Raw genomic sequence first — 56,189 nt, 5'->3', positions numbered from 1 at the left:
GTCCTGCTGATCGGTGGCGCCCGAATCTATCTGCACCGCCGCGAACAGGAAACCGACCAGCCGCGCACGCCACGCCGCGGCGAGAGCTGGGGCAAGTCGCCGGCGAAGAAGAGCAGGCCGGGCCGTTCGTCCCGCGGGGTCACCGACTCGGCGCGCCGCAAAGCCCGCCGCCCGAAGGACGAGCCCGACGAGCCCGAGTCGGCCGACTCGGACGAGCCCGCGCCGCGACCGGGTCGCCGACCCGCCGCGCAGGTCGCCGACACCCCGCCGCGCGTCGCACCTTCTCGTCCACGGGAAGGACGCGCTCCCGCCCGCGGCGCCACCCGCCCGGCGGCGGCCATGCCGCGCCCCGAAGGCGAACCACCGCGCGGCGGCGCGGGCCGTCGCCGCGACGTCCCGCCGCATCCCCAGCCCAATGTGCGGTACCGCGAACGCGAATCGGGCCGACCGGAACGGCGCAGGCCGGAAAATCTGTAGGCGCGTTCGCCAGTTCAGCGAAGTCGGCCTCCGCGCCGTCGGCCCGGCGCCGTGCCACAAACGCGCCGACCGACCGGCGACTATAGACAATCCGGCGCGAGGACCCCTGATATCGCGTGACTGGCCAACGGCGCGGAGGACCGGAGCACCCAGAGGTCGGGGGAATCAGCGCGCTGAGACGCGGATACGACTTCGAGCGACCCACCCGGCTCGACAACAGGCCCGCTCGGCTCCGACGACGAAGCGACCGGTGCGGCGATCACCCATCCGCGCATCGTCGCGGGCCGGGCGACCGGCTGGGTTGCGACCGCAGCGCGGCATCGGATCCGAAGAGAAGCCGATGAGCAGGTAACCGAAGCCCGCGCCACCGGTACGGGCCCCGGCGTCAGCGACGGGCGTCGCGCAGTTCGCGGGGAAGCGAGAAGACGAGGGTCTCGTTGGCCGTGGTGACCGGCTGGACGTCGCCGTAGCCGTGCTCGGCCAGCATGTCCAAGACGCCGCGAACCAGGATGTCGGGCACCGAGGCGCCCGAGGTGATGCCGATCGTGCCGACGCCATCGAGCCAGGCCGGGTCGACCTCGCGGGCGAAGTCCACCAGATACGCCGCCTTGGCGCCCGCGCCGAGCGCCACTTCCACCAGGCGCACCGAGTTCGACGAGTTGCGCGAGCCGACCACGATCACCAGGTCGCATTCCGGCGCCATCGCCTTGACCGCCACCTGGCGGTTCTGCGTGGCGTAGCAGATGTCGTCACTCGGCGGGTCCTGCAAGCCGGGGAAGCGCTCACGCAGCCGCTGCACGGTCTCCATCGTCTCGTCCACGCTCAGGGTGGTCTGCGAGAGCCAGATCACCTTCGACTCGTCGCGCACGCTGACCTTGTCCACCGCATCGGGCCCGTCGACCAGCTGGACGTGGTCCGGCGCCTCACCGGCGGTGCCCTCGACCTCCTCGTGGCCCTCGTGACCGATCAGCAGGATGTCGTAGTCGTCGCGAGCGAACCGCTTCGCCTCCTGGTGCACCTTGGTGACCAGTGGGCAGGTGGCGTCGATGGTGTGCAGATTGCGGGCGGCGGCCGTCGCGTGCACCGTGGGGGCAACGCCGTGCGCCGAGAACACCACGACCGCGCCCTCGGGGACCTGGTCGGTCTCGTCGACGAAGACCACGCCGCGTTCGCGCAGCGTCTCCACGACGTGCCGGTTGTGCACGATCTCCTTGCGCACATAGATGGGCGCTCCATGCTTCTCCAGCGCCTTCTCGACGGTTTCCACCGCACGGTCCACGCCGGCGCAGTATCCGCGCGGCTCCGCGAGCAGCACGCGTTTTCCGCCCTCGGCGACGGCGTTTCCGGCGCCTGCCGAGCGGGCGATTCCGACGTTCAAGGGAATGGCCGAAGACATGCCCACAGGATACGTGCGGACCGGGATCACGCCACGTCCGGGAGTTGCCCGTCACATCCACGCGGGAACCGCCGCGTACGGCCGCGAACTGGGGCGGAAAGCCTGGGCCGGCCGGGTGGTCTACCGGGCCGCGGCGCATGTCACGGACACTCCCCGCCGGGACCTGGGTTTATTCTCCGCGTTATGAGCACAGTGCCGTGCAATTCCCGCCGAACGGCCGCGCGGCAACCGGCGAATATCCGAACCGCGCGCACGGCTTCTTTGCATGACACACCATTTCGGGCAGGCTAGGACCATGTTTCGACCACCCTTTCTGGCCCGGGTCGCCGCCGGAGCCGCCGTATACGCCCTCGAGGAATCGCGCCGCCTACCCACGGCGGCAATGAATTTCCCGATCACGGCCATCAGTCAGGTGCTGCAGACGACGATGCACGTCCAGCAGTTCGTGACGAGTCTGGCGCTGAAGGGCGACGCGGTCTTCGACCGCTTGTCCAACCGCCCGGTCGAACAGCCGGAGTGGGCCACATTCGACGAGGACATCGCCGACGACCCGAGCCCCACCACGCTCCGCGCCAGTCGGTTCGATCTCTACACCGCCGACGATCCCGAACCGTTCCGCGCGCCGGACTCCCCCGCCGACGACACCCGCACCGGTTCGACCAACGGCCACGTCGCCTCGGTGACGACGATCGCCGAGCCGCCGGCCGAGGAGCCCGACCCGGAACCGGCCGACCCGGACACCGACCCCGACCCTGTCGCGGAGGCCCCCGCCATCGCCGAGCCGGAAGTCGCCGTCCGCTACGACTACGCCAACATGACCCTGGCTCAGCTGCGCGCCCGGCTGCGCCTGCTGACGATCGACGACCTCACCGCGCTGCTGGAGTACGAGCAGCACACCCGCGCCAGGGCGCCGTTCGTGACCATGCTCACGAACCGGATCGCCACTGTGCGGGCCCAGTGACCGAACCCCGGACCCCCTCCCCGACGGCGGCTGGCCGGGAGACCTCCGGCCAACCCGCCGCACCGGCCAACTCCGCCGAGCACCCGTGGCCGGTGCGCTCGGTGTCCATCAAGGTCGCCCAGTGGATCGACCGGCTCGGCAGCATCTGGGTGGAGGGCCAGATCACGCAGATCAACCTCCGTCCGGGCACCCGCACCGCGTTTCTGGTGCTGCGCGACCCATCCGCCGACATGTCGCTGTCGGTGACCTGCGACCCGGACCTCATCCGCAATTCCCCCGTTCCCCTGCAAGAGGGCAGCCGGGTGGTCGTCTACGGCAAACTCTCCTTCTTCACCGGGCGCGGCACGATCTCGTTGCGCGTCTTGGAGATCCGGCCCGTCGGCATCGGCGAGCTGCTGGCGCGCATCGAACGGCTGAAGGCGCTGCTGGCCGCCGAGGGCCTGTTCGATCCCCGGCTCAAGCGCCCGATCCCGTTCCTGCCCGGAACCATCGGCCTGATCACCGGACGTGCGAGCGCCGCCGAGCGCGACGTGCTGAGCGTCGCCAGGAATCGTTGGCCCGCAGTGCGTTTCGAAATTCGCAACACAGCCGTGCAAGGACCGGCCGCGGTATCGCAGATGCTCACGGCGCTGGCCGAATTGGATCGGCATCCGGCCGTCGAGGTGATCGTGCTCGCGCGCGGCGGCGGCAGTGTGGAAGACCTGCTGCCGTTCTCCGACGAGGCGCTGTGCCGCGCCATCGTGGCCGCCACCACGCCGATCGTCAGCGCGATCGGCCACGAGCCGGACAACCCGCTCAGCGATTTCGTCGCCGACCTGCGCGCGGCCACCCCGACCGACGCCGCCAAGCGGATCGTCCCGGACGCCGCCGCCGAACTGGCCTGCATCCGTGAGCTGCGCGAACGCACCGCCGCCGCGCTGCGCGGGTGGGTCGACCGGGAGACCCGGGCGCTCACCCAGCTGCGCTCGCGGCCCGTGCTGGCCGACCCGCTGCGTGAGATCGATCGCCGTCAGGAGGACATCGATCACCTGCGCACGGCCGCGCACCGCTCCACCGAGCAGCTGATCCGCACCGAAGCCACCGCCGCACGGCACCTGCGCGAGAAACTCACCGCCGTTGGCCCCGCCGCCACGCTCGCCCGTGGCTACGCTGTCGTACAGCGCGTCACCGGCCGGGAGCGGGAGGTGGTGCGCTCGATCGAGGACGCGCCCGCGGGCAGCCAACTGCGCATCCGGGTCGCCGACGGAGCCGTCACCGCCGCCGCGCTCGGCACCCAGGCGCTCGGCGCGCGGAACACCGACACAGGGAGGAACTGATCTTGGCCGAGTCCGGCAAGTCCACGGACAAGAACGGGACGGGAGCCGATCCGGCCGACGACGCGGCCGAGATCGCCGGTTTCGGCTACGAACGCGCGCGCGACGAACTGGTCAACGTGGTCAAGATGCTCGAGCAAGGCGGCCTCGACCTGGACGAATCGCTGGCCCTGTGGGAGCGCGGCGAGGCGCTGGCCAATCGCTGCGAAGAGCACCTGGCGGGTGCGCGCAAACGCGTCGAGGACGCGTTGCACCGCACCGACCTGGAACGGCGGGAATGAAATGACGATCCGGCGCGCCACGCCCGACATCCGCACCACCGACCTGCCCGCTGCCCGCGAGTTCTACCGGCTGCTCGGCTTCGAGGAGGCGATGGACCTGGGCTGGGTCGTGACGATGGCCTCGCCGTCCAACCCGAGCGCCCAGGTCCTGCTCGTCGGCCCCGACGCCGGACAACTCCAGCCGGACATCAGCGTGGAGGTGGACGACGTCGACGCCGTGCACGCGGCGGTAACCGCCGCCGGGGCCGAGATCGTCTACCCCTTGCGCGACGAACCGTGGGGCGTGCGCCGCTTCTTCGTGCGCGACCCGAGCGGGACCGTCGTCAATGTGGTGAGCCACCGCTGACGACGGTCCCCGGGAGCGCCGTCAGCGCGATGTGACGCGGAAGCGCGCGATGCCGTCCGCGCTGCTCACCTGCTCGAATCCAGCTTTTTCCAGCACACGTACCGAGGGCGGATTGGACAGTTCCACCTCGGCGCGAACCACGCGTACGCCGGGCGCGGTGAACGCGTGCGCCGTCAACGCGACGGTGGCCTCGGTGGCGTAGCCGCGGCCGCGACGCGAGGCGACGATGCCGTAGCCGATCTCCAGTTCACCGTCGGCGGGCGGCCAGAACAGCCCGATCGATCCGACGACGAGCCGACTGTCACGCTCCACGACGAGCCGGTGCCCGTACGGCCCGAGCCAGTGCGGACGCGCGGGGAGCAGACCGGCGATGACGCGATCACCCTCGGCGGGGAAATCCGCCGCCCACGCGGCGTGCCGCCCCTCGTCGAGCACGGCGGCGGCCGCGGCGGCGGTCCAGGACCGCAGGATCAATCGGTCGGTGAGCAGATCGGAGGAAAGGGAAACAGACACGTGACACTCCTGGTCAACGAGAAGAAGACCGGTTCGCGTCGACGCGTCTGCGGAAGTATCAGTGGCGCGCGAACCGGTTGAGGGCATGCGGAATACAGCCGGCGACAGCCATATTCATCGACCTCCGAGATCCGGTTCGGCACGTGTCTCGTACCGCGGCAAACCTAACGGTCGCGCGCGGCCGGACGCAAGCGTGGTTCAGGGCTTCAGTGGCTGGGCGGCGGCGATCGCCTGCGCGAGCGTGGTGAACGCCGCTTGGTTGCCCGCGCCGGTGATCAGCACGCGGGACTGGCCGAGATCGGTGATCCAGGCGGTCTCCGAGCCCTGCTCGGCGTAGACGACCCACTTCTGCGCGCCGACCTGCTCGGTACCGCCGGCGTACCGGGAGCCGAGCACGAAACGGCCCAGCGCTTCCTCGGTCGCGCTGCTCTGGCTGAACCGCATGTAGGTGCCCTGCGGCGTGATGTAACCGACCGTGCTGACCGGTCCGCCGCCGGTGCCGCCGATGGACTCGCGACTACCCGAATTCGGCGTCCAGTCCGCGGGCAGATCCGGGTTGCGGATCGGGAACGGCAGGGAACGAGCGTCGGCGGTGAGCGCCGCCCGCGCGTCGAAGTGCGGGATCTGACCCTGCGTCGGACCGTTCGCGGCGAAACTACACTGGCTGGCCAGCCCCGCGAACACCAGCGCGATCAGGACCAACGGGATCAGCGACCAGAACAGATCCCGGTAGTCGTTCAGGATGCGCGGCTTTTGATACGACACGCTCCCAGTATCCACTCGCGCGGCGGCACCGCCCCGCGCACCCCGACACCTCGAGCAGGGGTGTACGGCCGTGCCACATCGAATGAGACAATTGACCGGTACGTACCGACGCACAGGAGGCACCCCGCAATGACGGCAACTTCTCCCACACCTAGCCGCCGCGAGGCGCCCGACCGCAACCTCGCACTCGAGCTGGTCCGCGTGACCGAGGCCGGGGCGATGGCCGCGGGCCGGTGGGTCGGACGCGGCGACAAGGAGGGGGGCGACGGCGCCGCCGTCGACGCCATGCGGCAGCTGGTCAGCTCGGTGTCCATGCGCGGCATCGTCGTGATCGGCGAGGGCGAGAAGGACGAGGCGCCCATGCTGTACAACGGCGAGGCCGTCGGCGACGGAACCGGGCCCGAAGTGGACTTCGCGGTGGATCCGATCGACGGCACCACGCTGATGTCCAAGGGCGTGCCCGGGGCGATCTCGGTGCTCGCGGTCGCCGAGCGCGGCGCCATGTTCGACCCCTCCGCGGTGTTCTACATGCACAAGATCGCCGTCGGCCCCGACGCGGCCCACGTGATCGATATCTCCGCCCCGATCGGCGAGAACATCAGCCGGGTCGCCAAGGCGAAGAACTCCGCGAAGTCCGACCTGACCGTCTGCATCCTGGACCGTCCCCGGCACGCCGAGCTGATCCAGCAGGTGCGCGACGCGGGCGCCCGCATCCGCCTGATCTCCGACGGCGACGTCGCGGGCGCGATCGCGGCGGCCCGTCCCGACTCCGGCACCGACATCCTGGTCGGCATCGGCGGCACCCCCGAGGGCATCATCGCCGCCGCCGCGATGCGCTGTATGGGCGGTGAGCTGCAGGGCATGCTCGCGCCGAAGGACGACGAGGAGCGGCAGAAGGCCATCGACGCGGGCCACGACCTCGACCGCGTGCTGACCACCGAGGACCTCGTCTCCGGCGAGAACGTCTTCTTCTGCGCCACCGGGGTGACCGACGGCGACCTGCTGCGCGGCGTGCGCTACTACGGCGGCGGCGCGTCCACCCAGTCGATCGTCATGCGCTCGAAGTCCGGCACGGTCCGCATGATCGACGCCTACCACCGCCTGACCAAGCTGCGCGAATACTCCTCGGTCGATTTCATCGGCGACGAACACGCGGTCCCGCCGCTGCCGTAATCTTGCAGCGCCTTCGGCGCTGGTGTTCGCTGCCCCTTCATGGCTCGCGTTTGCGCGGCCACCGCTGGCGACTTCTCGCGGACGCGGTGGCCGCGCAAACGCGAGCCGGGCCGCGACCGGCGCATGCTCGGTCTCGCTTCGCTCGAGACCGAGAGCTGGGGTCGGTGGTACCGCAGGGGAAATAGCGATCAGATGGCGAGCGGTAGGTGTACCCGCGCTTGTTCGTGGCGCGAGCGCAGCTTCGGGCCATGGGGCGCGGGCGCTCGAGCCAACGGTTCGTATTCCCGGCGAAGGCCGGCCGAGGTGTGCGAATGACCTCAGGCGTGGCTGCCCCATGGGAGGCGGCTGCGGCATAGGGTCGGGATCATGAGCGAGGAGACGCAGTACCGCATCGAGCACGACACCATGGGCGAAGTCCGTGTTCCGGTGGACGCTTTGTGGCGGGCGCAGACCCAGCGGGCCGTGGAGAACTTCCCGATCAGCGGACGCGGCTTGGAACGGGCGCAGATTCGCGCGCTCGGCCTGCTGAAGGCCGCGTGCGCCACGGTGAACCGCGATCTGGGTCTGCTCGATCCCGCGAAGGCCGATGCCGTCATCGCGGCGGCGAACGAGATCGCCGAGGGCAGGCACGACGACCAGTTCCCGATCGACGTCTTCCAAACCGGTTCCGGCACCAGCTCGAACATGAACGCCAACGAGGTGATCGCCTCGCTGGCCAAGGCGAAGGGCGTCACCGTCCATCCGAACGACGACGTGAACATGTCCCAGTCGTCCAACGACACCTTCCCCACCGCAACGCATCTCGCCGCCACCGAAGCGGTCATCACAGATCTGGTTCCCGCGCTGGAGCATCTGCGACTGGCGCTGCTGGACAAGTCGGCGGAATGGCGGACCGTGGTGAAGTCCGGCCGCACCCACCTGATGGACGCCGTCCCGGTGACGCTCGGCCAGGAATTCGGCGGCTACACCCGCCAGGTCGCCGCGGGCATCGACCGCATCATGGCGACGCTGCCCCGGCTGGGTGAACTGCCGATCGGCGGAACGGCGGTCGGCACCGGCCTGAACGCGCCGGAGGGCTTCGGCGCGAAGGTCGTCGCGGAACTGGTTCGCGCCACCGGCATCGACGCGCTGCGCGAGGCCGAGGATCACTTCGAGGCGCAGGCCGCGCGGGACGGCCTGGTCGAGGCGTCCGGCGCGCTCCGCACGATCGCGGTGAGCCTGACCAAGATCGCCAACGACATCCGCTGGATGGGCTCGGGCCCGCTCACCGGTCTGGCCGAGATCCAGCTGCCGGATCTGCAGCCGGGCAGCTCGATCATGCCCGGCAAAGTGAACCCGGTGCTCCCCGAGGCGGTGACCCAGGTCGGCGCGCAGGTGATCGGCAACGACGCCGCGGTCGCCTTCGCGGGCGCGAACGGCGCGTTCGAACTGAACGTGTACATCCCGGTGATGGCGCGCAACCTGCTGGAGTCGATTCGCCTGCTGGCCAACGTCTCCCGCCTGTTCGCCGACAAGTGCGTGCGCGGCCTGATCGCCAATGTCGAGCATCTGCGCACGCTCGCCGAGTCCTCCCCGTCGATCGTGACGCCGCTGAACTCGGCGATCGGCTACGAGGAGGCGGCCGCCGTGGCGAAGGAGGCGCTGAAGGAGAAGAAGACCATCCGCCAGACCGTCATCGACCGCGGGCTGCTGGGCGAGAAACTGACCGAGGAGGAACTCGACCGCCGCCTCGACGTCCTGGCCATGGCGAAGGTGGAAGACCAGCACTGACGAGGCCGCACGCCCGGTCGATCACCACGAACGACGAGCGTCATCGGCCGCCGGGAAGCCGGGCCGAAACGAACGCCACCTCGGCTACCGAGGTGGCGTTCGTTTCCAATATTGCGATCTCGGACCGGGCGGCCTGCCCGCGCAACGCGGCGGAACCTATGGGCAGGTCAGCCGCGCAGGTGCGCGAGTTCGTCGCGCGCCGCCTCCCCCTCCGGACCGAAATCGGTCCGGGTGAAGACGTTCCACCGCCGCAGCAAGGGGGCGAAGACCAGTTCCCCCTCCTTGGCACGGTCGTAGATGCCCGCCTCGGCGAGCACCGCGTCGCTGCTGCGGCCGTCCGGCAGCGCCACCGTGGGGACCTCGAAGCCGGCGACCCGGTCGGCGATGGCCCGCATGGTCTGGTCGGGCACCAGATCGAGCGCGGCGGCGATCAGGTCGGCGAAGAACACCGACTGCAGTTCGTCGTCCAGCGCGATCCGCTCGGCGATGGCGGTGACCAGGGGATTCTCACCGAGCGCGGCGGTGTTGCGATGCCGCACGGCGCTGGCGGCCTCCTCGAACGCGCAGTTGGCCAGCACGTCGAGCAGGTGCATCGCCGGGCGGCGGAAGCCCTTGGTCATGTGCTCCATACGCAACCGCTCCAGCTCCACCGGGTCGACGGCCCTGGTGACCATGAGGTAGTTGCGAATGGTGATCTCGTGGCGGTTCTCCTCGGCCGTCCAGCGGCCGACCCAGCGCCACCACGCACCGGTGCGCAGGTATTTGCCGATCTCGCGGTGATACGAGGGCAGGTTGTCGGCGATCAGCACCGAGACGGTCAACGCCAGTTTGGCGGTTTCGCCGAGCTCGGACTGCTCCGGCGTCCAGTCGCTACCGCCGAGGAAGGCGAAGTTGCGCCCGTCGTCCCACGGCACCAAGTCGTGAGGCTGCCACCCGTCGGCGACATCGACATGCTTACGCAGCAGCAGTTCTACGTCCACCGCGAGCGATTCGAGCAATTCGCGATCGGTCAGGAGAGTTTGCACCGAGACAACCTAGCGGCTTGGCCCGCGGAGCGGGAACGGATGGATGGGATTCACAGGCAACCGGGACCGCACCGCGACCCCGGACGCCGCATACCCAGATTACGACTTCGGCGTGACGGTGATCGTACCGTCCACCCAGGTGATGGTGCCGCCGGTGAAATCGCTCTGCTTACCGCCGGGGATGTCCTTCTCGTCGCTGACCGGGTAACCGAGCTTTCCCTGTGCGCCGCCGTTGTCTTCCCATGCCTTGCGGATCTCGCCCCAGACGACGTACGGCTCGCCGTCCTTGGCCTCGTAGATCGTGCCGCCCGCGAAGTCCTGGTATTCCCCGTCGTCGGGACCCTTCTCCTCTGCTTCCAGCGGGAGGCCGAGCGTGCCGGTCGGGCCACCGAGCTGCGTGTACTTCTCGTAGATGTCGCCGTCGACGCTGATCTCGCCGTTCGGCGTGGCGATCTTGGTGCCCTCGGCGCTCGCCCCAGTGGTGGCCGTGGCCCCCGTGGTGCCCGTCGGCTCCTCCCCGGTGCGGGTGGGGCTCCCGGTGGCGCTGCCGGGGCTGACCATCGAGGTGACCATGCCGGTCATACTGGCCATGCCGGTCTTGGCGCTGTCGCCGGTGTCGTCATCGTCGCCGCAGCCTGCCAGGACCAGCCCTGCCGCGGCGAGCACCGCGGTGAATCCAGCCGTTCGTCGAGCGAAGTGGTGCATGTCCATCCTCTCGCTGTGGGCTACCGGCACACCACGGACTCCGTGACGGCGCCACGGGTAGCCTCGGCCGATTGTCAGGCAATGACCCGGTGACCGACGGGCGGTCACCGGGTCATACCGAACAGCTATCGCGGCGGGTGATACCCACCGGATATGCCGTGAAACACAGCGATGGACGGCACTGCGGGGTCAGGCGTTGGGCCCGTACTCCTCCAGCATCTCGGTGACCAGCGCCGCGATCGGCGAGCGCTCGCTGCGGGTCAGCGTGATGTGCGCGAAAAGCGGGTGACCCTTGAGCTTCTCGACCACCGCCGCGACACCGTCGTGCCTGCCGACACGCAGATTGTCGCGCTGTGCCACGTCGTGGGTGAGCACCACCCGCGAACCGGTTCCCAGTCGGCTGAGCACCGTGAGCAGCACGTTGCGCTCCAGTGACTGGGCTTCGTCCACGATCACGAAGGAGTCGTGCAGCGACCGCCCGCGAATGTGGGTCAGCGGCAGCACCTCCAGCATGTCGCGGCTGAGCACCTCCTCCATCACCTCGCGGCTGGCCAGCCCGTCGAGGGTGTCGAAGACCGCCTGGGCCCATGGGCCCATCTTCTCGCTCTCGGTACCGGGCAGATAGCCCAGTTCCTGGCCACCCACCGCGTAGAGCGGACGGAAGACCACCACCTTGCGTTGCGTCCGCCGTTCCAGCACCGCCTCCAGACCCGCGGTCAACGCGAGCGCCGACTTGCCGGTACCCGCCCGGCCACCCAGCGAGACGATGCCGACGCTCTCGTCCAGCAGCAGGTCGAGCGCTATGCGCTGCTCGGCGGAACGGCCGTGCAGCCCGAACGCCTCGCGCTCGCGCACCAGCTGCACCCGCTTGTCCGGCGTGACCCGGCCCAGCGCACTCGAACTGACGCCGAGCAGCCGGATGCCGGTGTGGCAGGGCAGCTCTCGCGCTTCGTCGAGGTCGATCACCGACTCGGCGTAGAGCTGATCGATGCGCGCCGTGCTGACATCGAGTTCCACCATGCCGGACCAGCCCGAGGTCACCACGTCCTGGGCGTGGTACTCGTCGGCGTGCAGGCCGACCGCGCTCGCCTTGACCCGCAGCGGAATGTCCTTGGACACCAACACCACTTCGCGGCCCTCGGCCGCGAGGTTGAGCGCACAGGCCAGGATCCGGGAGTCGTTGGTGTCGGTGCGGAAGCCGACCGGAAGGACCGCGGGATCGGTGTGGTTCAGTTCCACCTGCAGCGTTCCGCCCTCGGCGCCGATCGGCACCTGCTGATCCAGCCTGCCGTGCTGCAAGCGCAGATCGTCCAGGTTACGCAGGGCTTCGCGCGCGAACCAGCCCAGTTCGTGATGGTGCCGTTTGGCTTCGAGTTCACTGATGACCACCAGGGGTAACACCACGTCGTGCTCACCGAACCGCGTGAAGGACCAGGGATCCGACAGCAGGACGGACGTGTCGATGACGAAGGTTTTGCCGGCTGATTGCGAGGGGCGGGCCCCCTTCGCGGCGGCTCCGCCTTTCGCGGAGCTGGAGTTCGCCGAGGGAGCGGAAACGGAGCGTGCAGCAGTCACGGTGGGCTCCTCTGTGTTCGCGCGGCAGTCGCACGAACGATCTCGCTGGACCGGTCCGTCCTGATGGACCCGACGTCGCCGTCAGGCGCCACGAGGGCCGGGTACCGGCCCCCTCGTACTGAGTAGCTCAGTCACGGCCAGGACCTCCCGTACGAGCCACACCGCCGCGGCCCGCACACTCGACGCTACCTCCGACTCCCGGGTCCGCGCTCAGGGACTGGGAGGCGTGTCCGTGAATTTGTCGTAAACCCGCATGTCGCGAGCGCTCGACGGAGCAGTTCGAGCAACACCGGAACATGGCTGCGCGCCGGATCCTGTACGGCCGTGAGCAATGTGACCGAACCTTCGGCGGCCAGAGCGCGCAAATCCCGCAAATCTGCCTGAACCTCCGGCACCGCGAGTTCGGCGCGGTAGCGCCGGGCGAATTCCGGGCCCCGCGCGTCCCGATCGGCATGGAACCAGCGCCGCAACTCGGTGGACGGAGTGAGCGCTTCGGGCCAGCGATCGACCCGCGCTTGCGCTTTGGTGATGCCCCTCGGCCACAACCGGTCGACGAGCACCCGGGTGCCGTCTTCGGGGTCGGGTTCGTCGTAGACGCGTTTGACATGGAAGCCGGGCCGCGGTTGCTGGGTCATGGCAGTCATCGCAGCACGGCGTGCGAGCGGCCCCGGGATTCGCCACGCCGTCGCTGCCGGCCGATTCGGCGGATAGAGTCGCAGGTATGTCCGGAAACGAGGATTTGGAGAAACTGTCGTCGAAGGAACTGCACGACCGGGCGATGAAGCTCGCCGTGCGACGTGGTGATGTGAAGTTCCTGTGGCGGCTGCTCACGTCGATCCCGGCGGCGGAGGCCGCCGCGGGCAATGTCGGCGAGAGCGAGGCGGACATCAAGTACGTGCTGCCCATGCTCGACGACTATGTCCACGCGGGTGACGGCGCGGTCGCCGAGGTGTTGCGGCCGGTCTATCTGGACTACCTCGCCCAGCACTCCTGAGGCCGGGTCAGCGACGGCCGGGCGCCGCACGCCAGAGACCGGCGGCTGTGCCGCGCAGGACGTTCCCCCAGCTGAAGTGGTCGTGCCACAGGATGATTCGGCCCTCGCGCAGTTCGAACGTGCCGGTCACCCAGAACCCGACGCGCACCGGCCCGAAGCGCAGGTAGTCGGTGCGGTCGGTGAGCACGATGTCGCCGTCGGCGGCGATGTGGTGCACATCCACCCCGAAGCCGAGCCAGTCGCGGCGTAGACCGCGCAGCACGCCGCCGACCCGCTGGATGCCTCGCACGTCGGGCAGCGAGGTGTTCTTCCAGACGATGTCCGGGTGCAACAGGTCGATCGCCTCCTCGGACGCGCCCAGCGCGAGCGCGGCGAAGAACTCCCGCACGGTGGTGATCGCGTCCTGTGCCAGGTCGGGTTCGTCGGTCATGGTCCGAGCGTAGGCCGCGCCGGTCACCGGCGGCGCGCGATGAGCACGGCCAGTCCGTCGAGAATCCGCCCGATGCCGAATTTCAGCGCACCCGCTCCGCCCGCGACCGCGCCTTCCTCGGCGAAAGCCGCCGCCGAGGCCGGGTATCGATCGGCCGCGGCGGCCACCATTTCGGCGAACTGTCCCGCGATCTGCTTCTCGAACTCGTCCGCGTCCATCGTTCGCACCTGCTGTGCCAGGCCGCGGGCGTGCCCGGTCAGCAGGACGATGGTGTCCAGGCGTTCGGCGGTGGTGAGCCCGGTCCCGGCGAGCGCGCCCAGCGCGGCTTCCATCCAGGCCAGTTCGTTCGGGCCGATCGGCCGCATGCCCACCGTCGCCTCCAGCGACCAGGGGTGGGCACAGAAGCGTTCGTAGATCGTCTCGCACCACACGCCCAGCAGGTCGCGCCAGCCGTCCTCGGGGAAATCCGTGGCGGTGCGCAACTCCGGCGGCGTGCCCAGAGCCGTGTCCAGCATCAGCGCGACGAGTTCGGCCTTGCCCGGCACGTAGCGATACAGCGACATCTTCGTGAAACCCAGTCGCTCGGCCAGCCGCTGCATGGACAGGTTCGCCAGCCCTTCGGCGTCGGCGATGGCGATGGCCTCCCCGACGATCCGTTCGAGTGAGAGCGCTGGTTTCGGACCCCGTTTGGGGCGCTGACCTGTGCCCCAGAGCAGCTCGAGTGCGGTCGGTGTCGGCATGCCCGAAATCCTTCCCGAGAACGTCTTGACCCAAAACTGTGTCTACCATACGCTAATCAGCGTCCATCAGATACAGTTTCCATTGGACACAGATTTCGGATCGAGGAGATCTCCATGCGCAACACCACCGTTCTCATCTCCGGCGCGAGCATCGCCGGACCCGCGCTGGCTTACTGGCTGCACCGTTACCGGTTCGCGGTCACCGTCGTCGAGCGCGCTCCGGCATTGCGCCCCGGCGGTCAGGCGATCGACTTCAAGGGCCGCACCCACCGCACCGTGCTGGAACGAATGAACATCGTGTACGACATCGAGCAGCGCAGGACCGGCACCACCGACACCGTCTTCGTGGACGAGCGGGGCGCACGGCTGGCGCTGATGTCGGGGGAATTCACCGGTGGCGACGTCGAGATCCTGCGCGGCGACTTGTCCGAGATCATCTACCGGCGCACGGCCGACCACTGTGAATACCTGTTCGGCGATTCGATCACCGCGCTCACCGAGACCGAGGCCGGCGTGCACGTCGAGTTCGAGCACGCACCCGCCCGGACCTTCGACCTCGTGTTCGGCGCCGACGGCATCCACTCGCGGGTCCGCAGACTGGCCTTCGGTCCCGAGCGCGACTTCGTGAAACACCTGGGCTACTACTACGCCGTCGCGGGCGCTAGCCCGTGGAACGGCAAGACCACCGGGCCACGCGAACGGGTGGTCGCGCACGGCCACAACGCGCCTGGACGACTCGCGATCAGCGGCGGCCCGAAAGCACAGCAGATGTACATGTTCGCCGCTCCCGAGCTGGACTACGCCCGCGACGACAGCGCGGCTCAGCGGCGCATCCTCGCCGAGACCTTCGACGGGGTCGGCTGGGAGGTGCCGCGGATGCTCGCCGAACTCGGCGAATTCGAGGATTTCTACATGGACTCGATCAGTCAGGTCGAAATGCCGGACGGATACACCAAGGGTCGAGTCGCGCTGGTCGGCGACTCGGGGTACGGGAACACGCTGGGCGGCTTCGGCACCGGGCTCGCCGTGGTGGGCGCATACGTCATCGCGGGCGAACTGGCCTTGGCCGACGGGGATCACACGGTCGCCTTCGCCCGCTACGACGAGATGATGAAGCGCTACGCGAAGATCGCGGGCAACAGCAACGCCGGTCGTTTCCTGGCGCCGAAGACCCCGCGCGGCATCAAGATGCGCAACTGGTTCCTCGAATCCCGCATGTTCGCGCTGATGACGAAATACGGCGACAACGCCGCCAACGACATCGATTTGCAGGACTACCCCGCGCTGGTCGGCGCCCGCTGATCCGCGCTGACCGTCCGTCAGCCGCCTTGACAGCCCCCGGACCGCGCGCATCCGCCGCGATTCGGCACAACATCCCAGCTCGAAACCGCCGCACCGGCGATCACGGCCGACGCGACAAGGCGCTCCGCGAAACCGGTTGTATTTCGATGGAACCGGAGTGCGGCGGGGCGCGTCTATAAGGTCAGACGGCACTGACGGAAGAGGCGGCGATGGCGGACAGCTCGTTTCCCGGGTATATCGAGGCTGCGAAAACCGGGGCCTTGCGGGTGCGGATGGACCCGCAAGGGTTCGTGGATATCGACCAGGCGTGCGGGGAGCTGATCGATGCGCTCGTGGCAGCCCAGACCGACGCGCGCGAACTGGGTGAGCGGGAGCACTGGGGTCTGGGCGAGGACAATCCCAAGCTGACCTCCGCCGTCGAACTGGTGCGCCTGTTCCGGGAGAAGGCCTTCGGCGGTCCGAACAACGCATTCGACGCGCTGACCGAGTACATCTGCGTGGCGCAGGAAATCCGGTCCCTGTTCCAAGCCATCCGCGATGACTACGTTCGGACCGATACGGAATTCGCGGCGGCGATGCGGGAGCTCAGCGTATGAAGGCCGGCACAGGTTTTCGGACAACCGGCTTCGTCGCCGGAGCAGCAGGACTGGTCCTGCTCGCCGGATGCGGCGACGAGACGACGCCGAGGGAGTCGGCGACGTCGACCCCCGGCGCGACCGGTTCCGGCCCGAGCACCCCGTCGGGGGCGAACGCCCAGCCAGCGTTCGATCCCTGCACCGCTCTTACGCCACAGTTCCTCGCGGAGCGCCAGTGGGACTCGCGACCACCGGAAGCCCGACAGGACAGCCAAGGCGGCATGAACTGGAAAGGCTGCCGCTACGTCGCGCGAGACGGGTACGGATTCGTCATCGAGACCACCAACGGCACCCTCGACCAGGTGCGCAGCAAATACCCCTCCGCCGTGGACATTCCGGCAGGCAATCGGAAAGCCGTGCGCTACGAAGCCCGTCCCGACGTCCCCGGCGGCTGCACGATCAACGTCGAGATGAGGTCCGGCTCGCTCTACATCCTGACGAACGTGCCGCAGACGTCGACGAACAAGCACCTTGTCGCTTGCGATATCGCCACCGATATCGCCAGCGCAGTCGCACCGCTGCTGCCCGCGGGCAGCTGAACACCGGGGGAAGCGATCATGAGACAAACCGACGGCCACGCGATCACCAATCCGGAGAACGCGCAGAGCTTCTCGCACGCCGAGATCAAGCAGGCGGCCGACGCGATGAATCCGGCCGGGCTCGACGGTGCGTTCGCCGCATGGTCGGCCATCGCGGCGACGGTCACGAACGCGGGGCAGCGCTTCGAGGACGCCGTCAAGAAAGCGGTGGAGCACCATTGGGAGGGCGCGGCGGCCGAAAGCGCGGTCGGCGGCGTGCGCGACTACGCCGCGCGGGTCGGCGAACTCGGCGAGGCCCTGAGCGCGCAGAGTCTGCCGCTGTCGGCGGCGGCGAACGCGGCATCCAAGTTCAAATCGTCGGTGCCGGAACTGGTGGACACCTCGACCGGCGCGGCGAATCCGGAACAGCGCAACTCGCGGGAAGAGCAGGCCCGCGACGAGATGAACACCCAGTACATCCAGCCGTACGGGGCCACCGCCCCCGCCATCCCCACGCTGCCACCGCCGGTCAGCCCCGCCGCCGCGCCGCCGGCGGGTGCCGGGACGAGCACCGAGACGGAAGTGAACCCGAGCGTCGTCGGATCGCAGCCGGTGGACGGCGCCCGCCCTGCCGATACCCCTTCCGCCGGTGGCAAGCCTTCACCCGAAGGCACCGCCTCACCCGGCGAGGGAGGCGAGGAGGGCACCCCGGACGAGCCGACGCAGCCGACAGCGGAGAGCACCTCGGAAACCACGACGTCACAGGCTGTTTCGCCGAGTCAGGACACCCCCGCGACCACACCGGCATCCACCACGAGGACACAGACGACGACTTCGGCTACGCCATTCGTCCCCACGACGACGCCCGCGGGCACACCCGCCACCGTCATCCCCGCCTCGTACGACAGCAGGCCGAACAGCGCGCAGGCCCGGCCGGGCACGCCGGGGGCGGCCGGAACTCCCAGCGCCGCGGACGACGAGGCGCGATCGGGCACGTCGCGTCCCGCTCAGCCCACCGCCCCGGCGGCGGCGAATCCCCAATCCACGGCGCCGGGACGTCCGTCGGCGCCGAGCGGCTCGGGCTATTCGGGCATGGTCCCACCGGGGCTGCGCGGTAGACGCACGGACGACGACGAGCACAAGTCGCCGAAATACCTGCGCACCGAGGAACACGCGAAGGAGTTGCTCGGCGAGGTGCAGCCGACCGTGCCGCCCGCACTGGGCGAGAAATGACGGCGCAGTGGTCGCTGTCGGCCGAACAGTTCGCCGCGGCGTGGTTCGGGACCGGACAGGATCGCATGCCGTTCCCGTTCCGGTTCACCAGCCGGTTCCCCGGTCTGCACGAGTACCAGGAGTATCAGCGGCGGTTCCGTGCCGAGCTGGGCCGGGACGAGCGGCTGCCGTTGCGCAGCGCGATCGCCACGCTGGCCGGTCCCGACTGGCGCATCGAACTCTTCGGCTACGACAACACGCACGAGGGCGTCGAACTGCGCATCGTCGCGTGCGCGACACGCGGCGGCTCCGGTGTACTCGCCGCGCAGTCTCCGGCACCGGACGGCGGGCGAGTCCTGCTGCGGCGTTACCGAACCGACCAGCTCGCCACCGAAGTCGTACGCTTGCTACCGGACACCGCGGCCGGGACTGTCGGCGAGAAGAGCTTTCTGCTCGACGATCTCAACGACGATCGCCCCGACTTGCTCGGGAACGCGCCGGCCAGCCAGGCCAAGGAACGCTACCGGCGTTTCTGGCGGCAGTCGTGCACCACCCGCGGCACCGCGGTAGTGCTGCTGGGCCCGCGCAACGCCGAACCGTTGCGCACCGGCCGCCTCCGCTGGATCGACACATCCGACGGCCGCTACTGCGAGGTCCCGGCGAACCGGGCTTTGATGATCCGTCCCGGCACCAGCGCCGACATCGCCCGCTATTTGGACGAGTCGATCGTGCGCGCCAAGGCGCGCATGGATCGCTAGTCCGCGTTCGACCGGGGCCCTCCTCACGCCGAAGGACACGACCCGCGGGGCATTCACCGGTGACGGCGCGCACACCAGCTTCGCCGACGCCCGAGTCCAGGCCGACACGGATACCCCGCAGCCACATCCGCCTGACCCGGGACGATATCGTCTCCGGCCCTGATCATGAAGATGATCGACGCCGCCGACCGCCGCACACCGGGCAATCGCTTCGACGTCCACAGTCTGCCGGGGCCACGCAAGTGTCGTTCTCCAGGGCGCGCGAGCCGGCAGCCGTCCTCGACGGGCTCGTAGGAAGCCGCCGCTGGACATACGGACGGGTAGCCGCCGCATCGTGCGCCCGGGCGGCGGACGCACGAAGCGGGAACCAGGCGTCAGCCCAGCAGGCGCCAGTCCTCCAGGCCGTCGTACAACGGGACGTCCTCGGCCAGCTTGCTCACCCGCGCGCGCAGGGCGTCCAGGTCGGCGCTACCGGCCAGCGCGCCCGCGATGATGTCGGCGACCTCGGTGAACTCGGCGTCGCCGAAGCCGCGGGTGGCCAGGGCGGCGGTGCCGATGCGCAGGCCGGAGGTGACCATCGGGGGACGCGGGTCGAACGGAACGGCATTGCGGTTGACGGTGATACCGATCTCGTGCAGCAGGTCCTCGCCCTGCTGGCCGTCGAGTTCGGAGTTGCGCAGGTCGACCAGCACCAGGTGCACGTCGGTACCGCCGGTGAGCACGCTGATGCCCTTGTCCTTGACGTCGGCGGCGGTGAGCCGCTCGGCCAGGATCTTCGCACCGGACAGGGTGCGCTCCTGACGGTTCTTGAACTCCTCGCCCGCGGCAATCTTGAACGCGACGGCCTTGGCGGCGATGGCGTGCATGAGCGGACCGCCCTGCTGGCCCGGGAACACCGAGCTGTTGAGCTTCTTCGCGTACTCCTGCTTGGCCAGGATCAGACCGGAGCGCGGACCGCCGAGGGTCTTGTGCACGGTCGAGGACACCACGTCGGCGTAGGGCACCGGCGAAGGGTGCAGACCGGCGGCGACCAGCCCGGCGAAGTGCGCCATGTCCACCCACAGGTAGGCGCCGACCTCGTCGGCGATCGAGCGGAACGCCGCGAAGTCCTGGTGACGCGGGTAGGCCGACCAGCCCGCCACGATCACCTTCGGGCGCGCCTGCAAGGCGATGTCGCGCACCTCGTCCATGTCGACGCGGTGGTCTTCCTTGCTCACCCCGTAGGAGTGCACCTCGTAGAGCTTGCCGGAGAAGTTCAGGCGCATGCCGTGGGTCAGGTGACCGCCGTGCGCGAGGTCGAGACCGAGCAGCTTGTCGCCCGGGTCCATCAGCGACATCAGCACCGCGGCGTTCGCCTGCGCGCCGGAATGCGGCTGCACGTTGGCGAATTCGGCGCCGAACAGCTCCTTGGCGCGGTCGCGCGCCAGGGTCTCCACCACGTCGACGTGCTCGCAACCGCCGTAGTAGCGCCGCCCGGGATAACCCTCGGCGTACTTGTTGGTCAGCACGCTGCCCTGCGCCTGCAGCACCGCGCGCGGCACGAAGTTCTCCGAGGCGATCATCTCGAGCGTGTCGCGTTCGCGGGCGAGCTCGCCTGCCATCGCGGCGGCGAGCTCCGGATCGAGCTCACCGAGAGACTGGGAATTGACAGAGGCGGTCGTCTGCGTCACGACCTCAGTCTATGGGCCGCGGGCCCGGCCCCGGAGCAGGGGGTTCACCCCTCCCGGTCACCGACGGCGCGCAGGGCGATCCGGAGTGACGCGCGACACGCCGAGGCCCGGGCAGTCCTTCGCCGAACAGCTTCGGCCGACACCCGCCGCCGTGCTGTTCGTCCCGTCCAACGCCTCGCAAATGATGTCGGCGTGCCCGGAGTGATGCGCGATCTCCCGCACGGTGGTGCGAGCTTCCAGCGGACAACCATCGCCAGGCATTCGACCGGCCCCGCCGAGCCTCCAACCAACCCGGCCCACCAGCGCCTCACCGGCCCCAATGCGCCAAGCCCCCCGCCAACCCGACCGCCACGCGCCTCACCGGCCCCAATCCCCCACCAATCCGACCGCCACGCGCCTCACCGGCCCCAATGCGCCAAACCTCCCACCAAACCGGACGCCAAGCGTCCAGCCAGCCCGGCGCGCCGAGCGGCCGAACAGCCCCCCAGGCCGGGATCGTTCACCCGACCCGGCCGCCACGCGTTCAATCGGATGCGTCCTCCGGCAGGTAGTTCTGCATCAGCACCGCCAGATGCCGCCGGGCGTCTTCCAGCGGCTGTGTCGACTTCATGGCCCGTGCCTGCACGATGGCGCCCTCCATCGCGCTGAATGCGAAGCTGCTGAACGAGCGCGCCTCCTCAGCGGGCAGGCCCGCGGCGACCAGCGCCGAGCCGAGTCGTTCGTGCCAGTTCACGAAGACCTCGCCCGCGGCCGCCTGCACCCGGGGCTCCGACTCGGCCAATGCCGCCCCGACGACGGGGCATCCGGCGCGATAGCCGGTCTTCTCCAGCGTGCCGACCCACCAACTGAGCAGCGAATCGAACCAGCGGTGCGGCGGCGCGGCGGTGACCTTGTCGATCACCTCGCCGATCCGCGCGCCCGCGACCCGGGTGGCGGTCTCGACCAGTTCGCTCTTGCCTGCGGGAAAGTGCTGATAGAGCGAGTTGCGCGAGGCGTTGCCGCGTTCCAGCAGAGTGGCCAGCCCCGCGGCGTGCACGCCCTGTTCGCGAACCAGCTCGATGGCGCTTTCGATCAGCCTGGTGCGCGGCCCTGCCGTCATGCGAACTCCTTGCCGAGGGTTGCGTGAACCGATCGGTCCATGTTGCAATCATGTCAGATGTGGACCGATCGGTTCATCGAAAGGATGGATATGTCCGAAGCCACCGTGGACCTGGCTCAGCTGTCCGGTCTCGAACTCCTGCGGACCGCGATGACCAGGACGGACCGTCCGCCGTTCATCGGTGACCTGCTCGGCATCGAGGTCGGCGAACTCGAGCACGGCAAGGTGGTCTTCACCCTGCGCACCAGGCCCGAGTTCGCCAACCCGCTCGGCACCACCCACGGCGGCATCTGCGCCACCCTGCTCGACTCGGTGATGGGCTGCGCGGTGCACACCACACTGGAGGCGGGCGTCGGGTACACGACGCTGGAACTGAAGATCAACTACATCCGGGCCGTGCCCACCGACGGGCAGCGCCTCACCGCCACCGGCACCACGATCCATCTCGGGCGCACCACCGCGACCGCCGAAGGACGCGTGGTCGACGAGCAGGGCCGCCTGGTCGCGCACGCCACCACCACCTGCGCCATTTTCCGCCCGCACCACCGACCCTGAGGAGCACTGCCATGGCGGGACGAACACCGAGCGCCGCGGTACGCAAATTCCGGCGCGAACGCCTGATCGGCCGCTACCTGGTCAACCCGGCTGTCGGGCTGCTCGACCAGCTCGGCGTCCGGTCGTCGCTGATCGCCGAATTGGAGACCGTCGGCGCGAAATCGGGCCGGCCGCGGCGCGTGCCGGTCACGGCGTCGATCGACGAGACCGGCGCGTGGCTGATCTCGCAGCACGGCCATCGGTCCGGCTGGGCCCGCAATATCGCCGCCGACCCGCACGTCCGGCTCCGCCAGGGCAGCCACTGGCGCACCGGCACGGCCGCCTTCGTGCCGCAGGACGACGTGGTGGCCCGCTCGCGCACGTTCGCCAAGGGGCGCGTCGCCGCCGCGGTCGCCGAGCGCACCATGAAAGCGCTGGAGAGCGATCCGATCTCGGTGCGCATCACTTTCGCGGCCGTCTGATCGCCGCATCCCGCGACCGCCCGGTCCGATGACAGACGCGTCGGTCGTGCGTGGCCGCGGCGCATCGCCGGGCGATCGATTCACGGGGCTCTACAAGCCGTAACGAGCGCCGGTGCACCGACCGGTTTCCTTGGTGACAGTTCACGAACACCTGACGAAGGAACGAACATGGTCGGCTCGGTCTCGGTGCCCACGTCTCCGGTCGAGGCGCTGTTGCGCACCCTCGCACTGCTGCTGTGCAGCATCTCGGCAGGCGGCCAGGGCTGCGCGGTGATCCAGTGACCCTCACGCCGCCGCGCGCACCGCGCCCGGTGTGAGCGGCTCGTCGAGCAGCCTGCGGAAACGATCGGCGCGGTCCTCGGCGTCGACCGCGCGATCGAGCCAGCCGCCCAGCAGCCGGTATCCCTCGACGTAGGTGGAGATGTAGGCCCGCCACAGCGGTGACGACAGGAAGCGCAGCGACTGGCGCGCCCGCTCCGGCGTGGTCAGGCTCCAGGTCTGCAGGAACTCCGCTACCTCGTCGGACGAGCGCCCGCGGTCGTGCAGCAGCAGGGCGGCGTCCTGGCGCACGCTCAGCAGCTCGGCCGAGGCGTTCGAAAGGCGTTCGGCTCGTTCGCCGTCGAAGCGCAGACCGAGATCCGCGTAGATCTCCTGCGCCCACTTGCCCCAGCCGGGCCCGACGATCGAACGCAACGCCAGATCGGCGAGCCCTTCGGCCATCAGGCACTGGGGCGTGTTCACCAAAAACAGCGTCTGCTCGGCCTGCCCGGCGGCGACCAACCCGGCCTCCTTGCGGCAGTGCTCGGTGTGGTGCCCCGGGTAGGACTCGTGCGCGATCAGCTGCGGCAGGTGCGCCATGTGCTGCTTCAGGTCGGAATTGATCGCCACTCGGGAGTGGTAGTTGCCCAGGTAGTAGTTGAACCCGGACCACGGCTTGTCGCCGACCACCTCGTAGGTGACGTGCTCGTGGTCGGGCAGCGGGTACCGGGCGCGGACCAGCTCACGCAGCGCGCTGGAGAACGCTTCGACGCACACCGGCAGACGCTCCGGCGGGATCTCGTCGGCCTTGCGATGCGCGGCCACCCGTTCGGCCAGCGGACCGTCCCCGGCGAGCACCTCGTCCATCTGCCGGTGCGCGTCCCGGTAGTCGTCCACGTCGCCGGGCTCGATGTCGACGTCGAAGTAGGCGCGAACCTCCTCGACGAACCCGATGTCGTCACCGGCGAACTTCCGTCCGGAACACTCCAGCGCGCGCAGGTGCACATCGAGGAATTCGGCGCGTTCCGGCGCCAACCCGGCCTCCGGCACCGCGGCACGCAGTTCGGCCGCGCGGCGAGCAAGCTCGCGCGGCTGCGGCGCGGGCGCGTTCTGTACCTCGCGGCGCAGTGCGGGGTCGCCGGTGTAGGCGTCGACGAAGCCCTCTTCCAGCCGGTCGAAGGCGAGGCCGAGCCGCAGGTATTCGGTCACGAGCGGATGCGCTTCCATGCCCGCCGACATTAGCGGCTCACACCCCGGTCATCGAGCGGGTTACCAACGGGTAGTGGTACCCCGCTCATCCCACGACGGTGACGCGGAGCAGAATTCGGCTATGCGGCGACAGCTAGACCGAATCTCACCGGATCCGCACCGTAACTGTGCGTGTTTGCCGAAACGGAGCGTCGGGTAAGTGGCACGAATGAGCGAGCCGAGTCCATACGTGGAATTCGACCGGAAACAGTGGCGGACCCTGCGTAAATCGACTCCCCTGGTGCTCACCGAGGAAGAACTGATCGGCCTGCGCGGTCTCGGGGAACAGATCGATCTCGAGGAAGTCGCGGAGGTCTATCTCCCGCTCGCTCGTCTCATCCACTTGCAAGTCGCCGCGCGTCAGCGGCTGTTCGCCGCGACCGCGACATTTCTCGGCGAAACCCATCCCGACCAGCAGGTACCGTTCGTCATCGGGGTGGCGGGCAGCGTCGCGGTGGGCAAGTCCACCACCGCGCGCGTGCTGCAGGCGCTGCTGGCCCGCTGGGACCACCACCCGCGGGTCGATCTGGTCACCACCGATGGATTCCTCTATCCCACCGCGGAACTCACCCGGCGCGGGATCATGCACCGCAAGGGATTTCCGGAGAGTTACGACCGCCGCAAGCTGCTGCGATTCGTCACCGAGGTGAAATCCGGAGCGGCCGAGGTCTGCGCCCCGGTGTATTCGCACATCTCCTACGACATCGTGCCGAGCAAGCTGCATTGCGTGCGCCAACCCGACATTCTGATCGTGGAGGGTTTGAACGTGCTGCAGACCGGTCCGCGCCTGATGGTCTCCGATCTGTTCGACTTCTCGATCTACGTCGACGCTCGCATCGAGGACATCGAGAAGTGGTACGTACAACGGTTTCTCACCTTGCGCAAGACCGCTTTCGCCGATCCGAACGCGCATTTCCACCACTACTCCGGATTCACCGACGAGCAGGCGACCGCCGCCGCGCAGGAGATCTGGAACAACACCAACCGGCCGAATCTGGTGGAGAACATTCTGCCCACCCGGCCGCGCGCGACCCTGGTGCTGCGCAAGGACGCCGACCACAGCATCAATCGGCTGCGGCTGCGGAAATTGTGATTCCGCTTACAATTTCCATGCCTCGTCCAGTCGGTGAGCGACGTCGATATCGCGGACCGCGGCGATGTGCGGCTTACGGATCTCGGCGGAGATATAGCGGGCGACGAAACGCTTGACCTCCTGATCGACGCTGGCGAGAAGGCGCAGCAACTGGCCGCGCTTGGTGGCGGCGGCGACATTGACGCGCACGTCACCCGGTCGCGGCTCGGCGATATCGATCACCACCCGCAGCGGCGCCGCGGTGCGTACCGTCAGCTGCAGATGCACGGTGCCCTCGACGTGGAACCGGTGGCGGTCGACCGCCAGATCCAGCAGCAGGTCGACCTCCAGCGGGATGATCAATTCGAACGCGATCGTCTCCTCGCCGCGGCGGCGCAGCCGCGACGCGCCGAGCTGGACCTCCGCCGTGACCTTGGCCAACCGCCCTGGACCCACCCCGATCGGGCCGAAATCGAAGGCGGTGCCGGTCAACTGAGCGAACGCGCCGGAGATGCGCTCCTCCGAGGCGGCGTAGTCGAGAAAACGCCTACCGAACTCCGCGTAGCTGATCGAGTCATCCGGTTCGCGCGATGCGGGTTCGGCGGGCCGGTGGTCGAACGAGCTCATGAGACCGCACGGTACGCGAGAAGGGCGACGGTGATGCCGGATTCAGCGGACCAAGATCGAATCAGACGCCGAAACGGCGATGGCGCGCGGCGAAGTCGCGCAACGCCCGCAGGAAGTCCACTCGGCGGAACTCCGGCCAGTAGGCCTCGGTGAACCATATCTCCGAGTATGCGCTCTGCCACAGCAGGAATCCGGACAGCCGCTGCTCACCGGAGGTGCGGATGACCAGATCGGGGTCCGGCTGACCGGAGGTGTAGAGGTGCTGGCCGATCGCGTTCACAGTGATCGACTGAACCAAGTCCTCGCCGGTCTCGCCCGCGGCGATCTCCTGGCGCACCAGCGAGCGCACCGCGTCGGTGATCTCCTGCCTGCCGCCGTAGCCGACCGCGACGTTGACGTGCACGCCGTTGCGGCCGTCGGTGCGCTCGGCGGCGGTACGCAACCGCTTGGCGATCAGCTCGGGAAAGCCGTCGAGCGAGCCGACGATGCGCACGCTCCAGTCCTGCTCCGGCGCCGACAGCTCCTCGACCACATCGGTGATCACCTCGAACAGCGTCTCCAACTCGTCCGGATCGCGCTGCAGGTTCTCGGTGGACAGCAGGTAGACGGTCACCATCTCGATGCCCTCGGCCGCGCACCAGCCGACCAGCTCGGCGATCTTCAGCGCGCCCACCCGGTGGCCGTGGCTGACGTCGGTGAAACCGTTCTCCCGCGCCCACCGGCGATTGCCGTCACACATCACCGCGACGTGCCGGGGATGCTGCTTGCCGGCCAGCTGCCTGGACAGCCGGGCCTCGTAGATGCGATACGGCAGACCCCGCACCTGACTCGGAAGTTCCACGCGGGCAACCCTACGCCTCGGGGACACGATCTCGGCATCGACCGCGATACGCCGGTACAGTAGCCGAGAGCACGCAAGTTACGGTTGCGTAGGTTACTGACGGGTTCAGCTGCTCCGCCCCGACCGCCCGTTTCCGGGCGGCACGGCGCCGGTCCGGCTGCCCATCGAGGAGGTACTCGTGTCCGAATCGGTCGGCACCGCCGACGCGGGACCGGCTGCACCGGTCCCCCGCTCGGCGGGCGAAGCGCTCGCGGAGGCGCTGGTCAAGCCGCGCATGCGCGGCTGGATCCACACCTGGGCCGTCGGCGTCGCGGCGATCGCGGCCGTCGTGCTGATCGCCACCGCCGCCACGATCTCGGCGACCGCGGGATGGTCGACGCTGATCTACGGGATCACCGTGTGCGGACTGTTCGGCGTCAGCGCGGTCTACCACCGGGTGACCTGGCCCACCGCACGCGCCCGTATCCGGATGAAACGAGCGGACCACTCGATGATCTTCCTGTTCATCGCGGGCAGCTATACCCCCTTCGCCCTGCTCGGTCTGCCCGGACGCACCGGGCAGACGCTGCTGGCGGTGGTCTGGGCGGGCGCGCTGGCCGGAGTGGCGCTGAAACTGCTGTGGCCCGCCGCTCCCCGTTGGGTCGGCGTTCCGCTGTATCTGCTCCTCGGCTGGGCCATCGTGCCGGTGGCCGGACAGCTGAACGGCCAAATCGGCATCGCGCCGCTGATCCTGCTGCTGATCGGCGGCCTGTTCTACAGCGGCGGCGCGATCCTCTACGCCACCAAATGGCCGAATCCGTGGCCGACGGTCTTCGGTCACCACGAGTTCTTCCACGCGGCCACGGTGCTCGCGGCACTGACCCACTACGCGGCGGTCTGGCTCGTCGTCTTGCGCTGAGCGCATAGAGTCGACAGGGAGGTCGGACGAGAGGGGCGGCGCAGGCGATGGAACAGCGGGCGTCCGAGAGCCGCGCGGCGATTCGGCGCCATGCGCGCCGGTACGCGCCCGGGCCCGGGTCCGGCCGGGCGGAGTTCGCCGGACTCGTCCGGTCGGCCGCATGCGGCACGACCTCTCGGGGGCGGTTTAAGGCCCGCGAGCGGCCGGATGGCGAGCCACCGACGGCGCTCCTGGGCGTCCGGTCGTCGTGCCTGCCCGGCGAAATGACCGGGAAACCGCCTGAGCCGGTCGCTGTCGCTCTATGCTGCTCGTTCGTGTTCCCCGTCGCCGCCACGGGCGGCATCGCCCCGCCGCACTCCGGACCTGCGCGCGGCGGCGAGAGTGTGCTCGGGGGTACACCTTCCGGGCCCGAACCGGCGTCGGCGCGAACGGGCACCGGGACCAGTGCGGCCATCGGCGTCGCGGACGCCCGTCCCGGAAGCCGCGAGCTCGCTCGAGCACGCGTGCGAACCCCGGCGGAGCCGACCGCATCGGAGTTGACCTCCACCGGCCGCCGGCGGCCACCGGGATCGCGAACCCGATGATCTCGAAGCTCGTCGTCTGGGCACTCAAAGCGCGGGGTGGTCTGGCCGTCTTGGTCACCACGGCGAATCTCAGCGGTCTCGCGGTGATCGTCACCCAGCTGTGGTTGAACGGATTCCTCGGCAGGCTGGGCGCGGATTGGCCGCGGGCGCTGGCCTTCGTCGGCATCTACCCGGCGGTCGGGTTCGTGGCAGGCATCGTGCTGGCGGTGCGCGACCGGAAGCTGTACTTCGGCTGGCTGGACGCCGCGCGGAAACCGACCGAGGTGGAGGCGCGACGTCTGCTGCAGCTGCCCGTCGCGATCAGCATGCGCGCGCTGGCGCTGTGGATCCCCGGCGTGATCGTGGCGACCGTGATCTTCGCGCGGCTGAGCCCGGACAACGACCCCGGCGTGACGGCGTCGCTGTTCACGATCGGCGCGTTCGAGTCCGCGGCGGTCACCTTCCTGATCGTGGACCGGCTGATCCGGCCGACCATCCCGGTGGTCGCCGGAGTGCTCGGCTGGACCATGCACTGGAGTGCGTCGGTGCTGGTGCGGGTCGTGCTGACCTGGGCCGTCGCGGCGGCGCTTCCGCTGCTCATGCTGATCGTCGTGCTGGCCGATCCGGCGGCGGCCGCACCCGACCGGGTCCGCACCGCCATCTACCTGTCCGCGGTCGGCATCGGCGTCGGCGCGCTGGCCACGGCGTTCCTCGCGCGCGCGGTCGCCGCGCCGATGCGCACCCTGCGTCGCGCCCTGGACCGGATCGCGCAAGGCGACCTCGGCGCCCGGGTGCCGATCGGCAGTACCAGCGAGATCGGCAGACTGGAACACTCGGTCAACGAGCTGGCGGCGAACCTGCGCGAACGACAGCGGATGCGCGAGGTGTTCGGCAGGCATGTCGGCGCGGAGGTGGCCGAGCGCGCGCTCGGCCGCGGCGCGGACCTCACCGGTGACGTGCGCGAGGTGTCGGCGCTGTTCGTCGACGTGACCGGATCGGTGGAACTGTCCACCGGGCTGCCGCCGCAGGAGTTCGTGGCCAAGCTCAACCGATTGCTCGCGATCGTCGTCGCGGCGACCGAGGAGAACAACGGCCTGGTCAACAAGTTCGAAGGCGACGCGGCGCTGTGCGTCTTCGGAGCGCCGATCGCGCTGGGCGACAACGCCACCCCGGCCCTGCGGGCGGCGCGCCGTATCCGTGACGAGGTGATCGCCACGGGGGAGCTCGACATCGGGATCGGCGTCGCGCGCGGACCCGTCTTCGCGGGCGACGTCGGATCCGACACCCGGCTCGAATTCACGGTGATCGGTGACGCCGTCAACGAGGCCGCACGCCTCACCACGGCGGCCAAGGAGGTGCCGCGGCGAATCCTGGTCAGCCAAGCCGTGATCGAGGCGGGCGCGGAACACGAACGCGCCAAATGGACGTGCTACGACACCATCGTGCTGCGCGGCATGAAAGAGCCGACGGTCTGCTGGACCGACATCGATACCTCCGCCGCCCGACCCGAAGACGCCGACAGCGATCAGCCCAGCCTTCCGGCGGACACCAATCCGGTCATCGAGATCCACACCGCCGAACCCCCGGCCGACGGCACCAGGACGCCGGATACCGAACTCGACGCCCCGAGCCGTTAGTGCAATTTCAGCTGGATAGCTGTGCGCATGGCCTGATGTCCCGGTTCGCCTCGCACAGAGGGTGATCGGGCGCCTCGCATCCGCGTCCGCCCCTCCACATCGGCAGTGAGGTCCGCGTCCGGCACAGTGTCGGCGCACCTCGAAAGCCGCCATGATCCAGCGGGGCGCCCCTGGATGCGTGTCTCGGCAACAAGCCGCTCGTCGCTCGGCCCCTCGGTGGGCGATCCAGCGGAGCGCACCCACGACGCCGACATCGACGTATCCCCGACATGTCACGGACCGATGGCGGGTTCGAGCCCGCGGCGGTGGACCGGCAGTCTTGCGCTAGTTCCGCTGGAGCGCCGCCCGGAGCTGGTCCGGAGTGGAGACCGGAAGGTCACAGATGGAGCCGCGGCAGACATAGGCGGCGGCTGCGTCGCGAACCAAGGGCCGGTCGGCCAGTAAGGGGACTGCATTCGGGGCGGCAGCGAGGACGACCGACCCACCCGGCGCGGCCGACCGAGCCGCGGCGAGCAATTCGGTCGGGTGGGCGGCCGGCTCGGTGGTGGCGATGGCGACCTGCAGCGGACCGCGCAGTGCCGCCTCGGCGACGGCGAGCCACTGCCCCGCCGATCGCGGCGCACGCGCCAGCACGATCGCGCCGCGGTCCAGGGTGCGGTCGGCGAGTTCGCGGTAGCGAACGGCCCGTTCCGGGTCGCTCGCGGCCGCGGCGGTGAGCAGCGCCTCGGCCAGTGCGGAGGCGCCCGCGGGGGTGGCTCCGTCGATCGGGTCGCGCGGACGGGCGACGAGAGTCTCGGCGTCGTCGGCGGTGTCGAACCAGCCGCCCGGCTGGTCCGGGTCGGCGAAGTGCTCGATCGCGATGTCCAGCAACCGTTGCGCGTCGTCCAGCCAGCCCAGTTCGCCGGTGGCCTGGTGCAGCGCGAGCAGCCCGATGACCAGCCAGGCGTGATCCTCCAGGATGCCGGGCGCTGAGCCAGCGGCACCGCCGAGCGAGGCGCGCCGCACTCGCCCGTCCACCACGTGCTCGGCCAGCAGGAAGCGCGCGCACCGGACGGCTGCGGCGGTCCACTCCGGCTCGTCCAGCGCCGCCGCGGCCTCGGCGAGCGCGGTGATCGCCATGCCGTTCCAGGCGGTCACCACCTTGTCGTCCCGATCCGGCTGGGGGCGGCGGTCGCGCGCGGCGATCAAGGCCGCGCGGGCCCGGTCCAAGCGCGCGGCGTCCTCCGCCGTGGCAGGCTCGGTGTACCTGGTCAGCACCGAGGTGCCCTGTTCGAAGTTTCCGGCGGTGGTGACGCCGAAGAACCCGGCCGCCCATGCGCCCTCGATCGGACCGAGCGCACCGGCCAGCTCGGCGGGCGTCCACACGTACGTCGCGCCTTCGACGCCGGGCTTACCGGGTTCCAGGTGGGTGTCGGCGTCCAGCGCCGAGGCGAAGCCACCCTGGGTGGTCCCCAGGTCGTCGAGCAGGAACCGTACGACCTCCCGGGTGACCCGGTGCGACAACGACTCGGGAAGCACCGACGTACCGCGCCGGGCCAGGTGGGCATAGGCGCGCAGCAACTGCGCGTTGTCGTAGAGCATCTTCTCGAAATGCGGCACCAGCCACGCGGCGTCGACCGAATACCGGGCGAAACCGCCGCGCAGCTGGTCGTAGATGCCGCCGCGCGCCATCGCCTCGGCGGTGCGTGCCACCACATCGAACACCGCCAGGTCTCCGGTCCGCTCCCAGTGCCGCAGCAAGCCCTCGAGCAGCGCCGACGGCGGGAACTTCGGGGCGCCGCCGAACCCGCCGTGCTCGGCGTCCTCGTCCCGCAGCACGGCGGCGACGGCATGGGCGAGCAACTCCGGGGTGATCGTCAGGTCCGCGTCGGGCAGTCCCGCCGCCTGGTCGCGCAGCGCTCCCGCCACCTGCGCGGACGCCTGGTTCACCTCGTCGCGCCGGGTGCGCCAGGTCTCGGTGATCGCGGTGAGCAGCTGGGTGAACGACGGCATGCCGCCACGCGGCAGCTTCGGGTAGTAGGTGCCGCAGTAGAACGGTTCGCCGTCGGGTGTCAGGAAGCAGGTCATCGGCCAGCCGCCCTGCCCCGTCATGGCGACCGTGGCGTTCATGTACACCGCGTCCAGGTCCGGTCGCTCCTCCCGGTCGACCTTCACGCAGACGAAATGCGCGTTCATCTGCTCGGCCGTGGCCGCGTCCTCGAACGACTCGTGCGCCATCACATGACACCAGTGACAGGACGCGTACCCGACCGAGAGCAGGATCGGCACGTCCCGCTCCCGCGCTTCGGCCAGTGCCTCGGCATCCCACTCCCGCCAGTGCACGGGATTGTCCGCGTGCTGGCGCAGGTACGGGGACGTCGCCTCTCCGAGCCGGTTCATGGCTCCACGGTACGACCCTTCCCTCCTGCGCGCGGGCAGTACGGCCGCGCGGTCGTCTCGTCGCGCCGGTCACGGGAGCGTCGACAGGGCGCACGACCTGGGCTACGCGAACGCTTCACCACGCCGCGTTCCGGGCGAAAGCGACCGGAAAAGGAAACGAAAATGAGCTGCGCGTCGTCGATTCGACCGTATACAGTCCTACCCGCGTCCGGTGCGCAGGCAACGGTTACTTCCGTATCAGTGGATGGGTTGCGGGTTCGAATCCCGTCCGGGTCGCTCGCGATCCGGTAGCTCAATCGGTGGAGCTATCCAAAGGCAGGGCCTTCCGGCCCGTCGGGCTCGATTCGGTCGAGCCGGTATTCCGTCGCCGCCCTGATCTCGGACGCCCATCGTGCCGTGCGGGAGCGGCAAGGCCAGTCCGGCCGCTCCCAACTCGTGCCGCCGACTATGACGTTCGGGCCAGCACCTCGCGTCCGACATAGGCCAACAGCCGGCGGTGCGGCGGTTCGTCGTCGGCGACGGCGATCTCGGGCCCGAAAATGCCGGGCGCGCGGAAAGAATCGATGCCGCCCATGGCGCGCATGGTGGCGAGCAGTTCGCCGCACAGTTCGTCGTCGGCCAGATCCGGCCGATCGATGGCGACCGCGATGTCGAGCCCGTGCACCAGAACCTCGGTGAGATGGACCAGTGCCGCCGCGGGGGCGGGCAGCTCGCCGAGCGAGATGCCCACCGTGCCGTCGAGCGCGTCGGGCCGGTGCCAGGCGGCGCGGTCGACCTCCGCCGCCGCGGCGTACGCGCCCTGCGGATCGCCGCCGAGCCAGTCGGACTCGTGGTCGGCGCCCGCGTCCATGCCGCTCAGGGCCGCCGCGAAGATGTGCATCCCGCCCACGGTGTGGTTGAGGACGGTGCGGACATCCCATTCCCGGCACGGCGTGGGCGCGGCCAGACCCGCTCCTCCCACGGCGGCGACGATCGCTCCGGTCGCGTCCAGTGCACGGTCGATCTGTCCGATCACGTTGTCCATGAGCTTCCTTCGGTCGAGCGGTTTGGCTGAATTGGTAACACAGGACACCGACCGGCGCGCGGCAATGCGAACTCCACCTTGCGCCGAAATAGTTGCCGGCGGTGTGCTTCTGATGACCGCTATGGGAAAAGGAGATGCGCGGGCCCGGACGGTCCCGCTACCCTCGGATGTGCACCCGGTGCGCAGGCAACGGATACTTCCACTTCTAATGGACAGGTTGCGGGTTCGAGTCCCGCCCGGACTCCCACGGTCCGGTAGCTCAATGGCAGAGCGGTACGTACCGTCGCCGACTTCGATCTCGGGTGCATTACAACAAGACTCACGCACGCGTGCACCGGCCCGGTGCGCGGACCACGGTTACTTCGGGACCCAAAAGTTCCGGCTCGAATCCGGACCGCCCACGCGGCGGTAGTGTAACGGCCAGCACATTGGGCATTATCCGTGGTCTATTCGTGATCTCGGGCCGGGTTCACTCGTACGAAGTCGCGGCGCGTGTCCGGTGCGCAGGCAACGGCTACTTCGGGTTCAACTCCTGCCGAAGCCATTTCGGTCGCTCGATTCGGCGAGCAGGCCGTCGCCACCTTTTCTCGGACACTCGCAAAAATAAGGTGCGGCAATCGGATTCGCCTCGCTACAGTTTCGACGCACCCGGATGAAACCGGGTGCGTCACAACTCCATCGCACCTCCCGGTGCGAAGTCGGCGGCTACTTCTCCACCACGACCTTCGGGGAATCGCCGTAGACGGAAATCCATCTCGGGGGGCATCGCGTGCACCGGCCCGGTGCGACTTCACGGCTACTTCCACGAGCAGGCCGACCATGCCTGCGTCGACTGGTGCGCCGCGGAGAAATCTTTCTCGGGCCGGGCGTCCGCGCCTGTCCCCGTGCACGACTGGGGGAATCCATGAGCAAGTTCAACCTCGCGCGCCCCGGCGCTACTTCACCGGTCACCAGCGAGGCCCGTCCGACCGGCCGCACCTTCGAGGGCGGCGCGGGATACGCGCGTACGCCGCAGAGCGAGTTGTTCCTGCTGGCCGTCACGAACATGGTCGGCGAGCACACCTTCTACGAGTCCGCGGGTCAGCGCGACGACCGCTACGCCGCGCTGGTACACCGGACGACGCTCGCCGACCCCGAGTGGACCGCCCGCTTCCTGCGCTGGCTGCGCACCGAGGCGAACATGCGCAGCGCCGCGCTCGTCGGCGCCGCCGAGTTCGCCAAGGCGCGGCTGGACGCGGACGCGGCGGGCATGTCGCGGCAGGTGATCGACTCGGTGCTGCAGCGCGCGGACGAGCCGGGGGAACTGCTCGCCTACTGGACCTCCGTACACGGGCGCGCGGTGCCCAAGCCGGTCAAGCGCGGCATCGCCGACGCCGTACGCCGCCTGTACGACGAGCGGGCTCTGCTCAAGTGGGACAGCACCGCGCGTGCTTTCCGCTTCGCCGACGTCCTCCAGCTGGCGCATCCCGCTCCCGCGGCCGACAAGCCGTGGCAGGGCGCGCTGTTCGCGCACGCACTGGACCGGCGATACGGACGAGAGACCGAACCGCCCACGGCGCTGCCCGTGCTGCGGGCGCGCGCGGAACTGATGGCGCGTCCGGTCGAGCAGCGCCGCGCGCTGTTCGACGACGCCGAGCGGGCCCGTGCCACGCTGCGCGCGGCCGGCATGACCTGGGAGGCGGTCGCCGGGTGGCTACAGGGCCCGATGGACGCGAAGGTCTGGGAAGCGCTGATCCCGGCCATGGGCTACATGGCCAAGCTGCGCAACCTGCGCAACTTCGACCAGGCCGGAGTGAGCGACGCCGTGGCCGCGCAGGTGGCCGCCGAACTCGCCGACCCGAACCAGGTGGCCCGCTCGCGGCAGCTGCCGATGCGGTTCCTGTCGGCCTACCGGGCCGCGCCGTCGCTGCGCTGGGGTCACGCGCTCGAGCAGGCGCTCGGTCATTCGCTGGCCGCCGTGCCCGCGCTGGCCGGGCGGACGCTGGTGCTGGTGGACACCTCGGGCTCGATGCAGGCCGGGTTCGCCAAGGACGGCTCGCTCGCGCGCTGGGACGCGGCGGCGCTGTTCGGCCTCGCGCTCGCCCGGCGCTGCGCGCACGCGGACGTGGTGTCGTACTCCAGCCTCGGCGGCGCCTGGAAGGGCCACGCCGGCCCCGCCAGCCTGGTGTTTCCGCAGCGGCGCGCCGAGCCGGTGCTCGCGGCGGTGCGGCGGTGGCGCGAGGAGGGCTATTTCATCGGCTGGGGAACCGACACGGTGGGCGCGGTACGCGAGCACTACGCGGGCCACGACCGGGTCGTCATCCTCACCGACGAGCAGGCGCACGACGGCGACGTCGGCCTGGCCGTGCCCGCCGAGGTGCCGCTGTACACCTGGAACCTGGCCGGGTACCGCTACGGGCACGCCCCCAGCGGCACACCGCACCGGCACGCCTTCGGCGGCCTGACCGACGCGGCGTTTCGGATGATCCCGCTGCTGGAAGCGGGCCGCGACACCGACTGGCCGTTCTGAACGGCGGCGGGGCCGAGACCGTGCTCCGGTCTCGGCCCGAGGTCGACCCGAGCACCGGCAACGGCCTGACCGACGCGGACCTCCTGAGCATGGCGCTGCTGGAAGCGGGCCGCGACGCGGGAGGCCGTTGCGCCTCATGTCCTACCCGAGTACCGGGTAGTTCGCCCGGATGACGCCGTGTGGGTCCCGGGCGCGCTTGATCTCACGCAGCCGGGTCAGCGTCGCGGGATCGAACGCGGCGGCGGCCGTCTCGCCGGGCGTGAGGAAGGTGTACGGCTTGCCGCCGCTGATCTGCCCGCTCACCGCGTCGACGATGGCGGTGCGCCGCGCCCGGACCGCATCGGCGAGGTGTGGCAACCCGAGTCCCAGGCAGTAGAGCAGGTACGGCTGCGCGATCGGGCCCCGCGCGCCGCCGTCCGTCCTGGCTTCGGCCAGCGCGCCGCCGAGGTGGCGGATCTGCACATTCGCCAGCGGCGCGACCGCCTCGTCGATCAGCGTCTTGACCACGGCGTCGCCCAGATCGGTCAGCTGCTCCGCGCGCGAGAGCGACGGGCTCGGATCCGTCGGTTCGCCGGTGACGGCACCGATGTCGGCGGGTCCGAAAACGCCGCGCTTGTCGAGGAGCGGATTCCCGATGGCGTCGAGCCGGGCGAGCATCGCGCGTCCTCGATCGGGGTCGCCCACGTAGACGGCGTCGATGCCGACCATGGGCGGCGAGTCCGGAATCTGCAGGCGCTGGAACCACACGCTCAGCTCGTCGGGCGCAACCGCGGTGATCTCCTGGAAGACCTCGAACACCTCCCGGATCCGGCTTTCCGGCCACAGCATGCGGCCGCCGAACAATTCCGGCGCGGGAAACAGGTCGAACTCCAGCGCCGTCACCACGGCGAAGTCGCCACCGCCGCCGCGCAGCGCCCAGAACAGCACCGGATCGTCCTCGGCCGTGACCCGGCGGCGAGCGCCCGCGGCGTCGACGACCTCGAACGCGCGCACCGCGTCGCAGGCCCAGCCGTGCTTGCGGCCGAACCAGCCCATGCCGCCGCCGAGGGTGTAGCCGGTGACGCCGACGACCGGGTTGCTGCCGGCCAGGCCGGTCAACCCGTGCCGGGCAGCGGCGGCCTGCACCCGGCCCCACGCCGCCCCGGCGCCGACGCGCGCCACTCGGCGCTCGGCATCGATCTCGATGTCGTCCAATTGCCCGGTGCGCAGCAGGATCGCGTCCGGCACCCCGCCGGAGGCGCCGTGCCCGGTCGGCTGGGTGACCACCGGTACGCCGGCGCCGCCCGCGTACCGCACCACGGTCGCGACGTCCGCCGCGTCGCCGGCCCGCACCACGGCGGCCACCGGCTGAGCGACTGTCGTCGTCCACGGGCGGGCCGCATCCTCGAATCCGTCGTCACCCGCCACCAGCACACGGCCGGGCAGCGCAGCGCGCAGTTCGTCGAATGTCATCGCTCTTCCTGACTCTCAGCGGTCGATAGGAGACGCGAGCAACGAATCCGGAAGGCCGTCCGGGAGGACGCCGTGGTTCGCGCCGCGACTATCGCATTGACGAAAGAGCGTGCGGAAAGGTAACAAACAGCAGGTCAGGAGGGCTTCTCGCCCTGTCGGCCGGGTTCGGCGCGTCCCTCGTGGTCGGCGCCCTCCGACCCTTCGGCCCGGCGCGTGATGCCGTGCTCGGTCCCTTCGTCTGCCTCCTGGTCCGGTTCGGGGTGCTCGGGCTCGAAGGTCGCGGGCAGACCCTTGATGTGCCGGTTCATCGATCGGATCAGCAGGAACGTGCCCGCCAGCAGGAGCAGGACGATGACCAGACCGAGCGGCGACGCCTTGCCGAACTCGGGGCCGGTCGGCGTGCCGGGCGTCTGGGCGAGCAGGACCAGCGTCACGACCGCTCGTCCTCGATGCCCGCGAACAGGTCGGTCTCCGGCAGCTCGGTACGCACCCGGGTCTTGGCCAGCTCGAACTCCTCGGTGGGCCACAACCGCTGCTGCATCTCCAGCGGAATGGCGAAGAACGCGCCGTTCGGGTCGATCTGCGTCGCGTGCGCGCGCAGGGCGTCGTCGCGCTGCGGGAAGTACTTGGCGCAGTCGATCTGCGTGGTGATCCGGGCCATCATGTCACCGCGCTCCGCGGCGTATTTGCGCATCCGGTCCAGCCACTCCTGCAGTGGGAACGGTTCGCCGAGACGCTCGTACTCCGCGGCGAACACCTCCATCCGCCGCATGCTGAACCCGTGGTCGTAGTACAGCTTGAGCGGCGTCCACGGCTCACCCGCGTCGGGGAAGCGCTCGGGGTCGCCCGCCGCGTCGAACGCCGCCATCGACACCTCGTGGCAGCGGATGTGGTCGGGATGCGGATAACCGCCGGTCTCGTCGTAGGTGGTCATCACGTGCGGCTTGAACTCGCGCACCACGCGGACCAAGGCCTCGGTGGCCTCCTCCAGCGGAACCAGCGCGAAGCTGCCCTCGGGCAGCGGCGGCAGCGGATCGCCCTCGGGCAGGCCCGAGTCGACGAACCCGAGCCAGTGCTGGCGCACGCCGAGCGCGCGGGCGGCGGCGGCCATCTCCTCGCGACGGATCTCGTGGATGCGCTCCAGGACGCCGGGGGTGTCCATGGCCGGATTCAGGATGCTTCCGCGCTCTCCGCCGGTCAGCGTCACGACGAGGACGTCGTGTCCTTCGTCGGCGTAACGGGCGGTCGTCGCGGCACCCTTGCTGGACTCGTCGTCTGGGTGGGCGTGCACCGCCATGAGGCGAAGGCCACTCACGTCTCGTTCTCCGTCGCTCTCGGTCGCGGGTGTCGGGGCTTCGTTACCTATAGTTCCATTCGACCCACATTTGTTCCGACGTACCCCCCGGGAGCGACCACCATGAGCCAGCCCGCGCCGGAGAGCGGCGGCGCCGCCGAAGCTGCGGCGTCGCCGAGCGGCCCCCTGGCCGACCGGTACGGCACGCGGCCCCGTAAGCCGCGCCGTTGGCTCATGCCGGTGCTCGGTGTGGTGGTGGTGCTCGCCGGGCTCGGTGTGGCCTACCTCGGGTATCAGAAGTACGGGCCGGAGGACATCGAGGCCGAGCAGCTCGGCTATGTCGTCGTCGACGACTCGACCATGACCATCCGGCTCAAGGTGACCCGGGCGGACCCGGAGCGGCCGGTGGTGTGTTTCGTCCGCGCGATGGCGCGCGACGGCTCCGAGCTCGGTCGTCGCGAGGTGCTGATCGAACCGTCGAGCAGCGGGACCGTCGAGCTGACCACCGTCGTGCGCTCGTCCGCGCGGCCCGCGTCGGGCAGCGTGTACGCGTGCAGCGATCGGGTACCCGCCTATCTACGGGTTGGCTGATTTCCGCGCATTTACCGGCGACCTGCCCAGGAAATCAACTCCGACCAGCACATTTGTGATTCATGCTAAAATGGCGTGATACACGGTTCCGGGGCTCGGAGCCGTGTTTGCTGCATTGGCGGCCAGCGCTGACGGTTCGGGCTTGCGAGCTTGCCCGCGACCAGGGCCTGTCGGGGTTCGATGAACTTCCCAGGATCGCTCTAGCCGTCGACTGGTGCGTGCCCGCTTCCGGGTGGGCGCACGCCGGTGCTCAGGGAATCCCGGCCTGCCGGGAACAACTACTAGGGAGTGATCGAGATGACTGAGACGCAAGTGACCTGGCTGACCCCGGAGTCGCACGACAGGCTCAAGAGCGAACTCGACGCGCTCATCGCCAACCGTCCGGTCATCGCCGCCGAGATCAACGAGCGCCGGGAAGAGGGCGACCTCAAGGAGAACGGCGGGTACCACGCCGCCCGCGAGGAGCAGGGTCAGCAGGAGGCGCGCATTCGCCAGCTGCAGGAGCTGCTGAACAACGCCAAGGTCGGCGTCGCACCGACCAAGTCCGGCGTCGCGCTTCCCGGGTCGGTCGTCAAGGTCTACTACGACGGCGACGAGACGGACACCGAGACCTTCCTGATCGCCACCCGGGAGGAGGGCCTCCGCGATTCGAAGCTGGAGACCTACTCGCCGAACTCCCCGCTCGGTGGCGCGCTCATCGACGCCAAGGTGGGCGAGACCAGGGAATACACGCTGCCCAACGGCAACACGATGAAGGTCACCCTGATCAGCGCCGAGCCCTACCACAGCTGATGGTCCGGGCCGCGCCCCCAGGGCCGGCCGACACCCCCGCGGACACGAGCGGCCGCGCCCGATCATCGGGTGCGGCCGCTTCCTCATGTCCGTGAACCTAGCTCAATGCCTGCTCGATGTCCGCGAGCAGGTCGCTGACATCCTCGATACCGACCGACAGCCGCACCAGATCCGCGGGCACCTCCAGCTCGGAGCCTTCGGTGGAGGCGTGCGTCATCGCGGCCGGATGCTCGATCAGCGACTCGATACCGCCCAGCGACTCGGCGAGGGTGAACACCTCGGTCCGCGAGCAGAACTTGCGCGCGGCCTCGACGTCGCCGTGCAGCCGCACCGAGATCATCCCGCCGAACCGCCGCATCTGCTTGCCCGCGACAGCATGGCCCGGATGCTCGGGCAGGCCGGGGTAGATCACCTGCGAGATCGCCGAATGCCCGGACAGGAACTCGGCGAGGGTTTCGGCATTGTCGCAGTGGCGTTCCATCCGCAGGGCCAGGGTTTTGATGCCGCGCAGCGTGAGGAAGGCGTCGAACGGGCCGGGGACCGCGCCCGCGCCGTTCTGCAGGAACGCGAACGCCGCGTCGAGCTCCGGATCGTTGGTGATCAGCGCGCCGCCGATGACGTCGGAGTGGCCGCCGAGGTACTTGGTGGTGGAGTGCACCACGATGTCGGCGCCGAGCTGGAGCGGCTGCTGCAGGTAGGGGGTCGCGAAGGTGTTGTCGACGACGAGCTTCGCCCCCGCCGCGTGCGCGACGTCGGCCAACGCCGGGATGTCACCGATGCTCAGCAACGGGTTGGTCGGGGTCTCGATCCACACCAGCTTGGTGTTCGGCCGGATCGCGGCGCGCATCTCGTCCACGTTGAACACGTGCGCGGGCGAATGCTCGATGCCCCACTGGCTGAAGACCTTGTCGATCAGCCGGAAGGTGCCGCCGTAGGCGTCGTCGGGGATCACGATGTGGTCGCCCGGTCGCAGCGTGGCGCGCAGCGCACAGTCGGTCGCGGCCATGCCGGACGCGAACGCCCGGCCGTAGCGGCCCGATTCCAGCGCGGCGAGGTTCGCCTCCAGCACCGACCGCGTCGGGTTGCCGGTGCGCGCGTACTCGAAACCGCTGCGCAACCCGCCCACGCCGTCCTGGGCGAACGTCGAACTCGCGTAGATGGGCACATTCACCGCGCCGGTCTGCGGATCGGGTTCATACCCGGCGTGCACGGCCCGTGTGGAGAATCCCAGCTCGCTCATGAGGGTCAGCCTAATCGGGGCGATTCCGAGGCAACTTCCCGGTGCGGGCATATCGCGGCGGCGCGCGCAGGCGAATCGGGCAAATCCGCACAAACGAGTCGGCACGGCGAGATCTCGCCCTGCGATCCGATCGAATTACGCGGATCTCGGGCACGCGCCGGAAATACTGCGCCTATCGGTCATGCGTGAGTTCGGTCTCACCCGAACCGCCCACCTCTAGTCTGAATCCATGGTCACCGTGGAAGAACTGTTCGCCACCGATGCACTGCTATCCGAGGACGAGCGCGAGATCCGGGATACCGTCGCGGCCTACGCCGCCCGGCGGCTGCGCCCGCACGTCGCGGAGTGGTTCGAGGCGGGCACCTTCCCAGCCCGCGAACTCGCCCCCGAACTCGGCGAACTGGGGCTGCTCGGCATGTATCTGGAGGGCTACGGCTGCGCAGGCATGTCGGCGACCGCGTATGGGCTGGCCTGCCAAGAGCTGGAGGCGGTCGACTCCGGCATCCGCAGCATGGTCTCGGTCCAGGGTTCGCTCGCGATGACCGCGATCCACAAATTCGGCTCGGAGGACCAGAAGCAGCAGTGGCTGCCGGAGCTGGCCGCGGGACGCGCGATCGGCTGCTTCGGATTGACCGAACCGGACTTCGGCTCGAATCCGGGCGGGATGCGGACCCGCGCGAAGCGCGACGGCGCCGACTGGGTGCTCAACGGCTCGAAGATGTGGATCACCAACGGGTCGGTGAGCGACGTCGCGGTGGTCTGGGCGCAGACCGAGGACGAGGGGCGGCAGGTGATCCGCGGGTTCCTGGTGCCGGCCGGGACGCCCGGGTTCACCGCGCGGGAGATGCATCGCAAGCTGTCGCTGCGCGCGTCGGTCACCGCGGAGCTGGGCTTCGACGACGTTCGCCTGCCCGCCGACGCGGTGCTGCCGGGGTCGCGGGGGTTGGCCGCGCCGCTGGCATGCCTGAGCGAGGCGCGCTTCGGCATCGTGTTCGGCGCGCTCGGCGCGGCGCGCGAGTGCCTTGCGGCCACCATCGAGTACGCCAGGACCCGCGAGGTGTTCGACAAACCGCTGGCCGCCTACCAGCTCACCCAGGCCAAGCTGGCCGACATGGCGCTGGAGTTCGGCAAGGGCCAGCTGCTCGCGCTGCACATCGGACGGCTGAAGGACCGCGGCGTGGTCACACCGGAGCAAGTGAGCGCGGGCAAACTGAACAGCACGCGGGAAGCCATCGCCATCGCCCGCGAATGCCGCACGATCCTCGGCGCCAACGGCATCACGCTGGACTACCCGGTGCTGCGCCACGCGAACAATCTGGAGTCGGTGCTCACCTACGAAGGCACGGCGGAGGTGCACCAACTGGTGCTCGGGCGGGCCTTGACCGATGCGAATGCCTTTCGCTGACACGACGATTCACGCCAAGGCCCGCTAGTCGCAGCGCACCGCAGGCCGCCGTTCGACGCCGCGCCCCGGTGTCGGCTCGGCCGCACTCCAGGTGATCGGCGTCGAGCCCGGCTCGTACCGGCAGTCGGGCACGGCCGGACACCGCCGCGCTCGGCGGGACGATCCCGCTTCCATGGACGTGGCTGCGGGCGGCCGTTGAGCGGGGATGACGAGGAACCGGCTCGCGCACGAACGGTGCTGATGAATTGCCGGAGTGCGTCCCTCGACAGCCTCCCGGCGAATCTGCCCTGCCGGAGCCGGACGACCGCCCGTCAGCCGATCGGACGCCGGTCCGTTCCGGGCGCGGATCGTCCTCGCGCAGAACCGATTCGAGGCTGCGCGAGCAACCGGCGAACACTACTGTCGGTGCATGTCGTCGATCCGCGCCGCCGAAGTTCTCGCGGCACTGTCGCTGACCACCGACCTCGCCACCGGGAGCCCGTTCGAGACGGGGCTGGCCACCTGCCTGGTCGCCACCGACCTCGCCGAGCGGATCGGGCTGCCGGACGCCGAGCGCCGCGCGGTCTTCCACGCCGCGCTGCTCGCCGCCCTCGGGTGCACCGGCCGCGCCTGCGAGAACGCGGAGTCGTATGCCGACGACATCGCCTTCCAGCGCGCGTGCCGGGTGCTCGATCCGGGCGATCCCGCCGTCTACACCGCGCAGCTGCGCCGATTCGGCAGTTGGTCGCCCGCCGCCCAATCGGCGCTGCGCAATCGGTTCGTCACGCAGTCGCGGAGCGCGGCGCAACCCGCGCTGCGCTCCTCGGGTGAGATCGTCCGGGCGCTCGGGCCGCGGCTCGACCTGACCGAGCCCGTCATTCGCGCGGTGGCCGAGGCGGAGGAGCGCTGGGACGGGCTCGGTGCGCCGAACCGGCTGCGGGGGGACGCCATCTCGCTCCCGGGCCGGATTCTGCATCTGGCCGAACAGGCGGTGCTCGCGCTCGCCGCGGATTCGACGCTGGTGGGCGGCCGCCTCCGGCACTTCGAAGCCCCTGTCGACAGCGCCGCCGAGCACGACCGGGCGCATCCTGCCCTGGGCATCACGGCGCGGCCGGACGTCGTCCTCGACGAGTTGCGACGACGGGCCGGCGGGCACCTCGACCCCGACTTGGTCGCCGTCTGCGACGCCGAGGCCATCCGGGCTGTGCTCGACGTCCCGGATCTGCTCGCTGCCGTCCTCGCCGCGGAGCCGGGAACGCCCTCGACGCTTCCGGCCGCCGAACTCGACCGCCCCGGACTGGCGCTGGCGATGGTCGTCGACTTGAAAGGCCGCTACCTGCTGGGGCACTCGGCGCACGTGGCCGGATTGGCCGACGCCGCGGCGGCCGGGATGGGCTTGGCCGACGACGATCGGGCGGCACTGCGCGCCGCCGCCCTGCTGCACGATCTGGGCCGCGCCGCGGTGTCCAGCACGGTCTGGGACCGCGGTGGCCCGCTCGGCCCGCGAGACAGGGAACGTGTCCGGCTGCACAGTTATTGGACCGAACGTATCCTGCGCCGCTGCCCCGGTCTGGCGAGCCTGGCCGACCTCGCCGCAGGTCACCACGAACGGCTCGACGGCAGCGGTTACCCCCGGGGCAGGCGAGACGCCGCACCGGGGGCGCGATTGCTCGCGGCGGCGGACGTTTTCGCTGCCTGCACCGAAGCGCGGCCCTATCGTCCGGCCGCCCGTCCCGCGGAAGCCGCCGCCCACCTCGGCGCCGAAGTCGCCGCGGGCCGGCTCGACGGCGAGGCATGCGCCGCCGTGATCGCGGCCGCCGAAGGCCGCTCCCGCCCCGAGGGCCACGACCTCACGGAGCTCGAGATCGACGTGCTGCGCCTGGCGGCCCGTGGCCGCTGCGGCCGGGAGATCGCCGCCGAACTACTCCTGCACGAACGCACCGTCGCGCATCACCTCACCGAACTGCGCGCGAAGACCGGCCACCGCACCCGAGCGGGCGCCGCCGTCTTCGCCATGTCCCACCGCCTGCTTCCCGGCTGAGCCGGTAGCCATCCGAATTCCGCTCTCGCCAAGTCTGATCGGCGCCAGCCCGGGCCCGGTTCCACGGCCGCCGCCTCACACGGCTCGGTATGGCGGCGGGTAGAGGATTGTTACCTCTTGTCATTCAGGTGCCATACGGGTGTCACCACCAGGCCAATGGAAACGCGGAAGATGTTGGAGGAACCGGGCATTGGGGCGATGCCTCCACCGCCACACCTTTGGAGGTGCACAGATGCACACGTTGACGATCGACCCCCGCGCGCTGCGGTCGGTTCCGGATGCGCTGGGAGCCGGCCATGTTCGTGCGTGACCATCTGCCGCGACGCTCACGCGGCGCCCGGCCGCTGCCGGATCAACGCGAACTGGTGGCCGCCTTCGGTGGCCATGAAGGCGATCCGGAGGATGACCGCCCGCTGCTCGGCTGGGCCGGGGCCCTGGCCGCGCTGCACCGGCGGCGCCACCGCGACCCGCTTGCCGCAGCCGAAATAGATTGCCGCCGAGCCGAACTCGTGGCAGCCATCGACGCGTGGGTGATCGACAAGCTACCGAGGAAGCGCGCGAACGAGCACCTGCGCGCGGAATCCGTCGGCGCCACGGTCGACCGCATGGCCGCCGCCCACGTCCACGCCAGCCACCTGTTGCACACCGCCGAGAAGGTGTCCGACGCCCGGGTGCACGCCGCCTGGTATCGGCTGGCCCTGCTGGCCGACGAGTGGACCGACCTGATCACCGGCGGCGTGCGCGAAACGCAGCGCGGCAGGCGCCCGGCGTAGGTCCCGCTCGCACTCGCCGCACCGTGCGGTACGGCGAGTGGGCGCCGGGAATCGGTGTCTACTTTCCGATGCTGCCCGTGCTGAGGAAGCCGAGCAGGTCGTGGCGGGTGATCACGCCGACGGGCTTGCCGTCCTCGACGACCATCAGCGCGTCGGTGTCCGAGAGCGCCTTCGTCGCGGCGGAGATGGGCTCGCCCGAACCGATCAGCGGGAACGACGGGCTCATGTGCTGGGCCACCGAATCGGTCAGGTGCGCCCGGCCCTCGAAGACCGCCGACAGTAGATCGCGTTCGGACACGCTGCCCGCGACCTCGCCCGCCATGACCGGCGGCTCCGCGCCGACCACGGGCATCTGCGACACGCCGTACTCGCGCAGGATCTCGATCGCGTCGCGCAGCGTCTCCGACGGGTGGGTGTGCACCAGGTCCGGCAGCTCGCCGGACTTGCCGCGCAGCACGTCGCCGACGAGCGGCTCGGCTGTGCCGTCCAGCCGCTCGCGCAGGAAGCCGTAGGAGCTCATCCACTCGTCGTTGAAGATCTTCGACAGGTAGCCGCGACCGCCGTCGGGCAGCAACACCACGACCACCGCGTCCGGATCGCGCCGCGCCACCTCGACGGCGGCGACGACGGCCATGCCGCACGAACCGCCGACCAGCAGGCCCTCCTCGCGGGCGAGCCTGCGGGTCATGTCGAAGGAATCCGCGTCCGAGACCGCGATGATCTCGTCCGGCACGGCGGGGTCGTAAGCGGACGGCCAGAAGTCCTCGCCGACGCCCTCGACCAGGTACGGCCGCCCGGTGCCGCCGGAGTACACCGACCCCTCCGGGTCGGCGCCGATGATCTGGACCTTCCCGCCGGAGACCTCCTTGAGGTAGCGGCCGGTGCCGGTGATCGTGCCGCCGGTGCCGACGCCGGCCACGAAGTGGGTGACCTTGCCGTCGGTGTCGCGCCAGATCTCCGGGCCGGTGGTCTCGTAGTGACTGGCCGGACCGCCAGGGTTGGAGTACTGGTCGGGCTTCCACGCGCCGTCGATCTCCCGGACCAGGCGGTCGGAGACGCTGTAGTAGCTGTCCGGGTGATCCGGCGGCACCGCGGTCGGGCAGACCACGACCTCGGCGCCGTAGGCGCGCAGCACGTTGCGCTTGTCCTCGCTGACCTTGTCGGGGCAGACGAACACGCAGTTGTAGCCGCGCTGCTGCGCGACCAGGGCGAGGCCGACGCCGGTGTTGCCGGAGGTGGGCTCGACGATGGTGCCGCCGGGGCGCAGCTTCCCGGACTGCTCGGCGGCATCGATCATCTTCACCGCGATCCGGTCCTTCGAGCTGCCGCCCGGGTTCAGGTATTCGACCTTGGCCGCGACCAGTCCCGCGTTCGGTCCCACGACCGAGTTCAACCGGACCAGCGGCGTGTTGCCGATGAGATCCACGACATGATCCGCGATGCGCATGGCCCCATAGTTGCAGACGCACCAACTGTGAGTTCGCGCACGCCACGTGCGACGGGGCCGGACTACCGGCGAACCGGCGCCCGCGGCCTTAGGATCGCTGCCATGAGGCAGCCGAACATCGCCCGCGCCGCAACGCTTCTGGCCGGATCGGCGGTGGCCCTGGTGATCGGATCCGGCGCGCACGCGGAGGCGGCGACCGTCGAATTCCCGCAGGTGCCGACGCTCGCGCGCGGTGGTCTGTGCTGGACCAGCATCCGCACCTGGGCCGACACCGGTCCCGAATGGCCCGGGCGCGCCATCCTCAATGTCCGGGCGCTCCCCGTCAGCGGCATCGGGCCCGGCATCTATCCCCTGGCGCCACTGTGCGAGGTCCGCACCACCGTGGCCTGGCGCAATGTCACCACCGGCGCCACGGGCAGCTACGACAACATCGTGGTCACCGGCATCTACGGCAGCATCCAGTACGCGCTGTTCCAGGACACCGGGCCCGGCCTGGTGGAGGTCACCATCTCCACCGACGCGGCGAGCATTCCCGCTCGCGGCAGCTTCGTGGTCCCGGGCTGAGGCCGGCCCGGACGCCTCGCCGAGCGGTCCCGGACAGCGCATCCGCCTGAGCACCACGGCGATCTCCGGCGCCACGTCGAAGGGTCTCGCCGGTCAGGTGGACGCGATGTTCGTCGCGGGCCCGCCGCCGGATGCCGCGTCATCCCCGTCGGCGCCGACGACGTCACCAAGAAGCACTCCATCCGCGCCTCCGCGTACCGGATCGCCGCCGCGGTCGCCCGGCTGCGCCGCGCCGACGCGGTGGCGGTGGTCGGCACGTGCCCGAATCTCGGCACGGTAACGGCCATTCTCCAGCCGCTGCGCACCGTCGTGCAGAACCGGAGCGTGCGACTGGCCAAGGCGCAGCACGTGGCGACGACGGTCGCGGGCGGTCATCCGGTGCGCATGGGGTACCTGCTCGCACCCGAGTTCCGCGCCGCACCCGAGCTGCTGTTCGCCGCCGACGGTTTCCACCCGTCGGCCGCGGGTTACGAACTGGCTGCCGCGCAATTGCTCCCGGTACTGCTGGAGGCACTGGGCGGGACGCACGCTTCCGGTACTCGGCCACTGGACGTAGATTCGGTACGAACCCGCGAGTAACAACTCCGGTTCGCCAGAATCGTCCGACCCAAGGAGTCCTCATGCCTGAGGCCGTCATCGTTTCGACCGCCCGCTCCCCGATCGGCCGGGCCCGCAAGGGTTCGCTGGTCGACCTGCGGCCCGACGATCTGACCACACAGATCGTGCGGGCAGCGCTCGACAAGGTGCCTGCCCTGGACCCCGCCCAGATCGACGACCTGATCCTGGGCTGCGGCTCGCCGGGCGGTGAGCAGGGCTTCAACATCGCCCGCGTCGTCGCCGTCCAGCTTGGCTACGACTTCGTGCCGGGCACCACCGTGCACCGCTACTGCGCGTCGTCGCTGCAGTCCACCCGGATGGCCTTCCATGCGATCAAGGCGGGTGAAGGCGATGTGTTCATCTCCGCGGGCGTGGAGACCGTGTCCCGGTATGTGAACGGTTCCGCCGACAGCTGGCCGAACACGCAGAACCCGCTGTTCGCCGAGGCGCAGCAGCGCACCGCGAAGACCGCCGAGGGCGGCGCGGGCATCTGGCACGATCCGCGCGAGGACGGCCTGATCCCCGACGTCTACATCGCGATGGGGCAGACCGCCGAGAACGTGGCGACCTCCACCGGCATCACCCGCGAGGACCAGGACCGCTGGGGCGTGCGCTCGCAGAACCGCGCCGAGGAGGCCATCGAGAACGGCTTCTTCGAGCGGGAGATCACCCCGGTGACGCTGCCGGACGGCACCGTGGTCAGCAAGGACGACGGCCCCCGCGCCGGTGTCACCTACGAGGCGGTCTCCGCGCTGAAGCCGGTGTTCCGCCCCGACGGCACCATCACCGCGGGCAACTGCTGCCCGCTCAACGACGGCGCCGCGGCGCTGGTCGTCATGAGCGACACCAAGGCCAAGGAACTGGGCCTGACGCCGCTGGCGCGGATCGTGTCCACCGGCGTGTCCGGCCTGTCGCCGGAGATCATGGGGCTGGGCCCGATCGAAGCGTGTAAGCGCGCGCTGGCGCTGGCGGGCAAGACCATCGACGACATCGATCTGGTCGAGATCAACGAGGCGTTCGCGGTCCAGGTGCTCGGCTCGGCCCGGGAGCTGAAGATCGACGAGGACAAGCTGAACGTCTCCGGCGGCGCGATCGCGCTGGGCCACCCGTTCGGCATGACCGGCGCCCGGATCACCACCACGCTGATCAACAACCTGCAGACCCATGACAAGCAGTTCGGTCTGGAGACCATGTGCGTCGGCGGCGGCCAGGGCATGGCGATGGTCATCGAGCGTTTGAGCTGACCCGCAGACAAAGGGCGGTCGCCGGGATACCCGGCGACCGCCCTTTTGCCGTTATGACTAGTCGTTCTGGAAGTAGCTCAGCAGCCGCAGGATCTCCACGTACAGCCACACCAGGGTGACGGTGAGGCCGAGGGCGACACCCCAGGCCGCCCGCTCCGGAGCCTGCGCGCGGATCAGCTGATCGGCGGCGTCGAAGTCGAGCAGGAAGCTGAACGCGGCGATGGCGATGACCACCAGGCTGAACACGATCGCCAGCGGGCCGCCGTCACGCAGGCCGAGGCCGCCGTCGATGAAGAAGCTCGCGACAAGGTTGCCCAGCATCAGCACCAGGATGCCGATCATGGCGCCGACGATGATCCTGGTGAACCGCGGCGTCACCCGGATGGCGCCGGTCTTGTAGACCACCAGCATGCCCGCGAAGACACCGAACGTGCCGAGCACCGCCTGACCGATCAGGGCGCTACCGCCGACCCCGCCGAACTCGACGTTGGTGAACATGAACGACAGCGCACCGAGGAACAGGCCCTCGGCCACGGCGTAGGACAACACGAGCACCGGGTTGTCCATCTTGTTCGCGAACGTCGCGACCAGTACCAGCACCAGGCCGACCAGACCGCCCGCGATCACGAACAGCGGCGCGAGCGAGGTGTTCGCGTTGGTGAGGCCGTAGGACACGATCGCGGACAAGGCCAGCACCGCGAGGGTGATGCCCGTCTTCGTCACCACGTCGTCGATGGTCATCGAGCGCGTGGTGGGGGGAGCCTGCTGGTAAGGCTGCGGGTACTGGCCGTACTGCTGGGGGTGCTGGCCGTACTGGTTGCCGAACTGTCCCGCGGAGGTCACGCCGGAACCGAAGCTGGCGTATCCACCGCCCTCCTGCCTGGGCAGGTTCCTGAAAACCGGATTGCTCGTGGTACGCATGAACGGCGTCCCTTTCTGGAGTCGTTGCCGCTGTTCATCGAGTTGGTTCACTCGATATCCAACTGCCCTGTCCAACGTTTGTCATCCGTCGCGAGTTCCCGGAGAGTCTCGCGGAGCCGGACAATTCGGACTCTACCGCTGGTGCGGGTCACGCAAGCCACGCACCGACCGGGTCACGGTGAATTTCCGGTTGCGGCCCATCACGTCGGTCCGGCCCACCATCCGTTCGACCACGGCCCGATAGTTCAGGTGTGAGTTGTATACCGTCCACAGCTCACCGCCCGGGCGCAGCACCCGCCCGGTCTCGGCGAACATCTTGATCGCCGATCCGGTGTGCACGGCCGCGCCGACATGGAACGGCGGATTGCACAGCACGAGGTCGGCGCTGTTGTCCGCGGCCGAGGACATGGCGTCGTCGCGCACCACGCACACCCGGTCGGCGACCCCGTTCGCCTCGGTGGTGGCCCGCGCCGACGCGACCGCCGCGGCGGATTGATCGGTGGCGATCACCTTGATTCCCGGCCGCGCCGTGGCCAGCGCGACGGCGAGGATGCCGGTGCCGCAGCCGAGGTCGATGGCATCGCGCGCGTCCGGCTTCATCAGTCTCAGGTGCTCGAGCAGGAACCTGGTGCCGATGTCCAAGCGGGCGCCGGAGAAGGCCGCACCGTGCGCGACGACCTCGAAACCGAGTTCGTCCAGCCGCTCGCGCACCGGAAAGGGGTGGTCCGCAACGGGTCTGGGCCGGGCCACCAGCAGCGTCCGCGACTTCTGCTTGCCACGGCTGGCACGCACCTCGGAGAACGATTGCGCCAGAACGTCGTTCATCGACTTGGTCAGATACTTGTCCCGCCCGCCCGCGAACACCTCGACCGCCGGATCCGCGTAGCGCGCGATGGCGTCGGCGACCTCGGCCAACCCAGCCAGCACCCGGGGCAGGCGAAGCAACACCACCCGGGCATCACGCAGCAACCCGGGGCCGAGCGGATGTGCCGTGTAGCGATCCGACAGTCCCGCCGCCCGGGCGTTGTTGGCCAGGGCGAGTTCGCCGGTGAGCAGGTCTTGATGCACCCGGACGTCGCGCAGATCGTGCCCCGCGATGGCGCCGAGAGTCAGCGCACCATAGGCGTCACCGATTACGGCTACCTTCCCGCTATCGACAGTCGCCAGGGCGTCGGCCGCGACGTCGAGGATCAGCCGATCGGCGGCGTCCACCGCGTAGAGGTTCAGCGCCTCCACGTCCGGATACCGCCGCAGCCGGCTCAGTACGTCCTCGACATCTCCCACACCTCAAGTGTGCTAGATCGTTGCCGAATGGTCGCGCCCACCCCGGCCAATCGATCGCGCCGCATTCCCGGCATCGCGGCTCGCGCGCGGAACCACGGCGGGACAGGCGGTTTCGCCGGCGCCTCGAGCGGCCGTCGCGTGACGAGGTCGACCGCTTGCGGACCGCACCGGCCCGGCAGCCGGAATCGGGAAGTGCTCGCGCGGCGCCGGGCCGGTGACAGGGCGCGGTGCCGGCCCGGGCCCGCAGAGGTGGCCGCAGTTTCGAATACGCCACCCCCAGCGCTCAGATGCGATCGCTGCGCGGAGCACGGGAGCTGGTCCGCACGAACGGTATTGCGCGGACCCCGGTAACAGCGACCGCAGCCCGCGGTGGACGCCGGCTTCCCCGGGTCGCCGAACGAACGATCCGGCTCCGGCGCTCACCTCATCCGTGCACTGCGACCCCTACGCGCCCACACGAGTCATCGCAATTGGATAGCAATCCGATCTGGTCGAAGGGCGACCGGCCGGCTTCACGATTGTCCGCATCCGTGGCGGATGTCATCGCCGACCGAAGGCGAATCGGCCGCAACGCGCTCCGGTTACGCCATCCGACGCGTTCCGCTGAGTAGCATCGGCCCATGCGCAACAGGATGGTGCTCCTGGCCGTGGCCGCGGCGGCACTGCTCGCGGGCTGCGGTAACGGCGAGTCGGGGCCGGGTCTCCCAGTGGCCTCGACGACCCGGACGCCGGCCGCGGCGGCGCAGGTCCCGGTTCCGGGGGACGCCGCGCCGAAGCAGGGCAAGCCCTCCGGTGACGCGGCGCTCACGGTGACCGGCGTCCGCCTCGGGCGTCAGCCCGGCGCCGATCGCGTGGTCTACGACCTCGGCGGCGTCGGCACGCCCGGCTGGATCGTCCGGTACACCGACCGCGCCGTGCAGGATGGCAGCGGCAATCCGGTGGACGTGGCGGGCCGGTCGATTCTGGAAGTGCGAATCCTCGGCTCCGCCTATCCGTTCGACAGTGGCGTGACGCCGTACGAAGGCCCCGACCCCGCCGTCGATCCGGAGGTCCCCGGCATCGCGGGCGTGTACCGGACGACGGTGTACGAGGGCGTCACGCAGTCGTTCATCGGCGTGCAGGCCGACCGGCCCGCCTTCACCGTCACCGTGCTGGCCAACCCGACCCGGCTGGTCGTCGACATCGCCAGCCCGTAGATACCGATACCGCCAACGGGTATCTCGGGACCGGCCGCTAGACTCGGCACTCGTGGTCGATCACCGCAGACTCCGCGCCGCCGGGATGGCCCGGCTGCTCGGCGTGCTGGCGCTCCTCGCCGGGGTGGTCGCCATGCATTCGGTGGTCTTCGGGGCCGCCGGCCATACCCACGCTGGTCCGCACACCGCCTCCGCTTTCGAGGCAACCTCCGCCGTGCCCGAACGGGCCGCCGCTGCTCGACACACCTCCGGTCACGACTCGGCCGGTCGGCGAGCCCCTGGCGCGTTCGCGGCCGACACCGCAGCGCCGCGCGGCGCCGGGCACGAGCTCACGACCAAGCTCCTCCGGTGCGACGGCGGCGGGTGCGACGGCGCGCACAGCGCGCTGCACAGCTGCGTGTTCATCCTGGTCGCCTCGCTCGCGGTGGCCGCACTGGTGCTGCTCTACCGGATGGCGGCCGACCGTCCCGGCGGCGGTGCGGCGCGACCGCGGCACTGGCGGGCGCGGCGGGAACGACCGCCGCCGTGGACCGTGCTCACCTTGGCCGAACTGGCGATTCTGCGAATCTGACAGGTCCGCCGCGGCCGTGTGTCCGAACCACGGTCGCGGGCCTCGTCGACCCATCCGCAGACCTCGCCTTCGCAAGGAGCACCTCATGTTCATCACTCGTACCCGCTCGATCCTCGTGCTCGCCGCGGTCGCCGCGCTGAGTCTCGCCGGATGCGGCGACTCCGACACCGGGCACACCGCCGAGCACGGCACTTCGACGACCACCTCGGCCGGCCCGAGCGCAACCGCACGCGCCGAGTTCGACGACGCCGACGTGACGTTCTTGCAGATGATGTATCCGCATCACGCCCAGGCCGTCGAGATGGCGCGGCTGGTGCCGAGTCACACCGACAACGCGCAGTTGCGGGCGCTGGCGACGCAGGTCGAACAAGCACAGGCCCCGGAGATGCAGCAGATCACCGCCCTGTTGCAGAGCTTCGGCAAGCCCGCGCCCACGACGAGCGAAGGGCACGGCGGCCACGGCATGCCCGGCATGATGTCCGCCGAGCAGATGGCTGCGCTGCGGGCGGCGTCCGGCCCCGACTTCGACCGCCAGTGGCTGACCATGATGATCGAGCACCACCAAGGCGCGATCGACATGTCCGAAACCGAACTGTCCAACGGCCGCAATGCCGACGCCAAGGCGCTCGCCGAGGCCATCATCGCCGCCCAGCGGGCCGAGATCGAGCAGATGCGGACCATGCTCGGCCAGAGCTGAACGTGTCACCGCGCCGATATCGGTTGACCATCGATATCGGCGCGGGCGGGCGTGTCCCGTCCGCACGACGTACGGTCGGATGGTCCGGCGCTGTCCAGCCGTCCCGGCCGGACGTCCGAGGGGAGTGAGGGACCGACCATGCGACGACTCGAACGCGCGGGCCTGCTGGCATCCGCGGTGGCCACCACGGCGGGCGTACTGCTCATCGGCGCCTGCGCACAGCAAGTCTCCGGTACCGCGGAGGTCAACCGGACCGACCTGGCCGCGTACGCCTCCGAGGTCACTTCCTCCTCGGCCGCCGCCTCGTCGTCCAGGGCCGCCGCGGTCGAACGCGCGACCGGCTCGGCGTGCGACGCCTTCCTGGCCGCCAACGGGAGCTCGGTACGGGCGTTCAACGACTACATCGATGCCAGCAACACCAAGGGCCGTGGCGATCCCGATACCAACGGCAAAGCCGATACCGCTGTTTCGACGCTGCGCGACAACGCGCGCTCGGTCGACCAGAACGTGACCAGAGAAGTGCCCTCCGCGATCGCCACCCCGCTGCGCGCCTACCGCGACGACACCAACGCCCTGGCCGACACGCTGGCCCGCCGCGCCGACACCGACACGCTGAACGCGGTGATCGATCGATTCAACGCCACCAAGAACAACGCGCTGACCGCCTGCCAGGGGCACGGCACGCGCTGACCGGCACCCGTTGCGGCCGGTAGCCGACGCAGCGTGCCGGTCAGCGCGTCGACCGGGTCGCCGTCCAGTGAACCGTGCCCGCTCGTGACAGGCTCCTTCTCATCGGTGAGGAATCCCCCTGTGCGGCTATAGCATCTGGCGCGTTTACTGCCACGCGGACGGGACAAGATATGACCAGCGGTATCCGGAATCCTCGTCCACCCGCCCGGAACGGCCGTCGCCGCAGGTCGACCGACCCGGCCGCACCGACATTCGCCGCGCTGCTGGCCGCGGCGGCGGAGCACGATCCCGACGGCATCGCGGTGCTGTCCGACGACACCGAGATCACCTATCGCGACCTCGACGCCCAGTCGTCCCGCCTGGCACGCACGTTGCTGGCGGCGGGCGCGGGGCCCGAGACAGCGGTCGCGGTGACCCTGCCGCGTTCGATCGATTCGGTGCTCGCGGTATGGGCCATCGCGAAGACCGGCGCCGCCTTCGTCCCCATCGATCCAGCGCTTCCATTGTCCCGCATAAGATTTCAATTGTCGGACAGCGGCGCCGCGCTGGGCGTGACGCGCGCCGAATACGCGGCCGCGCTGCCCGCCGAGGTGCGTTGGCTCGCGTTGGACGAGGCCGAGGTGACCGCCCAGGTGGCGGCGAACCCCGCGAGCCCGATCGCGTATTTCGAACGCCCGGTCCGGCTCAGGCCTACGCACCCGGCCTACGTGATCTATACGTCCGGATCGACCGGACGCCCGAAAGGCGTCAGCGTCACCCACGCCGGGCTCGCTCCGCTGTGCGCCGAACTGGCCGCGCGGCACGAGCTGGACAAAAACGCGCGGGTGCTGCACTTCGCGTCGCCGAGTTTCGACGCCTCGATCCTGGAGTTGCTGCTCGCGATCTCCTCCGCCGCCACGCTGGTGATCGCCCCGCCGACCCTCTACGGTGGCGCCGCACTGGTGGAGCTGCTCGCGCGGCAGGCCATCACCCATGCCTTCCTCACCCCGTCGGCACTGGCCACCATCGAGCCGGCCGGACTGCCCGCCCTTCGCTCGGTCATGGTCGGCGGCGAGCCCTGTGCCCCGATGTTGCTGCGGCACTGGGCAACCGACGGACGCCTGTTCCACAACGCCTACGGCCCGACCGAGTCCACCATCGTGGCGACGCTCAGCCCGGCCCTGTCGCCGGACGCGCCGGTCACCATCGGCTCGGCCGTGCCGGGCATGCGCTGCCAGGTGCTCGATCACCGGCTGCGACCGGTCGGCATCGGCGTCGTCGGCGAGCTGTACGTGTCGGGCCCCGGGGTGGCCAGGGGATATCACGGACGACCCGATCTGACCGCGCAACAGTTCCTCGCCGATCCGTTCGGGCCGCCCGGGACCCGGATGTACCGCACCGGCGATCTCGTCCGCCGCACCAGCACCGGCGCTCTCGACTATTTCGGCCGGGCCGATGACCAGGTCAAGATCCGGGGCTTCCGGATCGAACTCGGCGAGATCGACGCGATCCTCTCGACCCAGCCCGGCGTCCGGCTGGCGGTGACCGTCGACCGCAGAACCGCCGCGGGCGAGACCACGCTGGCGGCCTTCGTGCAGCCCGAGCCGGGGCACGCTCCCGACACCGCCGCCTTGGCCGACGCACTCGCCGCGCTGCTGCCGAAGTACATGGTGCCCAACACGATCACGGTCGTGGACCGGAT

54 protein-coding genes and 1 pseudogene (2 of these 55 running past the window's edge) are annotated in these 56,189 nt (G+C 69.8%); 32 read left to right on the top strand and 23 right to left on the bottom strand.

Annotated elements, in window-relative coordinates; genetic code table 11:
* On the top strand, positions 1-477 hold the 3' portion of the coding sequence (locus tag NNI01S_RS19890) for a Yip1 family protein (RefSeq protein ID WP_218019224.1). The gene continues 393 nt to the left of window position 1, outside the view; only the last 477 of its 870 coding nucleotides appear in the window; its start codon lies beyond the left edge, outside the window; its stop codon occupies positions 475-477.
* Between the two features lie 385 nt (positions 478-862).
* Here NNI01S_RS19890 and NNI01S_RS19885 read toward each other — a convergent pair whose 3' ends face one another.
* Entirely contained in the window at positions 863-1,873 is a 1,011-nt protein-coding gene (locus tag NNI01S_RS19885) for a 4-hydroxy-3-methylbut-2-enyl diphosphate reductase (RefSeq protein ID WP_063021589.1), read from the bottom strand.
* 295 nt (positions 1,874-2,168) lie between these two features.
* Here NNI01S_RS19885 and NNI01S_RS19880 point away from each other — a divergent pair, with 295 nt between their 5' ends.
* The 4 genes from NNI01S_RS19880 to NNI01S_RS19865 are packed head-to-tail and all read left to right on the top strand — an operon-like array spanning position 2,169 to position 4,774.
* Entirely contained in the window at positions 2,169-2,834 is a 666-nt protein-coding gene (locus NNI01S_RS19880; RefSeq protein WP_063021588.1) for a lipid droplet-associated protein, read from the top strand.
* On the top strand, positions 2,831-4,150 hold the full coding sequence (gene xseA, locus NNI01S_RS19875; protein ID WP_063021587.1) for an exodeoxyribonuclease VII large subunit: 1,320 nt from the start codon (positions 2,831-2,833) through the stop codon (positions 4,148-4,150). Before NNI01S_RS19880 ends, xseA begins: the two co-directional genes overlap by 4 nt.
* 2 nt (positions 4,151-4,152) lie before the next feature.
* Positions 4,153-4,428 (top strand): exodeoxyribonuclease VII small subunit, encoded by a 276-nt coding sequence (locus NNI01S_RS19870; RefSeq protein ID WP_435825515.1) that lies wholly within the window; start codon positions 4,153-4,155, stop codon positions 4,426-4,428.
* 1 nt (position 4,429) lies between these two features.
* Positions 4,430-4,774, top strand: coding sequence for a VOC family protein (locus NNI01S_RS19865; RefSeq protein ID WP_063021586.1), 345 nt, complete (start codon positions 4,430-4,432; stop codon positions 4,772-4,774).
* Positions 4,775-4,795: 21 nt separating this feature from the next.
* Here the strand turns inward: NNI01S_RS19865 and NNI01S_RS19860 are convergent, their stop codons facing one another.
* Both NNI01S_RS19860 and NNI01S_RS19855 read right to left on the bottom strand, forming a co-directional pair.
* Positions 4,796-5,287, bottom strand: coding sequence for a GNAT family N-acetyltransferase (locus NNI01S_RS19860; RefSeq protein WP_063021585.1), 492 nt, complete (start codon positions 5,285-5,287; stop codon positions 4,796-4,798).
* 198 nt (positions 5,288-5,485) lie between these two features.
* Positions 5,486-6,052 carry a DUF4245 domain-containing protein gene (locus NNI01S_RS19855; RefSeq protein ID WP_063021584.1) on the bottom strand — a complete coding sequence of 189 codons (567 nt, stop codon included), beginning with the start codon at positions 6,050-6,052 and terminating at the stop codon, positions 5,486-5,488.
* A 129-nt stretch (positions 6,053-6,181) separates the two neighbouring features.
* Here NNI01S_RS19855 and glpX point away from each other — a divergent pair, with 129 nt between their 5' ends.
* Both glpX and NNI01S_RS19845 read left to right on the top strand, forming a co-directional pair.
* The gene (gene glpX, locus NNI01S_RS19850; protein ID WP_063021583.1) at positions 6,182-7,225 is read left to right on the top strand and encodes a class II fructose-bisphosphatase; all 1,044 of its coding nucleotides are present in this window, start codon (positions 6,182-6,184) and stop codon (positions 7,223-7,225) included.
* Between the two features lie 366 nt (positions 7,226-7,591).
* A complete protein-coding gene (locus tag NNI01S_RS19845; protein WP_063021582.1) occupies positions 7,592-8,995 on the top strand; it encodes a class II fumarate hydratase in 1,404 nt (467 codons plus the stop codon).
* Positions 8,996-9,162: 167 nt separating this feature from the next.
* Here the strand turns inward: NNI01S_RS19845 and NNI01S_RS19840 are convergent, their stop codons facing one another.
* The 4 genes from NNI01S_RS19840 to NNI01S_RS19825 all read right to left on the bottom strand — a co-directional run bounded on the left by NNI01S_RS19840 (position 9,163) and on the right by NNI01S_RS19825 (position 12,935).
* Positions 9,163-10,020 (bottom strand): acyl-ACP desaturase, encoded by an 858-nt coding sequence (locus NNI01S_RS19840; protein WP_063021581.1) that lies wholly within the window; start codon positions 10,018-10,020, stop codon positions 9,163-9,165.
* Between the two features lie 99 nt (positions 10,021-10,119).
* Positions 10,120-10,725: an LGFP repeat-containing protein gene (locus tag NNI01S_RS19835; protein WP_063021632.1), complete on the bottom strand. Its 606-nt coding sequence runs from the start codon at positions 10,723-10,725 to the stop codon at positions 10,120-10,122.
* 189 nt (positions 10,726-10,914) lie between these two features.
* Positions 10,915-12,300 carry an RNA 5'-3' helicase PhoH2 gene (gene phoH2, locus NNI01S_RS19830; RefSeq protein WP_063021580.1) on the bottom strand — a complete coding sequence of 462 codons (1,386 nt, stop codon included), beginning with the start codon at positions 12,298-12,300 and terminating at the stop codon, positions 10,915-10,917.
* Positions 12,301-12,485: 185 nt separating this feature from the next.
* Positions 12,486-12,935, bottom strand: coding sequence for a DUF488 domain-containing protein (locus NNI01S_RS19825; RefSeq protein ID WP_063917565.1), 450 nt, complete (start codon positions 12,933-12,935; stop codon positions 12,486-12,488).
* 86 nt (positions 12,936-13,021) lie between these two features.
* On the opposite strand from NNI01S_RS19825, the gene NNI01S_RS19820 reads away from it, so the two are divergent.
* Positions 13,022-13,294, top strand: a complete 273-nt coding sequence (locus NNI01S_RS19820; protein ID WP_039800723.1) for a hypothetical protein — start codon at positions 13,022-13,024, stop codon at positions 13,292-13,294.
* A 7-nt stretch (positions 13,295-13,301) separates the two neighbouring features.
* Here NNI01S_RS19820 and NNI01S_RS19815 read toward each other — a convergent pair whose 3' ends face one another.
* Both NNI01S_RS19815 and NNI01S_RS19810 read right to left on the bottom strand, forming a co-directional pair.
* Positions 13,302-13,724 carry a limonene-1,2-epoxide hydrolase family protein gene (locus tag NNI01S_RS19815; RefSeq protein WP_063021631.1) on the bottom strand — a complete coding sequence of 141 codons (423 nt, stop codon included), beginning with the start codon at positions 13,722-13,724 and terminating at the stop codon, positions 13,302-13,304.
* A gap of 23 nt (positions 13,725-13,747) precedes the next feature.
* Entirely contained in the window at positions 13,748-14,464 is a 717-nt protein-coding gene (locus NNI01S_RS19810; RefSeq protein WP_063021579.1) for a TetR/AcrR family transcriptional regulator, read from the bottom strand.
* A gap of 114 nt (positions 14,465-14,578) precedes the next feature.
* On the opposite strand from NNI01S_RS19810, the gene NNI01S_RS19805 reads away from it, so the two are divergent.
* From NNI01S_RS19805 to NNI01S_RS19785, 5 genes are all read left to right on the top strand, one after another.
* Entirely contained in the window at positions 14,579-15,766 is a 1,188-nt protein-coding gene (locus NNI01S_RS19805; RefSeq protein ID WP_063021578.1) for an FAD-dependent monooxygenase, read from the top strand.
* A gap of 209 nt (positions 15,767-15,975) precedes the next feature.
* A complete protein-coding gene (locus NNI01S_RS19800) occupies positions 15,976-16,362 on the top strand; it encodes a hypothetical protein (RefSeq protein ID WP_157114867.1) in 387 nt (128 codons plus the stop codon).
* A complete protein-coding gene (locus tag NNI01S_RS33685) occupies positions 16,359-16,940 on the top strand; it encodes a DUF3558 domain-containing protein (RefSeq protein WP_084489025.1) in 582 nt (193 codons plus the stop codon). Before NNI01S_RS19800 ends, NNI01S_RS33685 begins: the two co-directional genes overlap by 4 nt.
* An 18-nt stretch (positions 16,941-16,958) precedes the next feature.
* The gene (locus NNI01S_RS19790; protein ID WP_063021575.1) at positions 16,959-18,152 is read left to right on the top strand and encodes a hypothetical protein; all 1,194 of its coding nucleotides are present in this window, start codon (positions 16,959-16,961) and stop codon (positions 18,150-18,152) included.
* On the top strand, positions 18,149-18,889 hold the full coding sequence (locus tag NNI01S_RS19785; RefSeq protein WP_063021574.1) for an ESX secretion-associated protein EspG: 741 nt from the start codon (positions 18,149-18,151) through the stop codon (positions 18,887-18,889). The genes NNI01S_RS19790 and NNI01S_RS19785 overlap by 4 nt, the downstream gene beginning before the upstream one ends.
* 374 nt (positions 18,890-19,263) lie before the next feature.
* Here the strand turns inward: NNI01S_RS19785 and glyA are convergent, their stop codons facing one another.
* Positions 19,264-20,559 carry a serine hydroxymethyltransferase gene (glyA, locus tag NNI01S_RS19780; RefSeq protein WP_063021573.1) on the bottom strand — a complete coding sequence of 432 codons (1,296 nt, stop codon included), beginning with the start codon at positions 20,557-20,559 and terminating at the stop codon, positions 19,264-19,266.
* Positions 20,560-21,082: 523 nt separating this feature from the next.
* The gene (locus tag NNI01S_RS19775; RefSeq protein ID WP_063021572.1) at positions 21,083-21,658 is read right to left on the bottom strand and encodes a TetR/AcrR family transcriptional regulator; all 576 of its coding nucleotides are present in this window, start codon (positions 21,656-21,658) and stop codon (positions 21,083-21,085) included.
* A gap of 90 nt (positions 21,659-21,748) precedes the next feature.
* On the opposite strand from NNI01S_RS19775, the gene NNI01S_RS19770 reads away from it, so the two are divergent.
* A complete protein-coding gene (locus NNI01S_RS19770; protein ID WP_084489040.1) occupies positions 21,749-22,213 on the top strand; it encodes a PaaI family thioesterase in 465 nt (154 codons plus the stop codon).
* Positions 22,214-22,224: 11 nt separating this feature from the next.
* Positions 22,225-22,674 (top strand): nitroreductase family deazaflavin-dependent oxidoreductase, encoded by a 450-nt coding sequence (locus NNI01S_RS19765; protein WP_063021571.1) that lies wholly within the window; start codon positions 22,225-22,227, stop codon positions 22,672-22,674.
* 285 nt (positions 22,675-22,959) lie between these two features.
* Here NNI01S_RS19765 and NNI01S_RS19760 read toward each other — a convergent pair whose 3' ends face one another.
* Positions 22,960-24,159: a hypothetical protein gene (locus NNI01S_RS19760; RefSeq protein WP_063021629.1), complete on the bottom strand. Its 1,200-nt coding sequence runs from the start codon at positions 24,157-24,159 to the stop codon at positions 22,960-22,962.
* 181 nt (positions 24,160-24,340) lie between these two features.
* On the opposite strand from NNI01S_RS19760, the gene coaA reads away from it, so the two are divergent.
* Entirely contained in the window at positions 24,341-25,273 is a 933-nt protein-coding gene (gene coaA / locus NNI01S_RS19755) for a type I pantothenate kinase (protein ID WP_039800785.1), read from the top strand.
* A 6-nt stretch (positions 25,274-25,279) separates the two neighbouring features.
* Here the strand turns inward: coaA and NNI01S_RS19750 are convergent, their stop codons facing one another.
* Both NNI01S_RS19750 and NNI01S_RS19745 read right to left on the bottom strand, forming a co-directional pair.
* Positions 25,280-25,879, bottom strand: coding sequence for a hypothetical protein (locus NNI01S_RS19750; RefSeq protein WP_063021570.1), 600 nt, complete (start codon positions 25,877-25,879; stop codon positions 25,280-25,282).
* A 61-nt stretch (positions 25,880-25,940) separates the two neighbouring features.
* Entirely contained in the window at positions 25,941-26,720 is a 780-nt protein-coding gene (locus tag NNI01S_RS19745; protein WP_063021569.1) for an isoprenyl transferase, read from the bottom strand.
* Between the two features lie 178 nt (positions 26,721-26,898).
* Here NNI01S_RS19745 and trhA point away from each other — a divergent pair, with 178 nt between their 5' ends.
* Positions 26,899-27,618 (top strand): PAQR family membrane homeostasis protein TrhA, encoded by a 720-nt coding sequence (gene trhA, locus NNI01S_RS19740; RefSeq protein ID WP_435825499.1) that lies wholly within the window; start codon positions 26,899-26,901, stop codon positions 27,616-27,618.
* 580 nt (positions 27,619-28,198) lie between these two features.
* Entirely contained in the window at positions 28,199-29,818 is a 1,620-nt protein-coding gene (locus tag NNI01S_RS19735) for an adenylate/guanylate cyclase domain-containing protein (protein WP_084489023.1), read from the top strand.
* 324 nt (positions 29,819-30,142) lie between these two features.
* Here NNI01S_RS19735 and NNI01S_RS19730 read toward each other — a convergent pair whose 3' ends face one another.
* On the bottom strand, positions 30,143-32,197 hold the full coding sequence (locus tag NNI01S_RS19730; protein ID WP_063021568.1) for a thioredoxin domain-containing protein: 2,055 nt from the start codon (positions 32,195-32,197) through the stop codon (positions 30,143-30,145).
* 445 nt (positions 32,198-32,642) lie between these two features.
* Entirely contained in the window at positions 32,643-33,221 is a 579-nt protein-coding gene (locus tag NNI01S_RS19725; RefSeq protein WP_063021567.1) for a TIGR03086 family metal-binding protein, read from the bottom strand.
* Positions 33,222-34,125: 904 nt separating this feature from the next.
* Between NNI01S_RS19725 and NNI01S_RS19720 the strand changes: the two genes are divergently transcribed.
* The gene (locus tag NNI01S_RS19720) at positions 34,126-35,730 is read left to right on the top strand and encodes a TROVE domain-containing protein (protein WP_063021566.1); all 1,605 of its coding nucleotides are present in this window, start codon (positions 34,126-34,128) and stop codon (positions 35,728-35,730) included.
* 141 nt (positions 35,731-35,871) lie between these two features.
* Here the strand turns inward: NNI01S_RS19720 and NNI01S_RS19715 are convergent, their stop codons facing one another.
* From NNI01S_RS19715 to mca, 3 genes are all read right to left on the bottom strand, one after another.
* Complete coding sequence (locus tag NNI01S_RS19715) at positions 35,872-37,182, bottom strand: FAD-binding oxidoreductase (protein ID WP_063021565.1); 1,311 nt, start codon at positions 37,180-37,182, stop codon at positions 35,872-35,874.
* A 134-nt stretch (positions 37,183-37,316) separates the two neighbouring features.
* The gene (locus NNI01S_RS19710; protein WP_157114866.1) at positions 37,317-37,616 is read right to left on the bottom strand and encodes a hypothetical protein; all 300 of its coding nucleotides are present in this window, start codon (positions 37,614-37,616) and stop codon (positions 37,317-37,319) included.
* On the bottom strand, positions 37,613-38,497 hold the full coding sequence (gene mca / locus NNI01S_RS19705) for a mycothiol conjugate amidase Mca (RefSeq protein ID WP_245676277.1): 885 nt from the start codon (positions 38,495-38,497) through the stop codon (positions 37,613-37,615). Before mca ends, NNI01S_RS19710 begins: the two co-directional genes overlap by 4 nt.
* A gap of 102 nt (positions 38,498-38,599) precedes the next feature.
* On the opposite strand from mca, the gene NNI01S_RS19700 reads away from it, so the two are divergent.
* Together NNI01S_RS19700 and greA are read left to right on the top strand one after the other, a co-directional pair.
* Positions 38,600-39,067: a DUF4307 domain-containing protein gene (locus tag NNI01S_RS19700; protein ID WP_063917564.1), complete on the top strand. Its 468-nt coding sequence runs from the start codon at positions 38,600-38,602 to the stop codon at positions 39,065-39,067.
* A gap of 297 nt (positions 39,068-39,364) precedes the next feature.
* On the top strand, positions 39,365-39,859 hold the full coding sequence (gene greA / locus NNI01S_RS19695) for a transcription elongation factor GreA (RefSeq protein WP_040782534.1): 495 nt from the start codon (positions 39,365-39,367) through the stop codon (positions 39,857-39,859).
* Positions 39,860-39,956: 97 nt separating this feature from the next.
* Here the strand turns inward: greA and NNI01S_RS19690 are convergent, their stop codons facing one another.
* The gene (locus NNI01S_RS19690) at positions 39,957-41,099 is read right to left on the bottom strand and encodes a cystathionine gamma-synthase (RefSeq protein ID WP_063021563.1); all 1,143 of its coding nucleotides are present in this window, start codon (positions 41,097-41,099) and stop codon (positions 39,957-39,959) included.
* 229 nt (positions 41,100-41,328) lie between these two features.
* Between NNI01S_RS19690 and NNI01S_RS19685 the strand changes: the two genes are divergently transcribed.
* The 3 genes from NNI01S_RS19685 to NNI01S_RS19675 all read left to right on the top strand — a co-directional run bounded on the left by NNI01S_RS19685 (position 41,329) and on the right by NNI01S_RS19675 (position 45,297).
* A complete protein-coding gene (locus NNI01S_RS19685; RefSeq protein WP_063021562.1) occupies positions 41,329-42,504 on the top strand; it encodes an acyl-CoA dehydrogenase family protein in 1,176 nt (391 codons plus the stop codon).
* 409 nt (positions 42,505-42,913) lie between these two features.
* Positions 42,914-44,524, top strand: coding sequence for an HD domain-containing phosphohydrolase (locus NNI01S_RS19680; RefSeq protein WP_063021561.1), 1,611 nt, complete (start codon positions 42,914-42,916; stop codon positions 44,522-44,524).
* Positions 44,525-44,820: 296 nt separating this feature from the next.
* Positions 44,821-45,297, top strand: coding sequence for a DUF4254 domain-containing protein (locus NNI01S_RS19675; RefSeq protein WP_063021626.1), 477 nt, complete (start codon positions 44,821-44,823; stop codon positions 45,295-45,297).
* Between the two features lie 58 nt (positions 45,298-45,355).
* Here NNI01S_RS19675 and NNI01S_RS19670 read toward each other — a convergent pair whose 3' ends face one another.
* On the bottom strand, positions 45,356-46,744 hold the full coding sequence (locus NNI01S_RS19670; RefSeq protein WP_063021560.1) for a cystathionine beta-synthase: 1,389 nt from the start codon (positions 46,742-46,744) through the stop codon (positions 45,356-45,358).
* 102 nt (positions 46,745-46,846) lie between these two features.
* Between NNI01S_RS19670 and NNI01S_RS19665 the strand changes: the two genes are divergently transcribed.
* The 3 genes and pseudogenes from NNI01S_RS19665 (at position 46,847) to NNI01S_RS19655 (ending at position 49,149) form a co-directional block, all read left to right on the top strand.
* Positions 46,847-47,308, top strand: coding sequence for a hypothetical protein (locus NNI01S_RS19665; protein WP_063021559.1), 462 nt, complete (start codon positions 46,847-46,849; stop codon positions 47,306-47,308).
* A gap of 31 nt (positions 47,309-47,339) precedes the next feature.
* Positions 47,340-47,887: pseudogene (locus tag NNI01S_RS19660) on the top strand (GDSL-type esterase/lipase family protein); the annotation flags it as partial.
* Between the two features lie 41 nt (positions 47,888-47,928).
* The gene (locus tag NNI01S_RS19655; protein WP_063021558.1) at positions 47,929-49,149 is read left to right on the top strand and encodes an acetyl-CoA C-acetyltransferase; all 1,221 of its coding nucleotides are present in this window, start codon (positions 47,929-47,931) and stop codon (positions 49,147-49,149) included.
* Between the two features lie 57 nt (positions 49,150-49,206).
* Here NNI01S_RS19655 and NNI01S_RS19650 read toward each other — a convergent pair whose 3' ends face one another.
* Both NNI01S_RS19650 and NNI01S_RS19645 read right to left on the bottom strand, forming a co-directional pair.
* Positions 49,207-50,070: a Bax inhibitor-1/YccA family protein gene (locus NNI01S_RS19650; protein WP_063021557.1), complete on the bottom strand. Its 864-nt coding sequence runs from the start codon at positions 50,068-50,070 to the stop codon at positions 49,207-49,209.
* A 132-nt stretch (positions 50,071-50,202) separates the two neighbouring features.
* Complete coding sequence (locus tag NNI01S_RS19645) at positions 50,203-51,354, bottom strand: class I SAM-dependent methyltransferase (protein WP_063021556.1); 1,152 nt, start codon at positions 51,352-51,354, stop codon at positions 50,203-50,205.
* A gap of 620 nt (positions 51,355-51,974) precedes the next feature.
* On the opposite strand from NNI01S_RS19645, the gene NNI01S_RS19640 reads away from it, so the two are divergent.
* The 5 genes from NNI01S_RS19640 to NNI01S_RS19620 all read left to right on the top strand — a co-directional run.
* Positions 51,975-52,550 (top strand): AMIN-like domain-containing (lipo)protein, encoded by a 576-nt coding sequence (locus NNI01S_RS19640; RefSeq protein WP_063021555.1) that lies wholly within the window; start codon positions 51,975-51,977, stop codon positions 52,548-52,550.
* A gap of 52 nt (positions 52,551-52,602) precedes the next feature.
* Positions 52,603-53,121 (top strand): DUF6153 family protein, encoded by a 519-nt coding sequence (locus NNI01S_RS19635; RefSeq protein ID WP_157114865.1) that lies wholly within the window; start codon positions 52,603-52,605, stop codon positions 53,119-53,121.
* Positions 53,122-53,206: 85 nt separating this feature from the next.
* Positions 53,207-53,818 (top strand): DUF305 domain-containing protein, encoded by a 612-nt coding sequence (locus NNI01S_RS19630; RefSeq protein WP_063021553.1) that lies wholly within the window; start codon positions 53,207-53,209, stop codon positions 53,816-53,818.
* Between the two features lie 138 nt (positions 53,819-53,956).
* On the top strand, positions 53,957-54,508 hold the full coding sequence (locus tag NNI01S_RS19625) for an Rv2240c family protein (protein ID WP_063021552.1): 552 nt from the start codon (positions 53,957-53,959) through the stop codon (positions 54,506-54,508).
* A 170-nt stretch (positions 54,509-54,678) separates the two neighbouring features.
* A protein-coding gene (locus tag NNI01S_RS19620) for a non-ribosomal peptide synthetase (protein ID WP_063021551.1) crosses the window boundary here: on the top strand, positions 54,679-56,189 show its start. The gene runs 4,657 nt beyond the window's last position; only the first 1,511 of its 6,168 coding nucleotides appear in the window; the start codon lies at positions 54,679-54,681; the stop codon falls past the right edge of the window.

Origin of the sequence: Nocardia niwae NBRC 108934 = DSM 45340 (assembly GCF_001613465.1) — a bacterium.
Taxonomy (GTDB): domain Bacteria; phylum Actinomycetota; class Actinomycetes; order Mycobacteriales; family Mycobacteriaceae; genus Nocardia; species Nocardia niwae.
This window is presented reverse-complemented; position numbering and strand designations above follow the sequence as displayed.

Coding starts and splice junctions, on each gene's coding strand:
- NNI01S_RS19885 (WP_063021589.1), bottom strand. CDS start 1,873: ATGTCTTCGGCCATTCCCTTGAACGTCGGAATCGCCCGCTCGGCAGGC.
- NNI01S_RS19880 (WP_063021588.1), top strand. CDS start 2,169: ATGTTTCGACCACCCTTTCTGGCCCGGGTCGCCGCCGGAGCCGCCGTA.
- NNI01S_RS19865 (WP_063021586.1), top strand. CDS start 4,430: ATGACGATCCGGCGCGCCACGCCCGACATCCGCACCACCGACCTGCCC.
- glpX (WP_063021583.1), top strand. CDS start 6,182: ATGACGGCAACTTCTCCCACACCTAGCCGCCGCGAGGCGCCCGACCGC.
- NNI01S_RS19845 (WP_063021582.1), top strand. CDS start 7,592: ATGAGCGAGGAGACGCAGTACCGCATCGAGCACGACACCATGGGCGAA.
- NNI01S_RS19835 (WP_063021632.1), bottom strand. CDS start 10,725: ATGCACCACTTCGCTCGACGAACGGCTGGATTCACCGCGGTGCTCGCC.
- NNI01S_RS19825 (WP_063917565.1), bottom strand. CDS start 12,935: ATGACCCAGCAACCGCGGCCCGGCTTCCATGTCAAACGCGTCTACGAC.
- NNI01S_RS19820 (WP_039800723.1), top strand. CDS start 13,022: ATGTCCGGAAACGAGGATTTGGAGAAACTGTCGTCGAAGGAACTGCAC.
- NNI01S_RS19815 (WP_063021631.1), bottom strand. CDS start 13,724: ATGACCGACGAACCCGACCTGGCACAGGACGCGATCACCACCGTGCGG.
- NNI01S_RS19810 (WP_063021579.1), bottom strand. CDS start 14,464: ATGCCGACACCGACCGCACTCGAGCTGCTCTGGGGCACAGGTCAGCGC.
- NNI01S_RS19805 (WP_063021578.1), top strand. CDS start 14,579: ATGCGCAACACCACCGTTCTCATCTCCGGCGCGAGCATCGCCGGACCC.
- NNI01S_RS19800 (WP_157114867.1), top strand. CDS start 15,976: ATGGCGGACAGCTCGTTTCCCGGGTATATCGAGGCTGCGAAAACCGGG.
- NNI01S_RS33685 (WP_084489025.1), top strand. CDS start 16,359: ATGAAGGCCGGCACAGGTTTTCGGACAACCGGCTTCGTCGCCGGAGCA.
- NNI01S_RS19790 (WP_063021575.1), top strand. CDS start 16,959: ATGAGACAAACCGACGGCCACGCGATCACCAATCCGGAGAACGCGCAG.
- NNI01S_RS19785 (WP_063021574.1), top strand. CDS start 18,149: ATGACGGCGCAGTGGTCGCTGTCGGCCGAACAGTTCGCCGCGGCGTGG.
- NNI01S_RS19775 (WP_063021572.1), bottom strand. CDS start 21,658: ATGACGGCAGGGCCGCGCACCAGGCTGATCGAAAGCGCCATCGAGCTG.
- NNI01S_RS19770 (WP_084489040.1), top strand. CDS start 21,749: ATGTCCGAAGCCACCGTGGACCTGGCTCAGCTGTCCGGTCTCGAACTC.
- NNI01S_RS19765 (WP_063021571.1), top strand. CDS start 22,225: ATGGCGGGACGAACACCGAGCGCCGCGGTACGCAAATTCCGGCGCGAA.
- NNI01S_RS19760 (WP_063021629.1), bottom strand. CDS start 24,159: ATGGAAGCGCATCCGCTCGTGACCGAATACCTGCGGCTCGGCCTCGCC.
- NNI01S_RS19750 (WP_063021570.1), bottom strand. CDS start 25,879: ATGAGCTCGTTCGACCACCGGCCCGCCGAACCCGCATCGCGCGAACCG.
- NNI01S_RS19735 (WP_084489023.1), top strand. CDS start 28,199: ATGATCTCGAAGCTCGTCGTCTGGGCACTCAAAGCGCGGGGTGGTCTG.
- NNI01S_RS19730 (WP_063021568.1), bottom strand. CDS start 32,197: ATGAACCGGCTCGGAGAGGCGACGTCCCCGTACCTGCGCCAGCACGCG.
- NNI01S_RS19725 (WP_063021567.1), bottom strand. CDS start 33,221: ATGGACAACGTGATCGGACAGATCGACCGTGCACTGGACGCGACCGGA.
- NNI01S_RS19720 (WP_063021566.1), top strand. CDS start 34,126: ATGAGCAAGTTCAACCTCGCGCGCCCCGGCGCTACTTCACCGGTCACC.
- NNI01S_RS19715 (WP_063021565.1), bottom strand. CDS start 37,182: ATGACATTCGACGAACTGCGCGCTGCGCTGCCCGGCCGTGTGCTGGTG.
- NNI01S_RS19700 (WP_063917564.1), top strand. CDS start 38,600: ATGAGCCAGCCCGCGCCGGAGAGCGGCGGCGCCGCCGAAGCTGCGGCG.
- greA (WP_040782534.1), top strand. CDS start 39,365: ATGACTGAGACGCAAGTGACCTGGCTGACCCCGGAGTCGCACGACAGG.
- NNI01S_RS19690 (WP_063021563.1), bottom strand. CDS start 41,099: ATGAGCGAGCTGGGATTCTCCACACGGGCCGTGCACGCCGGGTATGAA.
- NNI01S_RS19685 (WP_063021562.1), top strand. CDS start 41,329: ATGGTCACCGTGGAAGAACTGTTCGCCACCGATGCACTGCTATCCGAG.
- NNI01S_RS19680 (WP_063021561.1), top strand. CDS start 42,914: ATGTCGTCGATCCGCGCCGCCGAAGTTCTCGCGGCACTGTCGCTGACC.
- NNI01S_RS19675 (WP_063021626.1), top strand. CDS start 44,821: ATGTTCGTGCGTGACCATCTGCCGCGACGCTCACGCGGCGCCCGGCCG.
- NNI01S_RS19670 (WP_063021560.1), bottom strand. CDS start 46,744: ATGCGCATCGCGGATCATGTCGTGGATCTCATCGGCAACACGCCGCTG.
- NNI01S_RS19665 (WP_063021559.1), top strand. CDS start 46,847: ATGAGGCAGCCGAACATCGCCCGCGCCGCAACGCTTCTGGCCGGATCG.
- NNI01S_RS19655 (WP_063021558.1), top strand. CDS start 47,929: ATGCCTGAGGCCGTCATCGTTTCGACCGCCCGCTCCCCGATCGGCCGG.
- NNI01S_RS19650 (WP_063021557.1), bottom strand. CDS start 50,070: ATGCGTACCACGAGCAATCCGGTTTTCAGGAACCTGCCCAGGCAGGAG.
- NNI01S_RS19640 (WP_063021555.1), top strand. CDS start 51,975: ATGCGCAACAGGATGGTGCTCCTGGCCGTGGCCGCGGCGGCACTGCTC.
- NNI01S_RS19630 (WP_063021553.1), top strand. CDS start 53,207: ATGTTCATCACTCGTACCCGCTCGATCCTCGTGCTCGCCGCGGTCGCC.
- NNI01S_RS19625 (WP_063021552.1), top strand. CDS start 53,957: ATGCGACGACTCGAACGCGCGGGCCTGCTGGCATCCGCGGTGGCCACC.